The 57,671-nt window shown below is 61.5% G+C and carries 54 protein-coding genes (1 of these 54 running past the window's edge); 29 read left to right on the top strand and 25 right to left on the bottom strand.

What is annotated here, in order from left to right; all coding sequences use genetic code 11:
• Together AC0L26_RS20340 and AC0L26_RS20335 are read right to left on the bottom strand one after the other, a co-directional pair.
• Positions 1–282, bottom strand: partial view of an aspartate aminotransferase family protein gene (locus AC0L26_RS20340; RefSeq protein WP_473634179.1) — the beginning only. The gene continues 1,047 nt to the left of window position 1, outside the view; 282 of the gene's 1,329 nt are visible here — the first part of the coding sequence; the start codon lies at positions 280–282; the stop codon falls past the left edge of the window.
• Between the two features lie 96 nt (positions 283–378).
• The gene (locus AC0L26_RS20335; RefSeq protein ID WP_473634178.1) at positions 379–1,356 is read right to left on the bottom strand and encodes a LysR family transcriptional regulator; all 978 of its coding nucleotides are present in this window, start codon (positions 1,354–1,356) and stop codon (positions 379–381) included.
• Positions 1,357–1,476: 120 nt separating this feature from the next.
• On the opposite strand from AC0L26_RS20335, the gene AC0L26_RS20330 reads away from it, so the two are divergent.
• From AC0L26_RS20330 to AC0L26_RS20305, 6 genes are all read left to right on the top strand, one after another.
• The gene (locus AC0L26_RS20330) at positions 1,477–3,927 is read left to right on the top strand and encodes a GcvT family protein (protein WP_473634176.1); all 2,451 of its coding nucleotides are present in this window, start codon (positions 1,477–1,479) and stop codon (positions 3,925–3,927) included.
• A complete protein-coding gene (locus tag AC0L26_RS20325) occupies positions 3,924–6,383 on the top strand; it encodes a GcvT family protein (RefSeq protein WP_473634175.1) in 2,460 nt (819 codons plus the stop codon). Before AC0L26_RS20330 ends, AC0L26_RS20325 begins: the two co-directional genes overlap by 4 nt.
• Positions 6,384–6,397: 14 nt before the next feature.
• Entirely contained in the window at positions 6,398–7,960 is a 1,563-nt protein-coding gene (locus tag AC0L26_RS20320; RefSeq protein WP_473634174.1) for a trimethylamine methyltransferase family protein, read from the top strand.
• Between the two features lie 157 nt (positions 7,961–8,117).
• Positions 8,118–9,080 (top strand): ABC transporter substrate-binding protein, encoded by a 963-nt coding sequence (locus tag AC0L26_RS20315; RefSeq protein WP_473634173.1) that lies wholly within the window; start codon positions 8,118–8,120, stop codon positions 9,078–9,080.
• A 115-nt stretch (positions 9,081–9,195) separates the two neighbouring features.
• The gene (locus AC0L26_RS20310; protein WP_473634172.1) at positions 9,196–10,281 is read left to right on the top strand and encodes a quaternary amine ABC transporter ATP-binding protein; all 1,086 of its coding nucleotides are present in this window, start codon (positions 9,196–9,198) and stop codon (positions 10,279–10,281) included.
• Positions 10,278–11,804 (top strand): ABC transporter permease, encoded by a 1,527-nt coding sequence (locus AC0L26_RS20305; RefSeq protein WP_473634171.1) that lies wholly within the window; start codon positions 10,278–10,280, stop codon positions 11,802–11,804. The genes AC0L26_RS20310 and AC0L26_RS20305 overlap by 4 nt, the downstream gene beginning before the upstream one ends.
• Before the next feature lie 103 nt (positions 11,805–11,907).
• On the opposite strand, the gene AC0L26_RS20300 is transcribed toward AC0L26_RS20305, so the two are convergent.
• Together AC0L26_RS20300 and AC0L26_RS20295 are read right to left on the bottom strand one after the other, a co-directional pair.
• Positions 11,908–12,261 (bottom strand): Rieske (2Fe-2S) protein, encoded by a 354-nt coding sequence (locus AC0L26_RS20300; RefSeq protein ID WP_473634170.1) that lies wholly within the window; start codon positions 12,259–12,261, stop codon positions 11,908–11,910.
• Positions 12,262–12,272: 11 nt separating this feature from the next.
• Positions 12,273–13,355, bottom strand: a complete 1,083-nt coding sequence (locus AC0L26_RS20295; protein WP_352929562.1) for an amidohydrolase family protein — start codon at positions 13,353–13,355, stop codon at positions 12,273–12,275.
• A gap of 133 nt (positions 13,356–13,488) precedes the next feature.
• Between AC0L26_RS20295 and AC0L26_RS20290 the strand changes: the two genes are divergently transcribed.
• Positions 13,489–14,346 carry a LysR family transcriptional regulator gene (locus AC0L26_RS20290; protein WP_473634169.1) on the top strand — a complete coding sequence of 286 codons (858 nt, stop codon included), beginning with the start codon at positions 13,489–13,491 and terminating at the stop codon, positions 14,344–14,346.
• Positions 14,347–14,428: 82 nt separating this feature from the next.
• On the opposite strand, the gene hutC is transcribed toward AC0L26_RS20290, so the two are convergent.
• The 8 genes from hutC to AC0L26_RS20250 form a co-directional block, all read right to left on the bottom strand.
• Positions 14,429–15,163 (bottom strand): histidine utilization repressor, encoded by a 735-nt coding sequence (gene hutC / locus AC0L26_RS20285; protein ID WP_473634168.1) that lies wholly within the window; start codon positions 15,161–15,163, stop codon positions 14,429–14,431.
• Positions 15,160–16,164: a zinc-dependent alcohol dehydrogenase gene (locus AC0L26_RS20280; protein WP_473634167.1), complete on the bottom strand. Its 1,005-nt coding sequence runs from the start codon at positions 16,162–16,164 to the stop codon at positions 15,160–15,162. The genes hutC and AC0L26_RS20280 overlap by 4 nt, the downstream gene beginning before the upstream one ends.
• 6 nt (positions 16,165–16,170) lie before the next feature.
• Positions 16,171–17,493: a histidinol dehydrogenase gene (gene hisD / locus AC0L26_RS20275; protein ID WP_473634166.1), complete on the bottom strand. Its 1,323-nt coding sequence runs from the start codon at positions 17,491–17,493 to the stop codon at positions 16,171–16,173.
• Positions 17,494–17,528: 35 nt separating this feature from the next.
• Positions 17,529–18,329 carry an ABC transporter permease gene (locus AC0L26_RS20270; RefSeq protein WP_473634165.1) on the bottom strand — a complete coding sequence of 267 codons (801 nt, stop codon included), beginning with the start codon at positions 18,327–18,329 and terminating at the stop codon, positions 17,529–17,531.
• Positions 18,326–19,270, bottom strand: coding sequence for an ABC transporter permease (locus AC0L26_RS20265; RefSeq protein WP_473634164.1), 945 nt, complete (start codon positions 19,268–19,270; stop codon positions 18,326–18,328). The genes AC0L26_RS20270 and AC0L26_RS20265 overlap by 4 nt, the downstream gene beginning before the upstream one ends.
• Before the next feature lie 67 nt (positions 19,271–19,337).
• On the bottom strand, positions 19,338–20,444 hold the full coding sequence (locus tag AC0L26_RS20260) for an ABC transporter substrate-binding protein (RefSeq protein WP_473634163.1): 1,107 nt from the start codon (positions 20,442–20,444) through the stop codon (positions 19,338–19,340).
• 35 nt (positions 20,445–20,479) lie between these two features.
• Complete coding sequence (locus AC0L26_RS20255) at positions 20,480–21,625, bottom strand: ABC transporter ATP-binding protein (RefSeq protein ID WP_473634162.1); 1,146 nt, start codon at positions 21,623–21,625, stop codon at positions 20,480–20,482.
• 113 nt (positions 21,626–21,738) lie between these two features.
• A complete protein-coding gene (locus AC0L26_RS20250; protein ID WP_473634161.1) occupies positions 21,739–22,512 on the bottom strand; it encodes an SDR family NAD(P)-dependent oxidoreductase in 774 nt (257 codons plus the stop codon).
• A 338-nt stretch (positions 22,513–22,850) separates the two neighbouring features.
• Between AC0L26_RS20250 and AC0L26_RS20245 the strand changes: the two genes are divergently transcribed.
• Entirely contained in the window at positions 22,851–23,099 is a 249-nt protein-coding gene (locus AC0L26_RS20245) for a plasmid stabilization protein (protein ID WP_473634160.1), read from the top strand.
• A complete protein-coding gene (locus AC0L26_RS20240; protein WP_473634159.1) occupies positions 23,096–23,509 on the top strand; it encodes a PIN domain-containing protein in 414 nt (137 codons plus the stop codon). The genes AC0L26_RS20245 and AC0L26_RS20240 overlap by 4 nt, the downstream gene beginning before the upstream one ends.
• A gap of 230 nt (positions 23,510–23,739) precedes the next feature.
• Here the strand turns inward: AC0L26_RS20240 and AC0L26_RS20235 are convergent, their stop codons facing one another.
• Positions 23,740–23,982 (bottom strand): hypothetical protein, encoded by a 243-nt coding sequence (locus AC0L26_RS20235; protein WP_473634158.1) that lies wholly within the window; start codon positions 23,980–23,982, stop codon positions 23,740–23,742.
• 129 nt (positions 23,983–24,111) lie between these two features.
• The gene (locus AC0L26_RS20230) at positions 24,112–24,384 is read right to left on the bottom strand and encodes a hypothetical protein (protein ID WP_473634157.1); all 273 of its coding nucleotides are present in this window, start codon (positions 24,382–24,384) and stop codon (positions 24,112–24,114) included.
• A gap of 101 nt (positions 24,385–24,485) precedes the next feature.
• On the opposite strand from AC0L26_RS20230, the gene AC0L26_RS20225 reads away from it, so the two are divergent.
• The 4 genes from AC0L26_RS20225 (at position 24,486) to AC0L26_RS20210 (ending at position 28,953) form a co-directional block, all read left to right on the top strand.
• Entirely contained in the window at positions 24,486–25,112 is a 627-nt protein-coding gene (locus tag AC0L26_RS20225) for a transglutaminase-like cysteine peptidase (RefSeq protein ID WP_473634156.1), read from the top strand.
• 346 nt (positions 25,113–25,458) lie between these two features.
• Complete coding sequence (locus tag AC0L26_RS20220) at positions 25,459–26,151, top strand: DNA alkylation repair protein (protein ID WP_473634155.1); 693 nt, start codon at positions 25,459–25,461, stop codon at positions 26,149–26,151.
• Positions 26,152–26,373: 222 nt separating this feature from the next.
• Positions 26,374–27,765 (top strand): endo-1,3-1,4-beta-glycanase EglC, encoded by a 1,392-nt coding sequence (gene eglC, locus AC0L26_RS20215; RefSeq protein ID WP_473634154.1) that lies wholly within the window; start codon positions 26,374–26,376, stop codon positions 27,763–27,765.
• A gap of 105 nt (positions 27,766–27,870) precedes the next feature.
• On the top strand, positions 27,871–28,953 hold the full coding sequence (locus tag AC0L26_RS20210; RefSeq protein ID WP_473634153.1) for an HlyD family type I secretion periplasmic adaptor subunit: 1,083 nt from the start codon (positions 27,871–27,873) through the stop codon (positions 28,951–28,953).
• Position 28,954: 1 nt separating this feature from the next.
• Here AC0L26_RS20210 and AC0L26_RS20205 read toward each other — a convergent pair whose 3' ends face one another.
• Together AC0L26_RS20205 and AC0L26_RS20200 are read right to left on the bottom strand one after the other, a co-directional pair.
• The gene (locus tag AC0L26_RS20205) at positions 28,955–30,013 is read right to left on the bottom strand and encodes an NAD(P)-dependent alcohol dehydrogenase (protein WP_473634152.1); all 1,059 of its coding nucleotides are present in this window, start codon (positions 30,011–30,013) and stop codon (positions 28,955–28,957) included.
• 18 nt (positions 30,014–30,031) lie between these two features.
• Positions 30,032–30,793: an SDR family NAD(P)-dependent oxidoreductase gene (locus AC0L26_RS20200; protein WP_473634151.1), complete on the bottom strand. Its 762-nt coding sequence runs from the start codon at positions 30,791–30,793 to the stop codon at positions 30,032–30,034.
• A gap of 308 nt (positions 30,794–31,101) precedes the next feature.
• Between AC0L26_RS20200 and AC0L26_RS20195 the strand changes: the two genes are divergently transcribed.
• The 10 genes from AC0L26_RS20195 to AC0L26_RS20150 all read left to right on the top strand — a co-directional run bounded on the left by AC0L26_RS20195 (position 31,102) and on the right by AC0L26_RS20150 (position 42,687).
• Entirely contained in the window at positions 31,102–32,565 is a 1,464-nt protein-coding gene (locus tag AC0L26_RS20195; protein WP_473634150.1) for an aldehyde dehydrogenase family protein, read from the top strand.
• 5 nt (positions 32,566–32,570) lie between these two features.
• A complete protein-coding gene (xylB, locus tag AC0L26_RS20190) occupies positions 32,571–34,091 on the top strand; it encodes a xylulokinase (RefSeq protein ID WP_473634149.1) in 1,521 nt (506 codons plus the stop codon).
• A gap of 19 nt (positions 34,092–34,110) precedes the next feature.
• Complete coding sequence (locus AC0L26_RS20185; RefSeq protein ID WP_473634148.1) at positions 34,111–34,791, top strand: HAD-IA family hydrolase; 681 nt, start codon at positions 34,111–34,113, stop codon at positions 34,789–34,791.
• Positions 34,792–34,804: 13 nt separating this feature from the next.
• A complete protein-coding gene (locus tag AC0L26_RS20180) occupies positions 34,805–35,638 on the top strand; it encodes a MurR/RpiR family transcriptional regulator (protein ID WP_352929499.1) in 834 nt (277 codons plus the stop codon).
• A gap of 38 nt (positions 35,639–35,676) precedes the next feature.
• On the top strand, positions 35,677–36,387 hold the full coding sequence (gene rpiA / locus AC0L26_RS20175) for a ribose-5-phosphate isomerase RpiA (RefSeq protein ID WP_473634147.1): 711 nt from the start codon (positions 35,677–35,679) through the stop codon (positions 36,385–36,387).
• 243 nt (positions 36,388–36,630) lie between these two features.
• Positions 36,631–37,725 carry a sugar ABC transporter substrate-binding protein gene (locus AC0L26_RS20170; RefSeq protein WP_473634146.1) on the top strand — a complete coding sequence of 365 codons (1,095 nt, stop codon included), beginning with the start codon at positions 36,631–36,633 and terminating at the stop codon, positions 37,723–37,725.
• A 109-nt stretch (positions 37,726–37,834) separates the two neighbouring features.
• Entirely contained in the window at positions 37,835–39,364 is a 1,530-nt protein-coding gene (locus tag AC0L26_RS20165) for a sugar ABC transporter ATP-binding protein (RefSeq protein ID WP_473634145.1), read from the top strand.
• 25 nt (positions 39,365–39,389) lie between these two features.
• Complete coding sequence (locus AC0L26_RS20160) at positions 39,390–40,394, top strand: ABC transporter permease (RefSeq protein ID WP_473634144.1); 1,005 nt, start codon at positions 39,390–39,392, stop codon at positions 40,392–40,394.
• Positions 40,394–41,809, top strand: coding sequence for an FAD-binding oxidoreductase (locus tag AC0L26_RS20155; RefSeq protein ID WP_473634143.1), 1,416 nt, complete (start codon positions 40,394–40,396; stop codon positions 41,807–41,809). The genes AC0L26_RS20160 and AC0L26_RS20155 overlap by 1 nt, the downstream gene beginning before the upstream one ends.
• Positions 41,810–42,234: 425 nt before the next feature.
• Positions 42,235–42,687 (top strand): NUDIX hydrolase, encoded by a 453-nt coding sequence (locus AC0L26_RS20150; RefSeq protein WP_473634142.1) that lies wholly within the window; start codon positions 42,235–42,237, stop codon positions 42,685–42,687.
• Positions 42,688–42,802: 115 nt separating this feature from the next.
• Here AC0L26_RS20150 and AC0L26_RS20145 read toward each other — a convergent pair whose 3' ends face one another.
• The 5 genes from AC0L26_RS20145 to AC0L26_RS20125 all read right to left on the bottom strand — a co-directional run bounded on the left by AC0L26_RS20145 (position 42,803) and on the right by AC0L26_RS20125 (position 48,033).
• Positions 42,803–43,567, bottom strand: a complete 765-nt coding sequence (locus tag AC0L26_RS20145; protein WP_473634141.1) for a DeoR/GlpR family DNA-binding transcription regulator — start codon at positions 43,565–43,567, stop codon at positions 42,803–42,805.
• 461 nt (positions 43,568–44,028) lie between these two features.
• Positions 44,029–44,835: an ABC transporter permease gene (locus tag AC0L26_RS20140; protein ID WP_473634140.1), complete on the bottom strand. Its 807-nt coding sequence runs from the start codon at positions 44,833–44,835 to the stop codon at positions 44,029–44,031.
• Positions 44,836–44,838: 3 nt separating this feature from the next.
• On the bottom strand, positions 44,839–45,735 hold the full coding sequence (locus AC0L26_RS20135) for an ABC transporter permease (protein WP_473634139.1): 897 nt from the start codon (positions 45,733–45,735) through the stop codon (positions 44,839–44,841).
• Positions 45,736–45,737: 2 nt separating this feature from the next.
• Complete coding sequence (locus AC0L26_RS20130; protein WP_473634138.1) at positions 45,738–46,865, bottom strand: ABC transporter ATP-binding protein; 1,128 nt, start codon at positions 46,863–46,865, stop codon at positions 45,738–45,740.
• A 28-nt stretch (positions 46,866–46,893) separates the two neighbouring features.
• On the bottom strand, positions 46,894–48,033 hold the full coding sequence (locus tag AC0L26_RS20125; RefSeq protein ID WP_473634137.1) for an ABC transporter substrate-binding protein: 1,140 nt from the start codon (positions 48,031–48,033) through the stop codon (positions 46,894–46,896).
• Between the two features lie 321 nt (positions 48,034–48,354).
• Between AC0L26_RS20125 and fabG the strand changes: the two genes are divergently transcribed.
• Positions 48,355–49,128 (top strand): 3-oxoacyl-ACP reductase FabG, encoded by a 774-nt coding sequence (fabG, locus tag AC0L26_RS20120; RefSeq protein ID WP_473634136.1) that lies wholly within the window; start codon positions 48,355–48,357, stop codon positions 49,126–49,128.
• Between the two features lie 199 nt (positions 49,129–49,327).
• Here the strand turns inward: fabG and AC0L26_RS20115 are convergent, their stop codons facing one another.
• The 4 genes from AC0L26_RS20115 to AC0L26_RS20100 form a co-directional block, all read right to left on the bottom strand.
• A complete protein-coding gene (locus tag AC0L26_RS20115) occupies positions 49,328–50,656 on the bottom strand; it encodes an aspartate aminotransferase family protein (RefSeq protein WP_473634135.1) in 1,329 nt (442 codons plus the stop codon).
• A gap of 10 nt (positions 50,657–50,666) precedes the next feature.
• Complete coding sequence (locus AC0L26_RS20110; protein WP_473634134.1) at positions 50,667–51,656, bottom strand: phosphotransferase enzyme family protein; 990 nt, start codon at positions 51,654–51,656, stop codon at positions 50,667–50,669.
• A 366-nt stretch (positions 51,657–52,022) separates the two neighbouring features.
• The gene (phnF, locus tag AC0L26_RS20105) at positions 52,023–52,808 is read right to left on the bottom strand and encodes a phosphonate metabolism transcriptional regulator PhnF (RefSeq protein WP_473634132.1); all 786 of its coding nucleotides are present in this window, start codon (positions 52,806–52,808) and stop codon (positions 52,023–52,025) included.
• Complete coding sequence (locus AC0L26_RS20100; RefSeq protein WP_473634131.1) at positions 52,805–53,986, bottom strand: alpha-D-ribose 1-methylphosphonate 5-triphosphate diphosphatase; 1,182 nt, start codon at positions 53,984–53,986, stop codon at positions 52,805–52,807. Before AC0L26_RS20100 ends, phnF begins: the two co-directional genes overlap by 4 nt.
• Before the next feature lie 119 nt (positions 53,987–54,105).
• Here AC0L26_RS20100 and AC0L26_RS20095 point away from each other — a divergent pair, with 119 nt between their 5' ends.
• The 5 genes from AC0L26_RS20095 (at position 54,106) to AC0L26_RS20075 (ending at position 57,582) form a co-directional block, all read left to right on the top strand.
• Positions 54,106–54,963 (top strand): PhnD/SsuA/transferrin family substrate-binding protein, encoded by an 858-nt coding sequence (locus tag AC0L26_RS20095; protein ID WP_473634130.1) that lies wholly within the window; start codon positions 54,106–54,108, stop codon positions 54,961–54,963.
• Positions 54,964–55,044: 81 nt separating this feature from the next.
• Positions 55,045–55,794, top strand: coding sequence for a phosphonate ABC transporter ATP-binding protein (locus AC0L26_RS20090; protein WP_473634129.1), 750 nt, complete (start codon positions 55,045–55,047; stop codon positions 55,792–55,794).
• Positions 55,778–56,581, top strand: coding sequence for a phosphonate ABC transporter, permease protein PhnE (gene phnE, locus AC0L26_RS20085; protein ID WP_473634128.1), 804 nt, complete (start codon positions 55,778–55,780; stop codon positions 56,579–56,581). The genes AC0L26_RS20090 and phnE overlap by 17 nt, the downstream gene beginning before the upstream one ends.
• Before the next feature lie 121 nt (positions 56,582–56,702).
• Positions 56,703–56,999, top strand: coding sequence for a hypothetical protein (locus AC0L26_RS20080; protein ID WP_473634127.1), 297 nt, complete (start codon positions 56,703–56,705; stop codon positions 56,997–56,999).
• Entirely contained in the window at positions 56,989–57,582 is a 594-nt protein-coding gene (locus AC0L26_RS20075) for a type II toxin-antitoxin system VapC family toxin (RefSeq protein ID WP_473634126.1), read from the top strand. Before AC0L26_RS20080 ends, AC0L26_RS20075 begins: the two co-directional genes overlap by 11 nt.
• Positions 57,583–57,671 lie beyond the last annotated feature (89 nt).

The raw sequence follows: 57,671 nt of genomic DNA, 5'->3' as shown, positions 1-57,671 counted from the left end.
CGTCGTGCAATGCGTCAGTTCGGCCAACTGTTCACTGGCGGCCTTGACGACCTGGGGATGGGCATGCCCGACCGAGATGCAAAGGTTCATGCCGAGCAAATCGATGTATTTCTGGTCCTTCTCGTCCCAGACATACTGACCCTTGCCGCGCTTGATGATCAGCGGTTCCTTATAGGGGACGAACTTTCGCTGCGAGGCCGAATAAAAGCGGTTCCGTCGCTCGACGATAGCCTCGGTCGACCAGTCGACCTTCAGATCCGAATGAATGTGAGGAGCATTCATGCCCGCCCTCCTGCGTTGGAACTCGCGGAGATTGAACACCGAATGGGAGGAGCACGCACTGGCAAAAGCCCCCATCAGGATAAATGATGGAGCCGATTAGCCGTGCGCCGCTGGACGGTCGACAACATAGCAGTCGGCGGGAAGGCCGGGGAGGCGGGTGCTGATGGCGTGTGTCAGGACCTCCGCCGTGCGCGCCGCGAAGGCTTCTGGAATATTACCCAGCTCACGCTCGCGCGCGACCAGCAGGATATTGCGCGACAGCCCGGTGAACGGCAGCGCGTGCACGTCGATCTCCATGCCTTCCGCCAATCCATCGATGAGCAGGGTTGGCGTCAGTATCGCAAAGCCCATGCCGGCCGCAACCGGCGCCATCACCACGCTGGAACGGTCGCCCTCCATGGTGCGCGGGATCTCGATGCGCAGCCGGCTCAAATGCTGGTCGACCCGCAAGCCCACCGGCGTTTCGCGAGAAAATCGCACGAAGGCGAGCTTTTTCGAAAGCTTCACGATGTCGCCGACATCGCCAGCGAAACCTTTCGGCGTTACCAGCAAAAACTTCTCCGTCATGATCGGATAGCGCGTGAGGCCTTCGATCTCGAACAACTCGCCGGACGTCACGGCAAGATCGGCGCGCCTCGCCCGCAACAACGCAACATGATCGGTCGCCAGGCCGGCAAAGAGGCTGAGCTCGGGAATCCCGAAGGTTTTGCGGGCCAGCACGGAAAGGGCCGGCGCCAACGTCGTTGCAATGGAGGCCAGAAGGGCGACGCGCAGCAACGGCAGCGGTGCTGCGTTGACCCGGCGTGCGTCGGTGCGAAGACCCTCTACTTCGGCCAATATGACAATGGCGCGGCGATGCAGCGCAATGCCCGCCTTCGTCAGTTCGATCGGCCGCAGATTGCGATCGATCAGGCTGACGCCCAGCGCGGTCTCCAAATTCTTCAGATGCTGGGAAGCGGCCGATTGGGTCATGCCCAGCATCTGCGCAGCCTGCGTGACGTGCCTCGTCTCGACGACGGCGGCAAAAACCTCGATCGATCGAAACAGATTGAAATCGAAACTGCCGCTCTTCACCATCAACTCCGGTCTGCAGGGGCTCCATAAGTTTTCCTAATGTTGCAAAAAATCGGTTGAGTGCAAGGGGCTTGGCGGAAAAGATCGCGCCATTGCATCCAAACAAAGGTAGCCCGGTCGGTGAATGACAGCGCACGCATCGTGATCATTGGCGGCGGCGTGATCGGTCTCGGGATAGCGTATCACCTCGCCGAACTCGGAGTGACCGACGTCGTCCTGCTGGAGCGTCACCAGCTGACCAGCGGCACATCCTGGCACGCAGCCGGGATCGTCGGCCCACTGCGCGCCAGCCTCAATCTCACGCGGCTCGCGCAGTATGCGACCGAGCTGTTTCCACGCCTGGAGGAAGCGACCGGCCAGGCGTCAGGCTACAGGCGGACAGGCGGTCTGTGGCTGGCGCGCCGGCCGGAGCGAATGGACGAGTTGAAGCGCATCGCCCATATGGGCGACGTCTGCGGCCTCACGGTTGGGATCATCGACAAAGCATGTGTCGCGGAGCGCGTGCACGGCATCGTCCCAGACGGCATCGAGGGCGCGCTGTGGGTGGCGGAAGACGGCCAGGCCAATCCGGTCGACATCTGCGCGGCCTATGCGAAAGGCGCCCGCGCGGCCGGCATTCGCATCCTGGAGGGGACTGCGTGCTCAGGCTTCGTGACAAAGAACGGTCGCGTCGCCGGCGTCAAGCTGGCTTCTGGTCTCACCATCGACTGCCAGGCGGTCGTAAATTGCGCCGGCGCCTGGGCGCGGGATATCGGCGCGCTTGCCGGCGTGCCTGTGCCATTGCAGGCCGTCGAGCACATGTATGTGGTGACGGAGCCGATTGCGGGCCTGCAGGACCCGTTTCCGATCGTGCGCGACCTCGACGAGGGCATCTACATCAAGGGTGACTCGGGAAAATTGGTTCTCGGAGGCTTCGAGCCGAACGCCAAGATCTTCGACGTGCGCGGGCCGGCGGGCGAGAGGCCTTTCCTCGAATTGCCGGAGGACTGGGACCAGTTCGAGCCCTTCATGTCGGCAGGTCTAAGGCTGCTCCCGGCATTGTCGGAAACCGGGATCAGACACTTCATGAATGGCCCGGAGAGCTTTACGCCCGACACGCGGCCGCTAATGGGCGAGTCGCCCTATCTGCGCGGCTTCTATGTCGCCGCCGGGTTCAATTCCACCGGTATGATGTCGTCGGCCGGCGCCGGCAAGGCCATGGCAGAATGGATCGTCGACGGTGAACCCGGCCTCGATCTGTGGGCGCTCGATATCGCGCGCTTCGACCGGTCTGCCGCGGCGCGGCCCTTTGTCGGCGCCAGGATGGAAGAGGCTGTTGCCGATCTCTTTCGCATGCACTGGCCCTACAAACGGGCGACGGCCGGGCGTGATGTCAGGCGTTCGGCCTTCCACCCGATCTTCGCAGAAGCGGGCGCGGTGTTCGGCGCGCCGACAGGCTGGGAGCGGCCGCTCTGGTTCGGCGGGGCCGAGCGGGCGCTTGGCTATTCCATTGGTGCGCAAAAATGGTGGGGCGCAGCCAAGGCCGAAGCCGGCCGCATGGCTCAAGGGGTCGGCCTGTTCGAACTGTCACCCTTCACCAAGTTAGACGTTTTCGGGCGCGACGCGGCCAGGTTGATGCAGCGACTGTGCGCCAACGATGTCAGCGTCGCCGAAGGTGGCGCCGTCTACACACAGATGCTCAACCGGCGCGGCGGCATTGAAGCCGACGTGACAGTTACGCGAGACGGGGAGGATAGGTTCCGCGTCATTTCCGGCGCCGCGACACGGCAGAAGGACCTTGCCTGGATCCAGCGTCATGCTCAGGATCTGGGCCTCGACGCCTCGGTCTTCGACGCGACGTCCTCGGAAGCAGTCCTCGGCGTCATGGGGCCGCGCTCGCGGGAGTTGCTCCAGAACCTGACCGACGCCGATCTATCGGACGCGGCTTTCCCGTTCTCGACCTCCCGTCGCATCGACATCGGCATGGTCAATCTCCGAGCCACGCGCGTCTCCTTCGTCGGCGAACTTGGTTTCGAACTCTACGTTCCCGCCGAATGTGCGGAAAGCCTGCTCTCCACCATCATCGAGGCAGGCGGCAGTTATGGCCTCGCGTTTTGCGGCCATTATGCGCTCGACGGTTGCCGGCTGGAAAAAGCCTATCGCCATTGGGGGCATGATATCGGGCCAAAGGACACGCCATTGGAGGCGGGCCTGTCTTTCGCCGTTTCCTGGATGAAAGATGATTTCATCGGCCGTGAAGCGCTGTTGGAGCAAAAGGCCGAGGGCGTGAGGCGGCGGCTGATGCATTTCGCAGTCGATGGAGCCAACCCACTCCTTCTGCACGACGAGCCGATCTTTCGGGACGGTAAGCTGGCCGGATTGACGACGTCGGGCGGTCTCGGTTTTCGCACCGGCTTGAGCCTCAGCCTCGGCTATGTTGCCTGTGAGCCAGGCGAGACGAAGGCGCAGATGCTGGCGTCCGACTATGAGATCGCCGTGGCCGGCGCGCGCTATACGCTCCGGGCGCTCGGCAAGCCGCCCTATGATCCAGCCGGAACACGAATGCGCGGACACGAGGAGAAGAATTCATGAGGCAGCATGCCCGCGTTGTCGTTATTGGCGGCGGCGCCATGGGGGTTTCCCTGCTCTATCATCTCGCCAAGCGCGGCTGGAGCGACATCGTCCTCGTCGAGAAGCATGAGCTGACCGCTGGCTCCACCTGGCACGCTGCGGGGCTCTGCACGCATTTTGCCCATAATGCGACGATCATGGAAATGCGCGCGCATTCGGTGCGACTCTATCGTGAAATCTTGACCGCCGAAACAGGACTACCGACCGGTTTCCATGCGAGCGGCGCGCTGCGCATCACCCGCTCGGCGGACCGCATGGACGAATTCCGCCACGTGCAGGGCCTTGGCCGGTTCGTGGGGCATGATTTCCATATTTTGAGCCCCGGCGAACTCAAGCAAATCTACCCGCTCTGCCTGACGGAAGGCATTATCGGCGCGATCTACGAGCCCAATGACGGCCATGTCGATCCAACGCTGGCGACCAATGCCATGGCGGCTGGAGCGCGCTCGCGAGGTGCCGAGATCGTTCGCCACAATGCGGTCCTGGCCATCGAACGGAAAGCATCCGGCGAGTGGCTCGTCCGCACGGCACAGGGCGACATCGTCGCCGAGCATGTGGTGAATGCGGCCGGAACATGGTGCCGCGAGATCGGCTCCATGATGGGTCTCGACCTGCCCGTCGTGCCGATGCTGCACCAATATGTCGTCACCGACACGGTTTCAGAGATTGCGGATCGCATCGCGGCCGGCGCCAAGGAACTGCCGATCATCCGCGATCCGGAAGAAAGCTGGTACCTGCGCCAGGAGCGCGACGGCTATATCGTCGGTCCCTATGAAAAGTCGGCCCAGCCCTGGTCGGTCGACGGGGTACCGCCAGAATTCGGCATGGAATTGCTGCCGCCCGACCTGGATCGTGTCGAGCATATCATCGCGCTGGCGATGGAGCGTGTCCCGGCGTTCGCCAATGCAGGCATCAAGACGGTGGTCAACGGCCCGATCACCTTCACGCCGGACGCCAATCCCCTGGTCGGCCCAGCCTTCGGCCTGGCCAATGCCTGGCTGCTGACCGGCTCCAGCATGGGGGTCATGGAAGGCGGCGGCGCGGGCAGCTTTCTGGCTGACTGGATCGTCGACGGGGCGCCGCCGAGCGACGCGCTTGCCATCGATCCCCGCCGCTTCGGCAATTATGCCGACCGGGATTACCGCATCGACAAGGCAGTCGAAGGTTTCGGCCTGCAGTTCGGTATCCACTATCCCAATGAGGAACGCGAGGCCGGACGTCCGCGCCGCACGACGCCAGCGCTCGATATGCAGAAGAGCCAGGGGGCGGTGCTTGGCGCCGCTTATGGCTGGGAGCGGCCGAACTGGTTCGCCGTCGACGGAGTCGATGCCCCACTCACCTTTCGCCGGGCTGGCTGGTTCGATGCAGTGCGCGGCGAATGTCTTGCCGTGCGCGATGGTGTCGGCGCAATCGACCTTTCGGCTTTTTCCAAGTTCGAGGTCGGCGGTGCTGGAGCCAGCGCGTTCATGGCATCGCTTGGTGCTAACCGGCCGCCGGCGCGCCAGGGCCGCATCGGCCTCGTTCACGCGCTGACGCTAAAAGGCGGCGTGGCATCGGAATTCACGGTGACCCGTCTCAACGACGACTGGTTCTACCTGACCAGCGCAGCGTTGGCGGAGAGGCATGATGAGGACCTGCTAAGGTCGCGCGCCGCCGCCTTTGCCGACGTCACGATCGAAAACGTCACCGAAAGGCGTGGCGTGCTTGGCATCATGGGGCCTCGCGCACGCGACCTGCTCGAAACCGTGAGCGAGGCCGATCTGTCCAATTCGGCGTTTCCCTGGCTTTCCGCTCAGATTATTCGCGTGGCGGGCATCAAGACCGCTGCGCTCAGGGTATCCTATGCCGGCGAGCTGGGTTGGGAACTGCACGTCCAGCTTGCGCAGTTCGGCAAGCTCTACGATGCGATCACCAGAGCTGGCCGCCGTTTCGACCTGCGTCCGTTCGGCATCTATGCCTTGAACGCAATGCGGCTGGAGAAAGGCTATCGCGCCTGGGGCGCCGATCTGACGACAGAGCGTACGCCGATCGAGGCTGGACTGGGCGCCTTGGTCAAAGCGGACGGGCGAACGTTCGTCGGCCGCGAGGCCATGCTGGAGCGCATTGGCAAAGGCTCATGGACGATGGTGCTTCTCGACATCGACGATGATGGTGAAAGGCTGCCCTTCTACGCCCATGCGGTGATGCAGGCGGGCCAGCCGGTCGGCATCGTCACCTCCGGCGCCCACGGCTTCCGTACCGGCAAGACCTTGGCTCTGGCCTATCTGCGGCCCGGTGTCTCGCCCGAAGGGCTGACCGTCTCGATCCTCGGTAAAGAACTGGTGGCGCGGGAACTCCGGGAAGCCGCTTACGATCCGGGCAATCTGCGGCTGCGCGGGGTTCACGCCGCCGAGCCGGTTGCCTTCACGCCTGCCTGACGTCGGAGAAGAAGATGGACAAGGACGCGACGATCACTACCGAAGCTCCCGCTCCGCGAACCGGGGGCAGGGCCGGAAGGCAGGGCCAGCGTGTCGCGCAGCAGGCGCCGCGCCGTCCCTTCATCAACCGCAGGATCGGTACCTTCAACATCCTCGACGAGGAAGGGTTGAGCCTGATCGAGGCGAACGCGGACCGGCTGCTCAAGGAGATCGGCATGGAGTTCCATGACGATCCCGAGATCCTCGACATCTTCCGCAATGCCGGCGCCGACGTGCAGGGCACGAGGGTGCGCTTCGAACCTGGCATGTGCCGCAAGATCGTCCGCGCCACCGCACCGTCCCAGTTCAAGCAGCATGCCCGCAATCCCACCAACACCGTCATGATCGGCGGCGACAACACCGTGCTGTGTCCATCCTGGGGGCCGCCTTTCGTCCACGATCTCGATCGCGGCCGCCGCTATGCCACGATCGCTGACTTTCGCGACCTGGTGAAGATCCACCATATGATCCCATATCTGCACCACTCCGGCGGCGTCGTCTGCGAGCCCGTCGACCTGCCGGCCAACAAGCGCCACCTCGACATGCTTTACACGCACATCCGTCATTCGGACCGGCCCTTCATGGGTGCGTTCATCGGGTCCAGGCGAGCGCAGGACGCGGTCGACATGGCGAAGATCGTCTTTGGCGACGAATTCGTCGCCAACAATGCCGTGCTCTACAACGTCTCCAACACCAATGCGCCGCTCGTGCTCGACGCTAACATGTCCGGCTCGCTGAAGGTCTACGCCCGCAACAACCAGCCGGTCGCCTGCACGCCGTGGACCCTTGCCGGCGCCATGAGCCCGTGCACGGTCGCCGGCACGCTTGCCCAGGTGCTTGCCGAGGCGCTCGCCTGTCTTTGCCTCGTGCAGCTGATCAACCCGGGGGCGCCGTGCCTGATGGGCAGCTTTGCCAGCACGATCTCGATGCAGAGCGGCGCCCCAACCTTCGGGACCCCGGAGGCCGCAAAGATGGTGCTTGCCTGCGGGCAATTGGCGCGTCGCGTCGGCGTGCCGTTCCACACTGTCGGCTCGCTGTCGGCCTCCAAGCTTCCCGATGCTCAGGCCGAACAGGAGGCGACGTGGGGCATACTGATGTCGATGTTTGCCGGCGCCAACGTCATCAATCACGCCACCGGCTGGCTGGAAGGTGGTCTCGTCACCGGCTTCGAGAAGACGATCATCGACGCCGACCTTTGCGGCAAGGTCGCCAGCCTGTTCGAAGGCATCGATCTTTCGGTCAACGCGCAGGCAATGGAGGCGATCGAAGCGGTCGGACCCGGATCGCATTTCCTCGGCAGTGCGCATACCCAAGCCAATTTCCTTTCGGCCTTTTACCGGTCCTCGACCAGCGACAACAATTCCTTCGAACAGTGGAACGAGGAAGGCAGGCTCGACGCCGCCCAACGGGCCAACCGGCAATGGAAACGGCTGCTCGACGAATACCAGGACCCGGGCCTCGATCCGGCGATCGACGAGGCGCTCCAGGCTTTTATTGCCGGCCGCAAGGCAAGCGAGCCTGATCAGGCCTATTTCTAGGCCCATTTCCGGCCAAGGCATTTCATCACGGCGCTACGCGCTTATGCGCTTCATCGTTTTTCCTAATGCGACGAAATTTGGGATGGATTGCCTGCGCGTTCCGCTAACCTAATGGATAGACTGAAAGAAATTCAGCGCAACACGATTGGGGAACATCATGAAACATCTTCTCGAAACGGCTCTTGGCATCCTGCTTCTTGCACCCGTCTCATCGGCGCTTGCCGCTGATGTGACGATGCCCGACCCGAACTATGCCACCGCGACGGCGGTCATGAACGTCATCAAGAATGCAGCCGAGCAGGAACTGGGGCTCGAGGTTTCGACCGTGACCACCACGGCGGTTCCGGTGATCTGGGAAGCGATGGACCGCAACAAGGGCGAGGTCGACATCTGGCCGGATGTCTGGCTGCCAAACCAGCAGGGCCTCGTCGACAAATATGTCAAGGGCGCCGGGACCGTTAAGCTCGCGGAGAATGGCTACGAGGCCAAGCAGGGCTACTGCGTCACCCAGGTCACCGTCGACAAGCATGGCATCAAGGACGTCTCGGATCTCGCCAATCCGGACAATGCGAAGCTGTTCGATACCAACGGCGACGGCAAGGGCGAAATCTGGATCGGTGCATCGGGCTGGCAGTCGACCAACATCGAGAAGGTGCGGGCGCGCGACTATGGCTTTGCCGATTTTTTCGATCTTCAGTCGACGGATGAAGCAGTGGCGGCGGCTTCACTCGACCGTGCGGCGAAAGCCGACAAGCCATGGGTCGGCTATTGCTACAGTCCACATCAGAATTTCGCCCGCTACAAGCTCGCCTTCCTGACCGAGCCGAAACACGATCCAGCCAAGTTCGTGATACTGCAGCCCAGTGAGGACCCGCAATGGCTCGAAAAGTCGAAAGTGTCGTCCGCTTATGCTGACACGACGGTGCATGTCGCCTATTCTGCGTCGCTTGCGCAGCGGCAGCCGGACCTGACGGCCGCGCTGGATCGCATCAGCTTCAATCCGGACGACGTCAGCAAATGGGCCTATGCGATCATCGTCGACAAGAGGCCGGCCGACGAGGTGGCCAAGGAGTGGATCAAGGCTCACCCCGACGACGTCGCCAAGTGGTTCGGCCACTGATTGTTGCGCACCGCCGGTATAGCAGCCCCGGGCCGTCTCCGCGGTCGTTTGGCTGGCCGCGTGTGACCTGGCTGGGGCGATAGCTGTGGACGCCGCACCGACTACCGGCATTGGTATGGCTAGGCCTTCGGAAAATGGCCTGCAGGCGGCCGCTGCTGCTGCCATTGCCATGGAAGGTGTCTGGAAAGTCTTTGGCCTGCGTGCGCCGGAGGCGATGGCGGCCATCCTCCGCGAGGGGCTCGACAAGGACGAAGTTGTCAAACGCTTCGGCTGCGTGGTGGGTGTGGCCGACGTCAGCATCTCTGTCGCGCCAGGCGAAATCTTCTGTGTGATGGGGCTGTCGGGCAGCGGGAAATCGACGCTTATCCGCCATATAAACCGCCTTCTCGAACCGTCGGCTGGTGAGATCTTCGTCGACGGCGAAGATATCTTGGCCAAAACGCCGGCCGAATTGCGGGCGCTGCGGTCCCGCAAGATCGGCATGGTATTCCAAAGCTTCGGCCTGCTGCCGCATCGGACCGTTCGTGACAATGTCGCTCTGCCCCTGGAGATCCAGGCGGCAAACAAGCAACGACGCTTCGATGTTGCCGAGGCCGCGCTCGCCAAGGTCAACCTTGCAGGCTGGGGCGACCGCTATTGCCATGAACTGTCCGGTGGTATGCAGCAGCGCGTCGGCCTGGCCCGCGCCCTGGCGGCAGATTCGGCCATCCTCCTGATGGATGAGCCATTCAGCGCGTTGGACCCGTTGATCAGGCGGCAGCTTCAAGACGAGTTCCTGGCGCTGTCGCGCTCAATGGGCAAGACGGTGGTGTTCATCACCCACGACCTCGACGAGGCGATCCGGATCGGCGATCGTATCGCCATCATGAAGGACGGCGTCATCATCCAGATCGATACGCCCGAGGAGATCGTAACCAACCCCAAGCACGACTACGTCGCGAAATTCGTCGCCGACATTTCGCGCCTCAAGGTGATCACCGCCGGTCGCGTCATGGAACCGGTCGAGGATTTCAGCGCGCGGGATCCTCTGGATATCAGGCAATTGCGGAAAGTGGCTGCGCAGGAACCGCTTGCAGAACTTATCGAACTCGCAGCGCAGGATGCCGCTCCGCTCGCGGTGACCGACGGCGATGGGGTCGTTGTCGGCATCGTCGACAGACAGGCTCTTCTCCAAGGTTTAAGAAAGGGCGGCCAATCTTGAACGCTCATAATCGCGTTTCCGAACCGCCGGTCGAGCAGCATCGACCCGCAGAAGATGAGCTTGTCAGGGAATTTGTCGTTCAAAATCCGGCCTATTACGTCAACGCGTTCGCTCGCATCAGACGCGCCTCCAAATCTGTCTGGCCGTTCAACACCGCAGCGGCGCTGCTCGGGCCGGTCTGGGCCGCTGCCCGCGGCACCATGGTGCTGTTCTGGATCGCCTTTTTCCTTGAGATGCTTGCGGTGGTTCAGATCGGCGTTGGCGCGGTGGGCAATCTCGGCACGGCAGAACAGGCGCGTGCCGAACGGCTCACCAAACAGGCCGAGGCGCGCGCCGAACAGGCCAAGGCCGCGGAGGCGGCGGGAGCCGACAACGTGAGAGGTTTGAAATCGTCTGCGGCGGCTTTGCAGAAGGCTGCGAACACCGCCAGGCTGCAGGCCGATGTCGCGAAGACGAAAGCGCCACTGCTGATTGCATCGGGTCTCGTCACCCTGCTTTTCGCCAAGCTTCTTACCGGGTTTCTGGCGAATCGAATGCTCGAGCGGCGGTTCGCCCGCTGGCGATCATTCCCCGCGCTGCGGCACGGGCTCAATTTTCCGCTTGCGGCATGCGCTCTCGTCTTCTGTATCCTGGCTTACGGGGTTTCGGCTTATCGTTTCGCTGCGGCGGCTCCGGTCGCATGGCTGGCGGTTGCTCCCTCCAACCGCGACTGGCAGGCTGTCCTGTCATCCAGCCTGGACGGCCTGATGGAGGGCGTTTCGCATGTCGGCGAAGGATTCTTCGGCGCCATTACCGGGGCGATATCGCTGGTGCTCGACGGTTTTGCCTATGCGCTTACGGGAACGCCCTGGCCGGTGACAATGGCCATCATTCTTATCCTGTCCTGGCAACTGGCGGGACCGCGCGTCGCTATCTTCACCGCCGCCGCGCTCGCCTATCTCGCGGTGCTCGGCTTTTGGGAAAAGAGCCTCGAAACAGTGGCTTTGCTGGGCACCGCGGCAATTCTCTGCCTGGCAATCGGCATCCCGCTCGGCATCTGGTGCGGACGCCGTCCGCGCGTCTACACCGCTTTGCGACCGGTACTCGACTTTATGCAGACCATGCCCGCCTTCGTCTACCTGATCCCGGTGATTGCTTTGTTCGGCATCGGCAAGCCACCGGGTGTAATCGCCACGTTGATCTTCGGCACGCCGCCGGTGGTCCGCTTGACCGCGCTTGGACTGCAGGGCGTTCCACCAGCGATCCGCGAAGCTGCGCAAGCCTATGGCGCCACAAAATGGTTTCTATTGACGCGGGTGGACCTGCCGCTTGCGATGCCTTCGATCATGGCCGGTATCAACCAGACCATACTGATGTGCCTTTCGATGGTGGTCATCGCTTCGCTGATCGGCGCAAAAGGGCTAGGTGAGGATGTCCTGAATGCCCTTCAATATGCTGCGGTAGGGCAGGGACTGCTGGCGGGCTTCGCCATTCTGCTCTGCGCCATGATCATCGATCGTATCGTGCAGGGAAAATCCAGGTAGCGACGGCCTGACCCTTGCGACCATGTGGCAGAGCGCTCCGACCTGATCCCGGACCAGCGCCACCGCTGCAGACGCTCATCCTCTTGGTCTCAGGTTCTTCGCCTCAGGCGGTCACGTAGACGCTGTCGGCCTCAATGGTGACTGGAAATGTGCGGGCGCGTATGGAGGGGTTGACCAATGCCGTACCGGACTTGATGTCGAACTCCCAGCCATGCCAGGCGCAGCGTACGATCTCGTTCTCGCGGTGGTAGATGAATTCCGCCAGGTCGACGGGCGCGGTGGTCCCGCATTGTGGCCCTTCGCAGAGCGGAGCGCCGCGGTGTGGACAAACGTTCAGCAGCGCGTGGAATGAATCTCCGACGCGGAAAACTCCGACCGAAAAGCTGCGGATCTTGGCGATGTAGGGCGATCCGATCTCGATCTCGTCGACGCGGCAAACATATGTCTTCTCGGCCATCGTCTGCTCCGTCAGGCGGCGTTCGCGGCGTGCGCGCGCGGGATGCGTTTATAGACCTCGAGCGCGTTCAGCCCCATGACCTTGCTCTTCCAGGCGGGCGGGATTTGCAGCGTGTTGGCGTCGTCGTAATCCCAGTGCGGATAGTCAGATGCAAACATCAGCGTGTTCTCGCCGTCCATCGCTTCGAGAGTGGACCAGAGGTGCTGAATGTTCGCCGGCTGCTCGAGCGGCTGCGTGGAAAAGCGAATGTTGCGCCGGCAGTATTCCGACGGCAGCATCTTCAGCCATGGCGTCTCCTTGCGCAGTGCTTTGTAGTCGGCGTCCAGGCGCCACAAAACAGAGGGCACCCAAGCCACGCCGCATTCGACGATCACGAAGTAGAGATCCGGCCATTTCTCGAAGACGCCATGCGCGATCATGCTGGCGACATGCGACATTGCCGACATATGCAGGATGGCATGGGTCTCCCAGAAGAACGTGGTCGGGGCTGGAGCAATGGCGGTTGAATTCACCCCACCATGGCCGCCAAGGTGAATGGCGAAGGGCAGCCCGACTTCGGCGCAGGCCTCGTAGATGGGGTGGTAAAACGTGTCGCCATACGGCTTGACCGAACCTTGCGAGGCAAGAACCTGGACCATACGCGGATGATTGCCCAGGCGGCGTATCTCGGCAGCCGCGAGCTTTGGGTCCTGTGGTGCGATGATGATCGAGCCCATGAAGCGCTTGTCCTTCGGCAGCCACTGGTCGATCTGATAGTCGTTATAGGCGCTGACGAGGGCGCTCGCGTAATAGGGATTGGCAAGGGTTGACGCCTCTATCGGCTCATCGCCGGTCAGGATCGCCACGTCGACATTGTATTTGTCGAGATGCTTCTCCTTCATGATGAGATAATTGTCGGCCTCCGTCTTCGGACGGACGTCTTTGCGGGAGAAGTCCTGCGGATGAAACCAGGGGCGATGGCCATGCGGAAACGCGCCGACGGGACCGGTCTTCTCGCCCTCGAGGAACATGTCTTTCCACAAGCCGGAAAGGTAGGGCTCCAGTACGGTAGCGCTCGACCAGTAATTGTGACAATCGCAATCGACTAAGAACACGTTGTTGGCTCCGTGGCTTCATTATCCCGGTCGAGGGCGCCGACCGATCTTCCGATGCAGCTTCCGCCTTGAGTATCGTTTGATCAAGCTTATGATCCAGCAGATATGATCGCTTTTTTCGATTGGAGTGCGCGTGCAGCTGGATCAGATCGAGACCTTTCTCGACATCGTCGAGTCGCGAAATTTCAACCGCACCGCCGATCGCCTGGGCTTGACCCAATCGACAATCAGCGCCCGCATCAAGAACCTGGAGAGCGCGATCGGTTCCGAGCTCTTCCAGCGCGGCCGCGCTGGCGCCGAGCCGACCGCTGCAGGACGCCGGTTCGAAGCCTACGCTCGGTCAATGCTCTCGACCTGGTCGCAAGCCCGCCACGACGTCCGGGCGTTCAACCGTTTCGAGGGTACCTTGCGCATCGCCGCGCAGGTGGGCATGACGCGCTCGGTTCTGCCGGGATGGGTCGAGGCGCTATGTCAGGCCCTTCCGAAATCTTCGATCCACGTCGAGTCGGACTACTCCAATCAGATGGTCAGCGACTTAAGCATGGGAAACCTGGACATAGCGGTGCTTTACGCGCCCCGCTATCTGCCTGAGATCGCCTATGAGCATCTGATGGTCGAGGACTATGTCATGGTTTCAACGACCGCCAGAACGCTCGCCGAGGTCGACCCCGAAACCTATATTCGCCCGGGCTATACGGTGTTGCTGGAGAAAACCCACGCCGAACTGCTCACCGATCTGGCGATCTGCCGGCTTTCGATGGGATCGGAAACGCTAGCCGAGATGATGCTGCGCCGGACCGGCGGCACCTGCTACATGCGCAGCGACGATGCGCGCAGGTTCACCATCGAACGCCCGTCATTTATCGTCGAAGGAGCTCCGACGTTGCACCAACCAGTACACACGGCCATATTGGCGCGCCGCAAGCACGAACCGATCATTCGCAAGGGAATCCGAGCCCTTCAGGTCGCGGTGATGTCGCTGGACGTTTAATCGAATCAATCGATAACCGACGCCCCAGGCTGCGCCAATGCTTCGCCTGACCTGCACACGCTGCTTCGCTGCGCATCCCGGCTCATGCGGCGGACGAGGGCGCGTAGCGGCTGCCCAGCGAATAGCGGCTGCCGACATAGGTGAGCTTGTTGACGGTGGCGACCGCCGCGCCCGACCAGGTCCGCCGATGCAGAAGCAGGCAGGGGTCGCCGGGCCGGATCATCAAATGGCGGGCAGCCATCTCTTCTGCGGCGACGGCCGAGATCACGTGCTCGACTTCCGTCAGCGGCGTCGCCCGCTGCAGATAGTCGTAGGTGGTGGTCGCAACAAAATTTTGCCGGTGATAGTCCGGTGCTAAAGCCGAATTGACGAAACGCTCCTCAAGCTGGACGGGCACTTCGTCCTCGAAATGCACGATGATCGAATGGGCAACCGGCCTGCGGCGCGTGAACTCGAATGCGACGATGAGGTCCAGTGCCGGGTTGCGGATCTTCTCGAGCACGACGACCTCGGCCCTGTGGCGTGCGCCGCGCGCGGCGATCTCGCCGGCGATGTTCCTGATTTCGATAAGCGCGGATTGCGGTTTCGGCGGCGCCACGAAGGTGCCTACGCCCTGGATGCGCAGGAGGTGGCCTTCCGAGGTCAGTTCCCTCAGCGCCCGGTGTACGGTCATGCGCGAGACGCCGAGCGTGCTGACCAACTCGTTCTCGGAAGGCAGCCTCCGGTCCCTCGGCCATTTGCCGCTGCCGATGTTGCCGAGCACGTAGTCCTTGACCTTTCCGTAGAGCGGCCCGGCGGTTTCGGGAAGCTTGATCATTGCCCGGCCTCCATTCGGACGATGGTCTTCAGGCCGCCGCTCGCGCCTGCGATCAGGCGCTGGTAGGCGTCGGGAATTTCGCCGATCGCGATCTCCTCGGCCACGAAGCGCGACAATTCCGGGGCGAGATCGCCAAGCATCGCAACGGCTGGCGCAAGCTCGTCGGCGAAGGCATGGCAGCCGACGAGCGCGATCTCACGCTCGACCAGCAGGTTGGGGTCGAGGTCGAGGCGGCCATGCGAAATGCCGACCAGCGCCAGTGCGCCACCGCCGGCCAAAAGATCGAGCAGCCGCGCCATGACCGCCACGCTGCCCGTCGCATCGATGGCATGACGCAGGTTTGGATCGCGGGGCAGGGCATCCAGGTCGACGACGGTCGCCCCGCTCACCTCGGCCACAAGATCCGCACGCGCCGCATTGCGGTCGGCGACGAGGACCGGTCCCTCGCTGCGCCGCGACAAGAGCAGCGCAGCCAGCCCGCCGATCGGGCCGCAACCGGCGACAAGCACCGGCGCCCCGGCCGGCGGCGACAGCCGCCGCACGGCGTGCAGGGCGACCGCCAGCGGCTCTGTCATGGCGGCGATTGCGGGATCGAGCGCCGGGTCATGGCGCAAGAGCAGCCGCGCCGGCAGCTCCGTCTCTTCGGCGAAGCCGCCGTCGCAGACCTCGCCTACAAAGCCCAGTGTGGCACAGACATTATGCAGGCCGGCCCGGCAGGCAGGACATTCGCCGCACCAGTAACGCGAATCGGCGACGACCCGGTCTCCGAGGGCCAACTCGGACACGCCGGCGCCCACGGCGGTCACTTCGCCGGCGAACTCATGCCCGGCGATGCTCGGCGCCCGGCTGATCCACTGACCGGTGCGGAAGTTGTGGAGATCGGAGCCGCAGATGCCGGCGGCCGTCACTTTGAGCCTCACCCAGCCAGGCGCTGGTTCGCCGGGAGGCGGCACATCCTCAACCCGCAAATCGCCCGCCGCATGGAGTCTGGCCGCCTTCATCGTCCGCTACCGCACCAGATATCGATCGCGCACGTCGGAGACGGCGTGTTCATGCGAGGAGAAGCCTTCGTAGCGGGCAAGCGTACGGGCGTGGCGCGCGAATTCCGGATAGGCGGCGGCCGTGACGTAGCCGATGGAAGAACGCTTGACGAAATCCGTGACCGAGAGCGGTCCGCAGGTACGCGCCCAACGGCTGGTCGGCAGGACGGCGTTGGGGCCCAGCCCGAAATTGCCGATCGAGACCGGCGTGTGCGGCCCCATCAGGATCTCGGCGGCTTCGGTGATGTGGCCAAGGTGCGCGAAGGGGTCGGTGGAAAGGATCTCCAGATGCTCCGGTGCGTAGTCGTTGATGAAGCGGTAGCTTTCTTCGATCGATGCCGTCAGCACGATGCCGCCACAGGCGCCGGTCAGCACCGCGGTGGAGAACGCCACCCGCTGCTCGGTCATGCGCGCCCAGTGCTCGGGCAGCGCGGCCAGTGCTTCCTCGGCCACACGGCGGCTGTGGGTCACCAGATACGCCGATGAGTCCGGGCCGTGCTCTGCCTCGATGAGGAGGTCGAGCGCGGCCAGCCCGCCATGCACACTGTCGTCGGCGAGGATGATCGCCTCCGACGGACCGGCGGGAAGGCCTGGATCGATCACTCCGGCAAGCAGCCGCTTGGCCGCAACGACCCAGGGGCTGCCTGGACCGACGATCTTGAGCGCGGGCCTGACCGTCTCCGTGCCGTAGGCGACGGCGGCGACCGCCTGCGCGCCGCCGCATTTGTAGATCGTTTCGACGCCGGCGAGGCGCGCCGCAACCAGTGTCGCTGCGTCCACCGAACCATCGGGCGCCGGCGGCGTGACGATGGCAAGATCCGGGACGCCCGCCACCACGGCCGGCACTGCGGTCATCATTGTGACCGAAGGGAACGCCCCCTTGCCGCGCGGGACATAGAGCGCCACCGAGCGGATCGGCGTAAAGCGGTCCCCGGCATAGGCGCCGGGCCGCATTTCCTTAAGCCACATGGCTTCCGGCTTCTGCTCCTCGTGGAAATGCCGGATGTTGTCGATGCCGAAGCGAATGGCGGCGACCACGTCCTCGTCCACCATGCCGAAGGCCGCATCGAACTCGGCGGCGCTGACCTTGAGCCGCGTGGCATCGAGATCTGCCTTGTCCAAGTCGCGGGCGAAGCGGACGAGCGCGGCGTCGCCTTCTGTTCGGACCGCCTCGATGATCGGTGCGGCCTTCTCCATAAAGCTGGAGAGATCGGTCTCGGAGCGCCGCATCAATGCTGCGCGACCAGCGGCGTCGAATTGGCTCAGATCGTGGAACGATACGTTTGGCATCGGATTTCCCTTTGCGGCCGGTGGGCCGGCATTCCTCATTTCGATTTCAGGAAGATGTCGAGCCCGACCAGCCTGTCGAGCAGGAAAATGGCGACAGCCGAGCAGGCGATAAAGACCACGGAGATCGCGGCAAGGTCGGGCGTGATGATCGAGCGGATGGAATTGTAGATCAGCACCGGCAGCGTCACGATGCGCGCATCGACGAGCAGCAGGCTGACCAGGAACTCGTTGAGCGCAAGGATGAACATCAGCAGCGAGCCGGTGATCACCCCTGGCATCACCGCTGGCAAGGTGACGGAGAAGAACACCTGGAGCGGCGGCGCGCCGCAGTTGGCGGCGGCTAGTTCCAGGTCCGGGTCAAGCCCAGTGGCACTCGCCGTGACCGCCCAGATCATGAAGGGGAGGTTGATGACGCAGCAGGCGATGCCGACCGGCCAGAGCTGGCCGAGAATGCCGGCCTTGCCGAAGACCAGCATGAGGCCGATGCCCGATCCGATCAGCGGGATGGTGAAGGGCAGCAGCAGATAAATCTGGATCGTCTTTTCGAAACGCACCGCATATTTCGCCAGCGCGATGCCGGCGAGCGTTCCCACGGGAATGGCAACGAGCGTACAGACCGTCGCGACTTGAAGCGTGCGCAGGAAAGCGTTGCGCAGGTCGGAAGCCTGCGAGATGCGCGCGTACCACCGTAGCGACAGCCCGTCCGGCGGAAACGTGATGATGTTGCCGCCGGTAAACGATGCGCCGAGCACCACGACCGTCGGCGCCGAAAGCGTGATCAGGGCGATCGTCACCAGCGTCCACAGGACAACGGATTTGCTGCGCGAGCCGCTCACGCCCGGGACCTCCCCATGGCGAGTGTTCCGGCCCCGAACAGCGCGAACACGAGGCCGACAAGGATTGACCCGAGCGCGACCAGCATAAGCGCCAGCGTCGCGCCGAGGCCCTGGTCGGAGGTTCGGAAGAACTGGTCGTAGATGGCGTTGGCGATGAAGTCCTGCGAGCCGCCGCCAAGGATCGCGGGGACTGCAAAATCGGTGAGCGAAAGCGTCAGCACCACCACGCCGGCGCCGATGAAGCCCGGACGAGCGAGTGGCAAAACGACGTGGACGAATGTGCGAACCCAGTTGGCGCCGAGCGATCCGGCGGCCGCCTCCAGCTCTTCGGGAATGGCTGTGAGTGCCGGCGCGAGCATCAGTACGGCAAACGGCAGCATGTATTGGACGAGGCCGAACAGCACGGCGGGATAGTTGTAGATGAGTCGCATCGGGGCGACCCCGACAAGGCCGAGCGCCTCGTTCACCATGCCCTGGTTGCCGAGGATTATCAGCCAGCCATAGGCACGCACCACCTGGCCGATGAAGAAGGGCAGGAACAGCGCAATCAGCAGGAACTTGCGCAATCCTGGCGAACGCGTGCGCACCATCAGATAAGCATAGGGGAAGGCGAAGACGAGCGTCACCGCCGTGACGATCAGGGCAGCCAAGAGGCTGCGCTGCGCGACAACAAGGAACAGCGGCTCCGTCAGCGCCCGCCGGAAATTGGCGATGGAATAGTCGTCCGAGAACTGGAAGGTCGTGGTGTCGAGCGTGCGCAAGCTCGCATCTGCGATCTGGATCAGACCGAGCACGAGCAGCCCGACGAGCAGCACCGCCGGAAGCAGCATCAGATAGGGCGTAGCGCGCCTGAACCGCGCCGGCCAGATGGCGGCGGCAACGCCTTCCAGCGCATCCATGATGCGCCATTTCAGGGGATAGGCTGTCCTGGCTGCCCGCATGAAAAAATCCGTATCCGACGTCGTGAGGGGAGCCGGTGCCGCCAGGGCAGCACCGGCCGGCCCGGCGTCAACCCTGCATGATCGCCTTGAACTTGGAAAACCACTCGCTCTCATTCTCGACCTGGACCTTCGACGAGATGCGGATGAGGCGCTGGAAATCCGCTTCGGTGGTCGGATAGGACGGATCGCCAACCAGATCCTTCGGCGGTGTGAGGCCCGGCACCACGCCCGGCAAGCCGAGGCCATCCAGCCAGACCTGCTGGGCTTCCTTGGTCAGCGCATGGTTGATGTACTGCTTGGCCCAGTAGAGTTCGTTTTCCGGCAGGCCTTTGGGGATCCACAAACCGTCCGTGTCGAACTTCGCGCCTTCTTCCGGCACGATCCATTCGATCTTCACGCCGTTCTTGCGGGCCTCCCGGGCGTTGGTCGAGATGGTGCAGGCGGCGTCGATTTCGCCGTTCTGAAACCAGGTGGTAAAGTCGGGATCCTCACCGAGCAGCGGCTGCTGCGCCTTCATCTTGGTGATGAAATCCCAAGCCGGCTGCATATTGCCGGGGATGTCCTCCAGCTTGCCGCCACCGGCGACTTGGGCAGGAAAATGGAAGCCGATGCCGTCATTGTAGAAGGCAAGCCGGCCCTTGAACTTCGGGTCGAGCAGATCCTTCCAGGATTTCGGCGGTCCGTCCGGAAATGCCTCGGGCCGATAGGCAAGCACATAGACATAGCCATAGGTATTGACGATCGGGAAGCCGTCCAGGCCGGCCGGTTTGGCAAGGTCCGTCACATTGGCAAGGTTCGGCAGGTCGGAGAGGTCTTCCGTCACGCCGCGCAGCGCCGACTTCGTGGCATTGGTGGTGGTGTCCCAGTTGATGTGGATCGGCGGGACTCGTTTCTGAGCCACGGCGGCCCAGACTTTGGGCTGGATCTCATTGTCTTCGGTCAGGTCGTGACGAACGGCAATCCCGGTCATTTTGGTGAAGCTGTCGGACACGCCGGCCTTCAGGCTGTCCACCCAGCTGCCGCCCCAGGCGCGCACGATGATCTCCGCCGGCTTTTCCGGCTCCTGCGCATAAGCGCCGCGCAGGCCGAGCGCTGAGGCGCCGCCAAGCGCGGCGGTGGCCTGAAGGAAGGTTCTGCGGGAAAGATGGGATAATGTCGGCTTGAAGCGCTTCATCTGCATTCTCCTCTGGGTTTGACCGGTTTCCGGTTCTATCGAAAAACAAGCATGTCCCTGGCATTCCACCCCAGGAACACGCTTTCGCCTATTTCGAACTGCGTGTGCGCGGCGGGATCATGGTCGAAAACGCGCACGACCTCGTCGCCAATCGCGGCGCAGGCTACCTCGTAGACCATGCGTTCGCCTTCGAAGATCGTGTCGGTGACAGTCCCGGCCAGCATGCAATCGAGCTTCGACAGCTGAGCAGCATCGCCGGCGAGACGGATCTGCTCGGCGCGGATCGCTCCCGAGGCCTTGTCGCCCTCCGCGGGTGGATTGACCGGATCGCCGACCTTTCCGGCAAGCATCAGGTCACCCCGGAGGATGGAGACCTCGCCGCCTATCGAAACGGTACGTACCGTTCCGGCAATGAAGTTGGTGACGCCGATGAAATTGGCGACGAAGGCGTTGCTGGGCTGGCGGTAGGTGTGGATCGGCTGCGCCTTCTGCTGGATCTCGCCCTGATCCATGACGACAATGTCGTCGGAAACCACCAGCGCCTCGCGCTGATCGTGGGTGACGTTGATCGTGGTGACGCCGAGCTGGCGCTGGATGCGGCGGAATTCGAGCTGCATTTCCTCGCGCAGCTTTCGGTCGAGCGCTGCCAGCGGCTCGTCGAGAAGCAGCAGGTCGGGCTCGAACACCAGCGCGCGCGCGATCGCGACCCGCTGCTGCTGGCCGCCGGAAAGTTCGTGAATGCGCCTGCCGCCATAGCCCCCGAGCCTGACCAGCGCGAGATATCGCTCGACGCGTTCGGGAATGGTGCGTGCGTCGCGCCGACGCATCTTCAGCGGGAAGGCGACATTCTCGGCCGCCGTCATATGCGGAAACAACGCAAGCCTTTGAAAGACCATGCCGATCGACCGCTTGTGCGGTGGCACGGCGCTCACCGCTTCGCCATTGATGAAGATCTCACCGCTGCTCGGGGTCTGGAACCCGGCGATCATTCGAAGGAGAGTTGTCTTGCCGGATCCCGAAGGCCCCAGAATGGTGAGGAACCGGCCCTTCGGCAGATCGAACGACGCATTCTTGACGGCATGAACCCCATCGAAGTCCATCCCGACGTTCCGCACCGCGACTGCGATTTCCCTACCGCCTTCTGCTTCGCGCGAAGCTACGGCCCGGAAAGGCTCCTGCATTGTCGTTCCCCTTTTTGTCGCCGGCCGCATGCAAGAACGCCCAGCGTGTCAGGTGGTATATACAACCATATACAAGATGGGTCTATACCACCTGTTGCACTGCACCCTATCGCTCAGATAGATGCGAGATAGCCTCCGTCGACGGGAATGCAATGCCCGGTGACATAGGCAGATGCCCCGCTCGCCAGGAACACGACGGCCCCGGCCAAATCCTGCATCGTGCCGAAGCGCCGCTGCGGGATCTTGGCCAGCATCGCCGTCTGCCAGTCTGGATCCTCGTAGAAGACATCCGTCATTGCCGTATGGAAATACCCCGGGGCGATGGCGTTGACGCGGATACCGAGCGATGCCCATTCCGCGGCGAGCGCCCGCGTCATGCCTAGAAGTCCAGACTTGGACGAGCCGTAGGGCACCGCGGTCGGAATGCCGACATAGGAGGTCAGCGAGCAGAGATTGATGATCGCGCCGCCGCTCTCGCCGGCAGCCATCCGTCGCGCCGCAGCCTGTGCGCAGAAGAAGGCGCCTTTCAGATTGGTCGCCACGATGCGGTCCCACACCGCCTCTTCAACGTCGAGCGAGGGCTGGACCTGCTCATAGCCGGCGTTGTTGACCAGAATGTCGAGCCCGCCAAAGGCTCCCGCGACCTCGTCGACGACCACGCGGATGCGATTGGTGTCGAGCACGTCGAGAGACCGGCAAAACGATCTTCGCCCGAGTGCGCTAATTCGGTCCGCCGTCTCACGAAGCGATGTCTCGTCGCGGGCGGTCACAGCGACGTCGGCACCAGCCGCGCAGAGCGCCTCCGCGATAGCCTGGCCGATACCACGGCTGGCGCCCGTCACCAGCGCTTTTTTTCCTGTCAGGTCGAACAAGGGAGCGGTGTCCATAGCGTCACGGTTCCTGCATACCCGAAAATTACATGCGGGAAGCGAACACCAGTTGCGGCCGGTTGTCTATACATCTTGCGATCTTCGCGGGCGGCCGATCATTAGCCAGCGCCGATAGGGCGGGATTTGATGTAGAGGTTTCCGCGGCCAGCCCTCATCTCCTAGCAATCCCTGCTCGGTCAGGGCCTTCAGTTTAAACCGAGGCCGCTTAGCGACCAGCTCACGCTTCCGGCGATCAGCAAACGATCGGTTGACGGTGAAAGGGTGATGGCTAGCCATCATCTGCCACCTTGCCAGCAGAGTGAGGAAGGTTTATATGTACGGCAAAGGAGTTCCATATGGCCGAACCGCAGCTTTCCGTACGCAGCGCCAAGGCGCGTGATCTTGCGCACCGGCTTGCTCGACGCGAGAACCGCTCGATCGCCGACGTGGTTGAGCGTGCTCTGGAATCCTATGAGGTCCGGGAGGCAGGTCGCGAGCCGGCATCGGCGTTCTACGCTCGTATTGCTAGTGCGTATGGCACCGAAATCGACCTTGAAGCAGTGATCCGGACTGATCGGCAGGTTCATGCGGGACCTGAGCTTTGATCTTCCTTGATACCAACGTCATTTCCGAAACGCTGAAGAAGTCGCCCGATCCTGCCGTAATCGCATGGTTGGTCCGCCATGACGCTGAACTTGCGCTTCCGACCGTGACGATCGCCGAGATCGCCTTCGGCATCCAGAAAATCCGACCAGATCAGCGAGCCGAGCGTCTGGAGCAGGGGCTCTCGGATTGGCGTCGTCGGTTTGCCGATCGGATCTTCGGCCTGACCGAGGAAGCCGCTATGGTCTACGGCGAAATCATGGGTACCGCCGCGCGGCAGGGCCGGGGGATGTCGGCGCCCGACGGCATGATTGCTGCAATCTCAAGGGTGAATGGCGGCCGCTTGGCGACGCGGAATTTGGGTGACTTCGGCACGACTGGTCTTAAGTTGTTCTCTCCATGGGAGTTCTGACCCGTCGGACATGAACTCATTCAGTCCGTACGACCGACCCGGCCTTCGAAGCTTCGCCACGACCGTTCCTGAGTTCGGGGCATGACGCGGTCAAGCTGTCGCCTGAGAGTTCAATTCATCCATGGCGGCACGATCTTTTTAGCGCCGCCTGTCCAACCACCCTTGTTGCATGGAGGGTGATTGGACATTTGTTGGCATCGCCATGCAGAAAATGGCGGGAACAAGTTCAGTTATCGGCGGCCCGCCCATGGTGCACGACGCTTAACAACCTTGCCGGACTGTGGTTGTTCTTCTTTCTGGGTTGCCACAGACAGAGGCAAGGAAGCCGTATGACTGGTATCCAAGGTCTTTTCGTTGGTGTCGGCATCAGTGGCGAACCCGCGGGTGGGGTCGCGGTCTGGGTTTTGATTGGCAGCGAGGGAGACACCTGTCGACAAGGCGAGGAGGGCGAAAGCTGTTACAAGCTTTTTCATCGTAATTTCCTTTCTTGGAATGAGCAGACCTGCCAATGGGAGCTCGCGCAGTATTGGTTCCTGCTTGCGAAATCGCTGTCGGCTTTCTGTCGCGTCACCATGACGAGACTTCCTGCTCACCATTGAAACTTACGCCACGCCTGTCGCAGAGGTTTGCCCGAGCTCCATCGAAATGTAATCGAATGTATGCGTGAGCCCCCGTAGTTCTCGGATTTCGGTCGCTTCGACAAATTTGGCTACAATTTTTATTCGGCCGGCTGGCTCCTTTATGCCGTCGATGACCGAAGGTGCGCCGATACGGTCATGCGACAACAGGCAAAAGTCACGATCTTCCAGTGGCCATGGAAGTTCTCCAGCGACGACCGCGGCGCTGAGCTTCAGGCCGTTGGTGATGGCTCGCAACCGCGGCTTTAAATCGCATGTCGGCTGGCGTTGATGTGCCGATGAAAAGATGGTAACGCAACATTAAAGAATGTATCGGGTCGTTACCTTTGGCGGGGCGAATGGGATTGGTGACACCGCGGGCATGGCTGTGTGCCGGCCTATTGATGGGCTTGTTGATGTCCGCGACGCCGCTGGAGAAAGCCTCGGCCGATGCGGTGCCGGGTGCCATGGCCATCGGACAGCGGACCTCCATCCCGGTCGGCTATATCGAATTCTGCCGAAGGCAGGCCGCAGAATGCAAAATACGATCAGGCAAGGTTCCGGCAGTCCTTATGAGCAGAGGAATGGAAGACAGGCTCGCCTCCGTCACCAAGCTCGTGAACAGATCGATCAAGCCGGCGAGCGATCTTGCCGTTCACGGAACGATGGAATTCTGGTCCTATCCAGACCGGGCGATCGGCGACTGCGAGGACTACGTCCTGCTTAAGCGCCAGATGCTCAATTCGGCGGGCGTATCGCTCTCAAACCTTCTGATCACCGTCGTCAAAAAGAAGGACGGCGAGGGGCACGCAGTGCTGACGGTCAAAACCGACAGAGGCGATTACGTGCTCGACAACCTCAACGACGAGGTGAAGCTTTGGTCGGAAACTGGATATAGATTTCTAAAAAGGCAATCGTCCTCAGATACCGGGCGCTGGGTCGCTATACTTGAGGACCGTGACGTTCTGGTCGGGTCGGTCGACTGAACCTCTTGAGTTTGCGACCGGACAACACTCGGCGCCCCCGCCATTTCCGAGAAGGATAGGGTTCGTGTGAAAACGCGATTAGCGTGGCTGGCCTAGCCGGTCGCCATTATTGGACCCGAGACCACAATCGTACAGGCGACGACTGTGCGGGTTTGGTCCCGTTTCCGGGCGGCGAAAAGACACCCGCCTCCACGCCTTTCAGGATTGTGTTTGTTCTTGCCGTCGCAGAAGCTAGATTTACACTCCGGAATATCGGCGGCTTCGATTGCCATCTTCAGCCAATCCCGGCCGGGCGGGGCGCCGTTGTCGTCGAGCGTGATCGTCACTCCATTGCGAAGGGAGCGTCATGTCAACGAGCACAACAGTCAAGGAAGTCACGCGCGAGCTCTCCGCACTCGACGACCCGAAGATGCGCGAGGTCAATGTACGCCGTGGTGACGACCACGGTGTGAACCTTACTCATCTCCGCTCTCTCGCCAAGCGGCTCAAGACGCAGCATGAACTCGCACTTCAGCTCTGGGCTACGGGCGACACCGCCGGGCGCCTTCTCGCGACCCTGGTGTGCAGGCCGAAGGCCTTCTCCGCGGCCGAGCTCGACACGATGATCCACGACATTCGCTCTCCCAAGCTCCTCGATTGGTTCATCGTGAATGTGGTGAAGCCAGGTCGGCATGCCGAGGAACTCCGCCTTGGCTGGAAAGACGGCGACGACCTGGTCGGCCGCGCAGGCTGGAGCCTGACAACTGGAAGAGTGGTCAAGGGCGCCGAGGGCCTCGACCTGGATGCGTTGCTTGACCAGATCGAGAAGGAGATGAGAGAGGCGCCTGCCCACAAACAATGGGCCATGAACCATTGCCTGGCCGAAATTGGCATTCATCATCCTGAACTTCGCGCGCGAGCGATCGGGATCGGCGAACGGCTCGCCGTCCTCATCGACTATCCTGCATCGCCTGGCTGCACGCCACCCTATGCACCGATGTGGATCGCCGAGATGGTTCGCCGACGCGAGGGTGTAGCTGGCAGCGTCCGGGCAGAGTAGAACAGCCACGCATCCCGAGGAGTTGAAGGTGCGCGGCTCATCCGTGGGGCATGTGTGAGTGATAGCAAGGCCCTTCGTCAGTGAGGCTCCCGGCAGGGGCTTTGGCTGCGTGTTAAGCTTTTGGTAACTCTCCTAAGTCGAAGACCAAAAGGTACTGGCTCCTTTTGCCCTCGATAGATGCTAGAGCTGCCATCGGGGCAAGACAAAGGAGAAAAGACCGGGATGGCCACGGTACTGAACGCCAAGGGCGTTCCACTCCCCTACAGCGGGTCCTCCTCGAAGTGGTATTCGGCGACGAATTCCGGCCCGACACTTTATGGCAGCACATACAACGACTCGATGTACGGGGACGGCAGCGTCACCGTCACGATGTATGGCGGCAAGGGCGATGACATCTATTATCTGTATTCCTCGAAAAACAAGGCGGTTGAGCTGTCCGGCGGAGGGGTCGACACCATCTCGACCTGGATGAGCTATAAGCTCCCAACGAATTTCGAGAACCTGACTGTCACGGGCGACAAGAACTACGCTTTCGGAAACGCACTAAACAACATCATTACTGGCGGCTCCGGCCAACAGACGCTCGACGGCTTACAGGGTGATGACGTTTTGAAGGGCGGATCGGGGGCGGACATTTTCGTCGTGACCCCCGGCAACGGCAGTGATCTGATCCTGGACTTTGGCGCGACGGATACCGTTCGCGTCGGGAGCTACGGCTTCACCTCCTTCGAGGAGGTTCGCGTCAACATGGTCCAGTCGGGAGCGAACGTCCGACTTAATCTGTCCGACAGCGAGTTTCTCGTCTTTGCCAACAAGACCATCGGCGATTTCACCGCAAGCCAGTTCAAGCTGGCCGTGGACCGGTCGGCTCTGGAGCTCACCTTTTCGGACGAGTTCGACACGCTGGACCTGTGGAACGGCTCGAGCGGTACCTGGGATTCGAACTACTGGTGGGGGGCCGAGAACGGCAGCACGCTCACGAGCAACAACGATCTTCAATGGTACATCGATACCGACTACGCCCCGACACGATCCGTCAATCCGTTCAGCGTTGAGGACGGTGTTCTCACGATTACCGCCGCCCCGGCTCCTGAGGCGATTCGGCCCTACATAAATAATTACCAATACACGTCAGGTTTGCTGACCACCTACGAGTCCTTCGCGCAGACCTACGGCTATTTTGAAATTCGGGCCGACATGCCCGAAAAACAAGGTGCATGGCCGGCCTTCTGGCTTCTCCCGGAGGACGGCTCCTGGCCACCGGAATTGGACGTCGTGGAGATGTTCGGTCAGAATCCAAACAAGCTCATTTTGACAGGCCACTCAAACGCGACGGGAACTCATACAAAGGTGGGCACTACGGCCTATGCCTCGAATACCGAAGGGTTCCACACCTACGGCGTGCTTTGGACAGAAGACGAACTCGTCTGGTATTTCGACGACGTCGAAGTCGCTCGTGCCGCAACGCCTGCCGACATGCATGACCCGATGTATATGCTGGTGAATATGGGGATTGGTGGCCAGGCGGGAGCGCCCGCCGACGGGCTTGCGACGCCTGCAGAAATGCAGATCGACTACATCCACGCCTATGCGTTGAACGATTGGGTTATCTAAGCGTAACACCTGACCGAGGGCTCGGCACGCACGCGTTCGTCATCAGGCCTGATTTCGGGCGCGGTCATCGCCGCCCGAGAGTGAACTGGGACTGATGTGAAGGCGATGTCGCATCCCCATCCATCCGAGCCGCCGCGAACGATCCTCGCGGCGGTTTTGGCTTCCTTCCGGCGAGCGTTGGCGGGAATTGCGGTGATGAGCGGCGTCGTCAATGTTCTGGCGCTGACCGGCTCGTTCTTCATGCTGCAGGTCTACGATCGCGTCGTACCCGGCCGTAGCGTGCCAACGCTCGTCGGGCTTGCGGTGTTTGCCGGCACACTTTTCGTCTTTCAGGGCGTTCTCGAACTCATCCGGTCGCGTGTGCTGGTGCGCATCGGAATGGCGCTCGACGCGCGATTGAGCGGACAGGTCTATACCGCTCTTATGCGTTTGCCGTTGCGCACCAAGCTGGCAGGAGACGGCCTTCAGTCATTGCGCGATCTGGACCAGGTGCGGTCGTTTCTGTCGAGCGCTGGTCCGATCGCGCTTTTCGACCTGCCGTGGGTGCCGCTTTACGGGCAACTGACTGCGGCGATAGCGCAATCGAAGGGTCGTACCTCCGAAATCCGTTTGCAGATCATTCAGATCGACCAGGATTTGCGCAGCGAGGTCGCAACCGAGCTCCGTGAGGTCCAGGCAAAGATCTCCGAGTTCGTTGAACGAAAGGTCTCGGCCGAAGATCAACTCAAGCGTATCGACGTTCGCAGTCCGCAGACTGGTGTCGTTCATCAGCTCGGCGTGCACACGGTTGGCGGTGTTATTTCTCCAGGAGAACTTATCATGCTCGTCGTACCGGTTACGGACGAGCTGACCGTCGAAGCCCGCGTTGCCCCGCAAGACATCGATCAGCTGACACCAGGGCAGGGCGCTACCCTCAGGCTTTCAGCCTTCAACCAGCAGACAACACCGGAGCTGAATGGTGTGGTCCGTGAGATTTCCCCAGATCTCACCGTCGATGAGCGAAGCGGCGTCAGCCTCTACACTGTGCGTTTCAGCTTACCGAATACCGAGCCTACGAAACTGAAAGGCCTTGCCCTGGCGCCAGGCATGCCTGTCGAAGTGTTCTTTTCAACCGGCAGCCGAACCATGCTGTCTTATCTCGTAAAACCTCTGGCCGACCAAATCCAACGTGCTTTCAGGGAGGAGTAAGCTACGTCTCGATTTCGTGCTCGGGTTTGACACGGATCTGCAGTTTGACGTCCGTCGGGCGGCCTTCAGCTGCGCGGACGAAGGCGGCCACGCCGTCCTCGAACTTGAACGTCTCGGTAATCAGCGGCTTCACATCGATCTTCCCGCCGGCGATCATGGCAATCGCGCGATCATAGACGTTGGCGTAGCGAAACACCGTCTCGACGCGGATTTCCTTGACCTGCAACGCGACGATGTCCAGCTCAACTGGCTTGGCCGGCATGCCGACCAGCACAAGCGCGCCGCCAGGGCGTAGGGAGTCAGCGATGCCGCGATAGGCCGCGCCCGCTCCGGAGCATTCGAAGACGACATCGACACCCCAACCGCCCGTTGCCCTCTTCACCTCCTCTGCCAGCGTGCCGTTCAAAGCGCGCAGTGCCTTGATGCCACTATACGTCTCGGCGATGTGGAGCTTGGCCTCCTGCGGGTCTACGATCAGGACGCTCGCGCAGCCGCCGGCGAGCGCCGCCAGCGCAACCAGGATGCCGATCGGGCCGGCACCCAGCACCAGCGCCTGGTCGCCCGGTTGAATGCGAGCCTTTACCGCGGCCTGAACGCCGACCGCCAGCGGCTCGACCATGGCACCTTCGGCCAGGCTGACATTGTCGGGCAGCTTGAAGGTGAGCGCCGCAGGATGCACGACCTCCGGCGTCAGGCAGCCGTGGACCGGTGGTGTCGCCCAAAAGGTCAGCGTGGGGTCGAGATTGTACAGGCCGAGCTTACTGGCCCGCGAGGAGAAGTCGGGGATGCCGGGCTCCACACAGACCCGGTCGCCGACCGCGAGTCCCGTCACCCTGGCCCCTTTGGCGACCACTGTTCCGGCGCCCTCATGGCCGAGCACCATGGGTTCGTTCACCACGAATGGCCCGATTCGCCCATGCATGTAGTAGTGGATGTCAGAGCCGCAGATGCCAACGACTTCCATGCGGATGCGGACGTCGTCCTCTCCCATCTTCTGATTGAGTTCGATGTCGCGAAGGGCGAGTTCCCGCTTCCTTTCAAGAACCAATGCTATCGGCATAATTTTCTCTCCCTATGCTTAGATCGAGGTGTAGCCCGCGTCTGCGCTAACAATGCTGCCGGTCATCAGGCTGGACGCGTCAGACGCCAGGAAGAGAACCACCGACGCGATCTCGTCCGGTCGACCCATCCGCTTCATGGGCGTGAGGTCGATCCAGCGATCGACCATGTCTCTGCTCTGTTCCAGGTTCGCGAGCAACGGCGTCTCGATATAGGTGGGTGCCACGGCGTTCACGCGCACGCCACGCTGCGCCCACTCGACCGCCAGCGATCGCGTCAGGTGATGCACGCCGGCCTTGGAAGCGTTGTAGTGGCATTGCGGCTGTGGCGTGTTGACGATGTCCGCTGACATCGAGCCAATGTTAATGATCGAGCCGCGGCCAGCCTGGAGCATCTTGCACCCGAAGGTGCGGCAGCATTTGAAGACCCCAGTCAGGTTGACGCCGATGATCCGGTCCCACTCTTCGTCCGTCAAGTCCTCGGCCGCTATGTTGGAGACGATACCCGCGTTGGAAACCAGGACATCCAGGGGCGGCAGGGCGTCGGCGAGCGTGCTGAGGGCTTCGCTGTTTGTGACGTCCAGGACGTGTGCGTCGGCCTTCAGGCCGCGGCCCGTGAGCTTGCCGGCGACCGTCTTTGCGCGAGCGCCGTCGAGGTCGGTGACGTGGACATGGGCTCCCGCTTCCGCCAGCGCCGTCGCGCATGCCTCGCCAATCCCTTGGCGCGCTCCCGTTACCAGCGCGATCCGGCCTGTCAGATCGAATTTGGACATGTATGACATGGGTTCCTCCATTCCGCCGTGCTCATTCCCCGTTATAGTAGTAGAACTACCAATTTCGCTAGTACCGTTGTGCCCCTCGCCGTTCGCCAAAGCAATTGCAGCGCCGACAAGGCGGTGAAATTCCGACAGCCCATTTGAAGTGGTAGTCAATTAACGAAGGCAAAGCAAATGGTTAGTAAGCATGGGAAAATATCTGGTGGCTGGCCGAAGCTCCGCGCGGGAAGAGGTTGCGTTAACTAGTAAATCTAGTTTATGAGGGATCAGCGGATCAGGCCCCGGGCGCGTGGGCAGGTAGAGGAAAGCCGTCCTTGATAACCGAACTTGCCGAGAAGCTTTTTATAGATGGTATCTGGAGAACGGGCGAGGGTGCTCGGATTCCGGTTGAGAATCCCGCGACGGGCGAGGTGCTCGCCCATATCGCCGCCGCGACGCCGGCCGAGGTCGATCTGGCTGTTGCGGCCGCCCGCAAGGCCTTCAAGAGCTGGTCGCGTCTCGCTCCGGTCGAGCGCTCGAAGTCGCTCCACCGCCTAGGCGATGCCGTTTCCGCGGAGGCGGATACGATGGCTCGTACCATGACGCTTGAGCAGGGCAAACCGCTCAACGAGGCCAGGGGTGAAATCCTGAAGCTTGCCGAAGCCTGCCATTTCTATGCGGAAGAGGCGGTGCGCATCCATGGCGAGATCGTCCCCAATACCACGACTGATATCGACAGCCTCGTCGTGCGCGAACCGATCGGCGTGGTCGGCGCCATCACGCCCTGGAACTACCCGGCCGAGCTGGTCGGCTGGAAGTTGTGCGCAGCACTCGCCGCAGGCTGCACCATCGTTATCAAGCCGGCCGAACTGACGCCCTTCACGGCGCTCGCCATCGCCAGCATGGTCGAGAAGGCGAAGATGCCAGCCGGCGTCGTCAATGTCGTCACTGGCTCCGGGTCCACGGTCGGACAAGCGCTTGTGGAACACCCTGGTGTGGATAAGATCGCATTCACCGGCTCCAGCGCAGTGGGTCTCCACATCCAGCGATCGTGCCCGACCATCAAGCGGCTGTCGCTGGAACTCGGCTGCAACTGTCCCCTGATCGTCACGGCTTCGGCCGATCTCGATGCAGCGGTGAAAGGCGCGGTTCGTCGCTCGTTCCGCAACATGGGCCAGATCTGCATCGCCATCAATCGCATCTATGTCGCGCGGCCGATCGCGGATGCGTTCGTGCGTCGTCTCGCAGAGGCGGCGGACAGGCTGGTCATCGCCAACGGCATCGAGCGGCCGGATGCCGATGTCGGGGCGATGGCTTCCGCCGAGCCGCTCAACAAGACGAAGGCACATCTGGCCGACGCGCTGGCAAAGGGCGCCAAGCTCGTCGCCGGCGGCAGTGCGCCCGAAGGTGACGCCTTCGCCGGTGGCTACTTCTTCCGCCCGACAGTGGTTGCCGGCTGCACGCACGACATGAAGGTGATGACGGAGGAAACCTTCGGGCCACTGGTCGGCGTGATGCCCTTTGACGGGCTGGACGAGGCGGTGGAACTCGCCAACGACACGCCCTACGGTCTCGCCTCCTACGTCTATGCCAAGGACATGGACGAGATCCGCTACCTGTCGAGCCGACTCGACTATGGCAATGTTGCCGTCAACAATGTCGATGCCGGCATCATGAACGCGCCCTATGGCGGCCGCAAGCAGAGCGGCGTCGGTTACGAGCACGGCCGCGAGGGCATGCTTGAATACCTCAACTTCAAACATGTCCGCATCCGCTACGACGAGCCGAAAGGGAGGTAAGTGCCGTGACGCAGGCCCTCCTCGGCATCGACATCGGCACGTCCGGCTGCAAGGCGCTGCTCATCGATACAGCCGGCAAGGTGCTGGCAAGCTGCACCGAGACCTATGGGTTTTCGCAGCCGCGTTCGGGCTGGACGGAGCAGGATCCGCAGCTCTGGGTCGAGGGTGCCCGAGCAGCCGTCGCCGGTGTGCTCGCGCAAAAACCTGATATCGGAATCGCAGCCATCGGTCTCTCGGGCCAGATGCACGGCCTGACCGCCCTCGACGAGGCGCACAAGGTGCTGCGTCCGGCGATCCTGTGGAACGACCAGCGCAACGGGGCGGAGTGCGACGAGATCAACGAGCGGGCAGGCGGCCTCGAAGGACTGCTCGCACGCACCAACAACCGCATGCTGGTGGGCTACACCGGTGGCAAGATCCTTTGGATGCGCAATCACGAGCCGGAGCTGTTCGGTCGGCTACGTCATGTTCTCAACCCCAAAGACTATCTCCGTCTGCTTCTCACGGGAGAGCTCGCGACGGAGGTTTCGGATGCCTCGGGGACCGGCCTGTTCGACACCCGTAAGCGTGTTTGGGCGACCGGCCTGCTCGATCTGATCGGCGTCGACCCGACGCTCCTGCCGCCATGCCATGAGTCGCATGTCGTCAGCGGGCGTGTCAGCAAGTCGGGCGCGGCGCTGTTTGGGCTCCCCGCCGGCACACCGGTGGCCGGCGGTGGCGGAGACAGCGTCATCCAGACGATCGGTTCAGGGGTCATCGCGCCGGGTGAGCTGCAGACCACCATCGGCACGGCAGGCATCCTCGCGGCAGCGCTCGACGAGCCAGTGGCAAATCCGGACGGCCGGTTGCAGGTCTTCTGCAACGTGGCGCCGGATAAGTGGCATTGTATGGGCGTCTCGCTCAACGCCGGCGGCGCGATGGAGTGGTTCCGGGCGTTGCTCGGCAGCTTCTCGGGCAGCGATGCACTGTCCGCCGAGCGGATCGCGACAATCGCGGCTGGCGCGCCGGCCGGGTCGCGTGGCCTGCTGTTCCTGCCTTACCTCAACGGTGAGCGCTGTCCGCATCCCGACCCGACAGCGCGCGGTGGTTTCGTCGGGCTGACCGCACGTCACGGTGCAGCCGACATGGCCCGCAGCGTCATGGAGGGCGTGGTCCACTCGCTTTTCGATATCTACACGCTGATGGAGCGGGTCGATATCGACCGGGCGGTGATCAAGGCCTCCGGCGGCGGCGCGCGTTCGGCGCTGTGGCGACAGATGCAGGCGGATCTCTTCGGTTGCGACGTGGTGACGACCGAAGGAGCTGCAGAAGGCGGCGCCTTCGGAGCGGCTCTGGTTGCCGGCGTCGGGGTGGGGGTTTGGCCGAGTGCAATTGAGGCAGCACGCGTGTGCCGCCCCATCACCCGCGAGACAGCGGATGCGGCCGCGGGTGAGCTGCTCCGCAAGGCCTTCGATATCTATGGCGGGCTCTATGGCGCGCTGACCCCAAGCTTTGCCGCGATCGGCAAGGCTGGACTCGACCGTTGATGGCAGAGGGATGCGTCGCATGAGCTCGCGTAATCACAGCTACAAGGCACTCGTCTTCGACCTTGACGGCACGCTGATCGACAGCGCGCCGGATATCGCTGCCGCTGTGAACAAGGTGCTGGAACGTCGCGGCTGGGCCACTCAGAGTGTCGCCTTTGTCGAGAAGTTCATTGGCTTTGGACCGCGCAGACTGTTGCTCGATATGTTCGTGGCCCTCGGCCTGCCGAGCGACGATGCGACGGTGGACGAGGCAGTGAAGGAATACCTCGACAACTACAACCGTGAGCCTGCCGAACGCACGCTGTTCTATCCGCATGTCCGCGAGGACCTGGAAGCACTCCATGGCGCGGGCGTGCGCCTCGGCATCTGCACCAACAAGCCTCACGAACTTTCGCTGAAAGTGCTGGAAATCCTCGGCGTTGCACGGCTCTTCGAGGTGGTCGTAGGCGCGGATGCGGCGCCCGCCTGCAAGCCGCACCCGAGCCATCTGCTCGCCGTCGCCGAGCGCATGGGCATCAATGGCGACGCCTGGGCCTATGTCGGCGACACCGCCGTCGACCAGGCGACCGCCACGGCGGCCCGCGTGCCGTTCTTTGCCGTTTCCTGGGGATGCGGCGGCAAGGTCGCCGTAGAATCCGAGTGGCGCCTTGACCGCTTGATCGATCTTGCAGCCAATCCCAGATCTGTTCAGGCCAGGTAAGGGGGCAATGGCGATGAGCCTGCTGCAACGCATCGTGCAGGAGAGCGACGAAATGGGCTCGGCCGAGCGCAGGGTGGCCCGCTTCGTCAGCGCCAATCCGAGCGACGTTATCCACATGAGCATGGCGCGCCTTTCGGAGGAGTGCGCGGTCAGCGATCCGACCATCATGCGCTTCTGCCGTCGTTTCGGCTTCCAGGGCTACCAGGACTTCAAGCTCAACCTCGCCCAGAGCCTGGTGCCCTCCGCGCCTTTCGCCTACGAGCAAATCGTTCCAGGCGATTCGATCCAAAACGTCGTCCGCAAGACCGCGCGCAACTCGCTGAACGCGATCCAGCGGCTGCTGGAGGATCTCAATCCCGGCGAGGTCGAAGCAGGCGCGAAGCTGCTGTCGGCTGTTTCGTGGGTCGGCATTTATGCCAGCGGCATTTCCGAGATCACGGCGCTCGATGCCGAGCACAAGTTCCAGCGCCTCGGCATGCGCTGTGCAGCCCTCATCGGGCGCAAGAAGCAGTGGCTGCATGCAGAAACTTCGCGACCGAACGAGGTGGCGCTGATCTTTTCCCAGTCGGGACACACCAAGCAGATGATCGACATTGCAACGGCATCGCGTGCCAGGGGAGCGCGCGTGCTGTCGATCACCGCGGCGGGGAGCCCGCTCGCGCACGTCTCGGACCTGCTGATCGCGGTGCTGCCTTACGACCGAACCGAGATCATGACGCCGCTGGCGTCGCGTCTCAATCACCACCTCGTCGTCAACATGCTTGTGACGGCGATCGCAATGACGAGCGGCAGCGAGTTCCCCGACCAGCTGCCGGCTCTCGATTCCTGGCAGACAGAGAAGATCTGAACTGCCCGCATGCGAGCCGACGAAAGGAAGACATGACAATGAGCGCACAGGACGAAGCCAAGAAGGCGGCCGGCCGCCGCGTGGTCGAGGAATTCGTCAGTGACGGCATGAAGCTCGGCCTCGGCTCCGGCACGACCTCGCATCTGTTCGTTCGCGAGCTGGGCAAGCACGTCGCGAACGGTCTGAAGCTCACCTGCACGACCACCTCCCGTTCCACCAATGACGTGGCCCGCGAGGTCGGCATCGCGCTTACCGATCCCAACGAGATCGGCGAGATCGACCTCACCATCGACGGCCCCGACGAGATCGATCGCGAATTCAACATGATCAAGGGCGGCGGCGCCTGTCTCTTGTGGGAGAAGATCATCGCCCATGCGTCCAAGCGCATGATCACCATCTGCGACGAGTCTAAGATCGTCGAGCGGCTCGGCGCCTTTCCATTGCCGGTGGAGGTCGTTCAATTCGCCTGGAAGCAGACCGAGCGCATGGTCGCTGAGGTGCTCGCCGACCATCGCATCAAGAATGCGATCATCGAACGCCGGATGCGCGATGGCCAGCCGGTCGTGACCGACAGCGGCAACTTCATCATCGACTGCCGCTGCGGGGTCATTCCGTCGCCGGCCAAGCTGGAGGCCGAACTGAACCGCATTCCCGGCGTGGTGGAGAACGGCCTGTTCACGCGCGAGTCGCAAGGGATGGTCGTCGGCCGCTTCGACGGCACGACTTACGTGTCAATGCGCCAGACGTAGTGAAGCCTACATTTCGGATCAATGCTATGGATACCGGGCAGGTCGCGACGCGCAATCGGTCGGCATGAATCGAATTGTCCGGACTTTTGCTTAAACAGCTAGAAACATTGGGGTTTAGGCGGAAGTTTCGACGCTGTTGCATCAGCTAAGGCGTTCGAAAACTCCAACCGGCAACCGCGCTTGACTCTTGCCTTGACCCTGAATAACTAGTATTGCTAGATAATCAAATCCTGGGAGGAACAGATGGATAGACTGAACGGATTGACGCGTCGCGGTCTGCTGAAGGCGGGCGGCGCACTTGGCGCGGCGATGGGCGCCAGTGCGCTCGTGGGCAGGTCGGCCTGGGCGCAGGAAGCCGGCTTCATCCCATTTAGCAACAAGAGCCTCGACTACTATTTCTTCGTCATCCAGGAGGAGGCGGTGAAGCGCGCCGTCGAGGCGAACAAGTTACAATTCCAGGCCACCAACGCCAGCTTCGATAACACGCGTCAGCTCGAGCAGTGGCAGAGCCTGATGCTGAAGCAGCCTGTGGCGATCGTCTCGGATCCGATCGACAGTCAGGCGATCGTGTCGGCCATCCGCCGGTACAACCAGAAGCAGATTCCGGTCGCCATCATCGACACTCCGTCCGATGGCGGCGAGGTGGCGATCACCGTCAGCTTCGACAACAAGCTCGGCGGCGTCATGGCCGCGCAGGAGATCATCAAGCGTCTGACCGAGAAGCACGGCAGCCCGAAGGGCACCGTGCTCAACTGCTTCGGCGCGCTCCAGAGCGTGGCCTGGCGTCTGCGCAAGGAAGGTATGGACGAGGAATTCGCCAAATACCCCGACATCAAGTATCTGGCGCGGCCGACCGAAGGGCAGCTCGATCAGATGCTGGCCGTGACCCTTTCGACGCTGTCCGAATTCCCCAATCTCGACGCTGTCCATGCACCGTCGGACTCGCCCTCGCGTGGCATCGTCACCGCACTGCAGCAGAAGGGTCGCTGGAAGAAGGTTGGCGAGGACGGTCATGTCATCTTCGTCAACATCGACGGCGAACCGGTGGCGCTGAAATGGATCCAGGACGGCTTCATGGATGCCTGCGTCTCGCAGGACCCGATCGCCTACGGTGAAATTGCAGTCGAGATGCTTCTCAAGCACTCCGTCAAGGGCGAGGCGGTTCCGATCGGCTCCTACGAGAACAAAAAGTACTTTTGGGAGAAGGGCGAGATCGTCGCCGGTGCGACCGGCCCCACGCTCATCATCCCGCCCTTCGTCATCGACGGATCCAATTCCGGCGACAAGCGTCACTGGGGCGCGATCTCGGAGAAGGAATGGGGTATTCCCTACACTTGATCGACCGCGCAACGCGTCGTCCTCCTGTGCCACGCCGGTTTCTGCCGGCGTGGCACTTGCCGCGTGGGCAATCGCGTCGCGTGACTGCAATCCAACCGATCGGGAGTTCATGTTGACAGCCGCCCCCGCCAGACAGCCCGGCGAAGACCCGTTTATTTTCAGGGTCGAGAACCTCAGCAAGCGCTACGGCCCGACTTTGGCGCTGCGCGACGTCTCGCTCGGTATCCGGCGGGGCACGATCCATGGACTTCTGGGCGAGAACGGCGCCGGCAAATCCACGCTGGTCGGACTGATCTCCGGCCAGCGCGTTCCGTCCGGCGGTACCATCTATCTCGACGGCCGGCCGATCGAGAACGTCGACGTGAAAGAGATGGAGAAGGCCGGCGTGTTCCTGGTTACCCAGGAGCCGATGATCATCGATCACGTCACGGCGGCGGAAAACCTGATGCTCGGCATCTGGCCGAGCAGGGGCGGTTTCGTGAACTGGCGCAAGCTCAGGGCCGATGCCTCACGCATGCTGGAGGGAACAGGCATCGACCCACAGGCGATGGCCGGCAAGCTGGGCGCCGTTGCCCGCCGCAAGCTCAACATCCTGCGCGCCATGTTCAGTGGCGGCAAGGTGATCATCCTCGACGAGCCCACCGCCGCACTGACCGTCCAGGACCGCGCCCATCTCTTCAGCTTCATGCGCGAACTGAAAGAACAGGGCGTCACCTTCATCTTCATCTCGCACTATAATGACGAGATTCTTGAGATCTGCGACGCCTGTTCGGTGCTGCGCGACGGGATGCTGGCCGGCGGCACGGAAGATGCCGGCAGCTTGACGTCCGAGCAGCTTTCGGAACTGGTGCTTGGCCGTGGCCTCGTGCTGTTCCAGCGCGAACGCCGCACGTTCGCGGGCGAGGAGCCGGCGGTTCGGCTGCGTGAGGTGGCCAGCGACACGGTCGGTATCAAGGCGTTCGACCTGCGTCCCGGCGAAATCGTCGGCTTCACCGGCCTGCCGGGGGCAGGGGCCAAGGAACTGGCGCGCGCGATCTTCGGGCTCGCGCCCACCCGGGCCGGAACCATTGCCTTCGGCACGCAGACGCCACGTCCGTTGCCTGCGAGCCCGCGTGACGCCTTCGACATGGGTATCGCCTTTCTCTCCGACGATCGGCATCGCGACGGTCTCGTGGCACAAATGAGCATCGGCGAGAACATTTCGCTGTCGTCGCTCTCGGTCGTCGCGCGTGCCGGTTTCCTGCGGCCCGAGGCTGAGCAGCTGCTCTCGGACCGCTACTTCCGTGCCATGGGCATCAAGGCCGCGGGTCCCGCGACACTGGTCGACACGCTGAGCGGCGGCAATCAGCAGAAAGTCTGCCTTGGCCGCGTGCTGGCCACCAAGCCGCGCCTGCTTATCCTCGACGAGCCGACGCGCGGCATCGACATAGGCGTCAAGCAGGACGTGCTGCGCATCATCGACGAGCTGAGCCGCACCGGCGTCTCCGTCATCATCGTCTCGACTGACGCGGACGAGATCGTGCGCATCGTCGACCGGGTCTGCGTGTTCGAGGATGGCACGATCCGCGAGGAATTTTCAGGCGAGGCGATCTCCAGCGAACGCCTGCGCCAGGAGACCAAAGAGAAGGCGGATGGATGACAGCCGCCGGACAAGGAAGGACATTATGAGCCAAGCGACCACAGCCGCCGCCAAGCCGACCACGACCTCCGTCCCGCAGCAAGGCGGGAAATCGGCGATGGGCTGGGTGCTGCACAACGTCGTGTGGATCTGGCTGATTGCGCTGGTGGTGATCTTCGGCCTGTTCAACGAGTACTTCTTCACCACTTTCAATCTGCAGAACATCATGGTGCAGGCCACCGTGCTCGGGATGATCGGTCTTGCGGTCGCACTCCCGCTGCTCGTCGCCGAGATCGACCTTTCGCTGCCGGCGAATCTCGGCTTCTCCTCGGCAATCGGCGCGATGGCCTATTCCGATCTCGGCCTGCCGTGGCTGCTCGCCATGCTGGTGGGCATCGCGGTCGCCACCTTGATCGGTTTCTTCAACGGCCTCTGCATCACCAAGCTGAAGATGGTCTCGCTCATCCAAACCCTGTCGATGATGATCATCCTGCAAGGTGGGCTGCTGGCGCTGACCCAGGGCCGCACCATCACCAACCTGCCGGACGGCTATGTGTGGATCGGCCAGGCCGCCATCGGCGGCGGCTGGCCGGTCATGCCGATCGTCTTTGTCATAGCGCTGTTCGCCATGGCCGTGCTGCTGCGAAACACCGTGCTTGGCCGGGCCATCTATGCGGTGGGCGGCAATCCGGTCGCCTCGAATTCGGCCGGCATCCGCGTCGACCGGATCAAGATCATCACCTTCACCATTGCCGGTTTCCTCGCCGGCATCGCGGGCTTCCTGCTTGCCTCGTGGCAGATGGCCATCACCTCCAACCAGGGTTCCAGCTACCTCCTCTACGCCATCGCCGCGCCGATAATCGGCGGCGTGAGTGTGTTCGGCGGGCGCGGCAACATTGTCGGTGTGCTCGGCGGCGTGCTGCTGCTCACCGTCATCCAGGTTGGCTTGGCCATCATCTCCGTGCCGTCCTTTTATGTCGGCATGATCGGTGGTTTCATGATCTTCATCGCCGTCGCCATCGACGCGATCCGCGTGCGCTACTTCGGCTGATGCCGACCGCCGCGCTAGAAGCCCTTCACGCCGCCCTCGATGCCACAGGCTTCATCGACGGATCGGCGCCTGAAGCGAAACGTTACCTGCACGACTGGACGGATGACTATCTGGGCGCAGCGGTTGCTGTGCTGCGGCCGCGGTCAGTCGAGCAGGTGCAGGCGTTGATGCGCATCTGCGCCGAGCATCGGATCCCGATCGTCCCGCAAGGCGGCAACACCGGACTTGTCGCCGGCGCCGTCGCGGGTGGCCCGCCGAGCGTCGTCATTGTCTCGCTCGAGCGGCTCAACCGCATCCGCGAGGTCGACGCGGCGAACTTCACGCTCCGGGCCGATGCCGGGGCCGTCCTCCAGACGCTGAAGGATGCGGCCGAATCCGAAGACATGCTGTTTCCGCTGGCGCTGGGTGCACAGGGTTCCTGCCAGATCGGCGGCAACGTGGCCACGAATGCCGGCGGCATCAATGTGCTGCGCTACGGCATGATGCGCGATCTCGTGCTGGGGCTCGAAGCAGTCCTGCCTGATGGCAGCCTGTGGCAAGGCATGACGGGGCTGCGCAAGGACAATCGCGGCTACGACCTGAAGCAGCTTCTGATCGGGTCGGAAGGATCGCTTGGCATCGTCACGGGCGTCGAGGTGAAGCTCTTCCCGCGGCCGGCCAGTGTGGAGACAGCCTATCTCGGCGTCGGTTCATTCGCCGACGCCATGGCGCTGTTCGGCATGGCGCGCCGCGTGTGCTCCGACCTGCTGACGGCCTTCGAGGTGATCGGCTCCGAATGCATCGCGCTCGCCACGCTGAGCAATCCCGAAACGCGGGTACCGTTGGGAGGCGAGTGGCCGGTGCATGTCCTCATGGAGCTTGGCTGCAGTTCCGCCATCGACAGCCGCGCGCTGCTCGAGGCGCTGCTTGGCGAGGCGTTCGAGGCCGGCCTGCTCGGCGACGGCACGATCGCGCAGAGCCGCGCCCAGGCGCGCGCCTTCTGGGCAATCCGCGAAGACCTCGTGGAAGGGCAGGCCAAGCGCGGCCGGCATGTTCGCACCGACCTGTCCGTGCGCCTGAGCGACGTGGCGCGGACGATCGAGGAGTCCCGCAGCTATGTGCTGTCGAACTGGCTTGGCTGGGAGCCTATCGCCTACGGCCACGCCGGCGATGGCAACATCCATTTCAACGTCATGCCGCCGCTGGCCCTATCGGCTGAGGAGACCCGCGACCGGGGCGGGGATTTGTTGGACGGCCTCTACGGCATTGTTCGCGGCTTGGGTGGTTCGTTTAGCGCCGAGCATGGCGTCGGCCGGAGCCGCCGTGCGGTCTATTGGGAATGGCTGACGCCGGAGCAGCGGAAGGCCGTTGCCGCGATCAAAGCCGCCTTCGATCCGATGGGCATCATGAACCCTGGCTGCCTGGTGTCGGGCTGATACCTGCCCATCCGCTCGACGTTACGATCCCCGGTCAGCGTTGCAGCGGGACCGTTCCCGCGTCTGGTGGGCCGCGCTCACCCGTAGCGGGAGCAAATCGCGTATACAGCTGCCAGATATGTGAGTGCAATCGTGACGTAGGAGGCCGCGAGTTCGACTGCGATGGAGGTGATTTGAAGCAGCGTCACCGGAAAAGCCTTTGTTAACCCTAACTCAATAATACGCGCAAATTCTTACTCTTAACAGCCCTCCAGAACAAGATTGTGAGCAGGGATCATCGGCTCGGCATTCTGCTGGCCGCTGCCGACCTGTGGTCAGCGATTGCCTGCGCGCTGCCTGCGACCGTCTCTTGCGCGCCCGGAAACGAAAACATGTCCCGCTCGGCCTACCTACGATGATAAGCTGGATGGCGGAGGCTCGAGGCGATGGCGAGAAGTGCGGGCATCCTGCCTTACCGTAGAACGAGCAACGAACTGCAGGTGTTGCTTGTCCATCCGGGCGGGCCGTTCTGGCAAAACCGAGATCTTGGCGCATGGTCGATTGCAAAGGGCGAGTATGGTGATGACGAACAGCCGGAAGCTGCGGCACGTCGTGAATTTGTCGAGGAAACCGGCTGGGAGCTCAAGGGAGCGCTGCTTCCGCTGGGAGAGCTGCGCCAGCGCGGCGGCAAACTTATTACGGCTTTTGGCGTCGAAGGGGATTTCGACGCTGGCAGCCTGCGCAGCAACATGTTCGAGATGGAATGGCCACCGCGCAGCGGCCGCATGCAATTCTTTCCAGAGATCGATCGGGCAGGGTGGTTCGGCCTCGATATGGCCCGGGAAAAGTTGCTTGGCGGCCAGCAACCGTTTCTCGATCGGCTTGTGCTGTCTGTCTAAAAGGCCGGCCCGACGCTCGCGTCAGCTGGTCGTGTTGATTGCCACGCAGCAATCGCTGATCGCCTCGCCATAGTTCGCCTCAAGGCGACGATATCATTCGGCGCAGAAGCGCGCATTATAAGCATATTGTCAAATTCACTCCATTTTTTTCCATGATACCCTTAAGCGACATGCTTGGGGCCTGGTCGGTGACGACATGCCCGATGTTCTGCCACGGGGCGTATCGCGCCGCAAAAAGCCGATCATGCTTGGAATGATCGGCGACCACCATGGTCTTTGCCGCGCGCGAAATCATCGCGGCGTAAACCGCGCCGCATTCGAGAAGCGCATCGGACGGTCCATCCGGACCAAGGCCGCTCGCACCGAGAATGGCGAAATCAGCATAGAAACTGTTGAGAAAGGAAACTGTGTGGGCGCCGATCGTGGCGCCTTCTGTGGCGTGGTAGTCTCCCGGCAAAATCACAATCTTTATCGTCGGGTTGATCGCGAGTACGGTCGCCACACCAAAAGAGTGAGTGAGCACCGTGATGTTCTTCATTTCCACTGCAATCCGACGCGCGGTATGTACAGTTGTGGCACCGGAGCCGATCATTAGCATCTGCGCGCCCTTCAGCACTTGCACCGCGGCTTTTGCGATCCGCTCGCGCTCGGCCACGAACAGCGTGTGACGCTCCGTCACCGACGGTTCGGGACCAAGGGAACGTACTGCGCCACCATAGGTGCGGTTGAGCAGCCCCTGTTCCATCATCTCGTCGAGATCGCGACGGATGGTTTCTGTGGAAACGCCGAGCCTGCGGGCAAGTTCGGCCACGCGCAGGCTAGGAGCCAGATTGAGCTCCCTTAGCATCTGCTCCTGCCGCGCGGTCTTCGGTTTCGTCATTGGCACTCTCCTTCTCTTGCCACCCGCCTTTGGCCAGCGTGGTTCCATCGCCGCGACCAAATCAAGACCCCACGTTTCAGCGGAGACGTGGACGTCGGGTATACTGTCGATACAATGTGTCCGAGCATTCATCGCTCCTGTTTTGTCGGGAACGACCGAGCCGAACAAGCCTCAGGCCAAGATCATTCCCGGGCGATGCCGGTAAACAGGGCATCCAGCCTTTGTGCGGGAAGGCAAACCAAACCGCTAATCATTGTGAATGACGGCCTTGTGCATCCGCTCGTAAAACAGTGTCCAGGCGTCGTAGCGGACAAGGTCCTCGCTCGAAAGAGTGACCGGTCACCCACGATGGGGCATATCGATACCGGCTGCTCTTACGAGCACGGGCGCGCCTCGGTTTCGGGGACACACTGAAAATGGAAGGACGACCGGTCGGTCTTCCAGTTCATGGACAGACGCCTTTATGCTTCCGGCCGGCGCCGACGCATCAGCGTGATCGCCAGTCCACCGGCCAGCAACAGGACTGCCGCCGACAGCGTGCTCATCGTGCCGAGCGCCGGTACCATCGGCGAATAACCCGCCACCATTTTCGAATACAGCCATTTCGGGATCGTGGAATCCACACCCGCCGTATAGAGCGAGAGAGGAAAATTGCCCCAGGACAGCAGGAAGGCAAACAACGCGCCCGACCAGACGCCCGGCCAGAGGATCGGCAGGGTGATTTCGCGCAGGATAAACCAGCGGCCAGCGCCGAGATCGCGTGCCGCCTCTTCCAATGTAGGGTCAAAACCATACACCTGGATGGCGATGACGAGCGTCACTACCGGCACGATCCAGACGAGATGCGCAACGACGGCCGTCTGCCAACTCGGATTGAAGCCGAGCGCATTGAACCACAGCAAAAGCGCAAGCCCTAGCACCGGCTGCGGAAAGAAGACGGGAAGAAGGATCGCCTTCTGGTAGAGCTTGCGCCCCTTCCATTCATAGCGTGCAAAGGCCAGCGCTCCGAAAAAGGCCAGCACCACCGAGATCAGGGTGACGATGAAGGCGATCAGCAGGGAGTTCTGCACGAGAACCTGGATTTCGAAGGAGGCAAAGGTCTTGCCCCACCACTCCGTTGAAAAGACGCGGATCGGAAAGCCAAAATAGCGGCCCTTAGACAGGCCCGCAAGCGCGCCGCATAAGATGGGCAGATAAATGACGAAAAGCACGCATCCCGTCCACGTCCGGACGAAAGCGCGGGCACGGATTTGGGAGCGAGTTTCCATGGCTCATTTCCTTCCGAGAATGCGGTCGAGATCGAGCTTCGACAGCACATAAAGCGCAAGCCCGCTGACGACGACGACGAGCAGCAGCGCGAGCGCCGAACCCATCGGCCAGTTCTGCGCATACGTGAAAGACAGCTCGATATCCTGCGCGATGGTGATAACCGATTGCCCGCCGAGGATCTTGGATTCGGCGATGGCCCCTGCTCCGAGTACGAAGGTCAGAAGCATGCCGATCAGAATGCCAGGCATGGCGAGCGGCAACTCGATCTCCCGCCAGATCATCAGACGGCCGGCCCCGAGATCGCGTGCGGCATCCACCAGATCCTTTGGGATCATCGCGATGCCCAGCGTCATCGGAAACAGCATGAAGGGCAGATAAACATAAATCATGCCGAACAGAATCGCGCCTGGCGTATAGAGGACCTCCGGCCCACCGGAAAACCCCAGCCATTTCAGCGAGCCGTCGAGCACGCCGTTCTTGATGAAGAACAGCACCCAGCCATAGAGACGGACGTTTTCCGAGACGAACAGCGGAAACACGAAGAGCACACTGATCAGGCCCGACCATTTGCCGAACATGCGGTTCAGCCCATAGGCGATGGGATAGGCGATGACGGCTAGGAGGGCGACCGTCACGATGGCATAGGCAATCGACCACGCAAAGGACATCCAGACCGTATTGGTCGGATCGAAGATGGTTTCGAAGTTAGCAATCGTGAAGGAGCGGAACGCGTCGAAGCTCCTCGGCGTGGCAAAGGCATAGGCTGCCACCGTCACCAGCGGCGCAAGAAAGCCAAGCACCAGCAGAGCAACGACGGGACTGGCCGCCTTTAAACCTGCCGAAACGGCAGCTACGGGTGGAGCTGAATGGGGCATTTCATCGGCGGTGGCAATCGCCATGGTCAATCTCCCACCACGATCGCGTCACCCACATCCCAACCGATCGCCACCGTATCGCCGGCTGAAAGACCGGTTGCAGCCGCGCGCGGCGCCTCTACGAGGAAAATCCGCTCGCCGGAATGGACCTGATATTGCATGCGCGATCCCAGCGAGTATTCGTTATAGATCTTGCCGATGATGACATTGTCGGCGGTGGCCGGAGCCATTACGAAGCGCATGGTTTCTGGGCGGACGATGACGGTGGCGGTATCACCGATCGTTTCATCGACAGATCCGACGGCGAGGGGGCCGCCATCGCTCTGCCGCCAGATTCCGGTTTCACTGCGGGTGACGGCGAAGCTGTTGACCTCGCCGAAGAACTCGGCGACGAACCGATTGGCGGGCCGGGTGTAGATTTCTTCGGGCGTGCCGATCTGCACCATCTTGCCATGGCTCATGACGCCGACGCGGTCGGACATCACCATCGCCTCTTCGAGCGAATGGGTGATGTAGACGAAGGTCTTGCCGCTTTCGCGATGTAGATCCTTCAGCTCCTTTTCAAGCGCCTTCTTCAGCTTGTAGTCGAGCGCGGACAATGGTTCGTCGAAGAACAGCACGTCGGGATCGTAAGCAAAGGCGCGGGCGAGGGCGACGCGCTGCTTTTCACCACCTGAGCAGCGCATGACATTCTTGCCGTAATAATGCTCCGGCAGGCGCAACATTCGCATGAGCTCCAGCGCGCGGGCCTTACGCTCTGCTGCGGGCATCTTGCGCACCTTGAGCGGAAACTCAATGTTCTCACCGACCGTCTTGTGGGGGAAAAGTGCCAGAGACTGGAAGACCAGACACGTCGGCCGTTTGTCGGCCGGCATGTCGTTGATCAGCTCTCCGCGTAGCGTGATATAGCCATGCGTCGGCCCTTCCATACCGGCCAGCATGCGCAAAAGCGTCGTCTTGCCGGATCCGGACGGGCCAACAATCGTGACGAACTCGCCCTCTCTAATATCGACATCGATACCGTCGACGGCGGCGAAATCTCCGAAGATCTTCTTGATGCCAACAAGCTGCAGCACCGGTGCTGCAGTCTTCTCAGCCTCTTTCACTTGCGCGGAAAAGGCAGTCGACACGGGCACGATCATCGCAAGACTCATATCTTTCACTCCGTCAGTACGGGGCCGATCAGCCGCGAAGACGTTTGGCGGCGGTCATCAATTCGAGCGCCTTGTCGTAATCAGGGACGATGTCGTATTGGGCGGAACGCTCCATTTCTTCTTCAAGGCTGTCCCACTGAATCGCTTCCAGCTCGTCCTTGGTGAAGAGCTCGAAGCACTTCGGATTGCCCATCTGGCTGACGGGGTTGAACGTGCCCTCTGCGAAGGCAACCGTATGAGCGACGTCCGGTGCCTGAACATATTTCAGAAACTCTGTCGCTAAGGGCGAAATGTCCGGATTGTTGACGACAGAAGTGATCTCGATCCAGGAAATGCCGCCCTTGCCATCGATAGGGCCTTTCAGCGGAGTAATGGCACGCATGTTCGCATAGCCATCCGCACGGGCGGGCGAGATGGAGTAGGTGCCACCCGTCATGTAGAGGTCGATTTCACCGGAAACCAGCGCCTGATTGAGCGAAGCCATGTCGCCAACCATCTTGGCGCCTTTGAACACCTTTTCAGCAGCAGCGGAAAACGCCTTGAATTCGTCCTCGCTGTGAATTTTGAACGGATTGATGCCGGCGACCATGAAGATGTCAAAGACGTTCCAGTCGTCGGATTCCTGGATACCGTATTTGCCGGCAAGCGATGCATCATTGAACAGATCCCAGCCCTGCTCTTCCGCCGTGCTGCGGCTGATCTTGTCGGTATTGACGACGAAGCTGTAGGGACCGAAACGCTGCGTCATGCCGAGCAGATCCTTGCCGTCCTCACTCATCGCCCACTGGTACGGCGCTTTGAACTGCGGAAGCATGGCGTCAAAAAAGGGCTCGAATTCAGTTCGCGGAAGGGGCTTGATCAGCCCGGCCGGTGCCATGACCTTGCGCGCCCAAGGGTTGTTGACGTTGATCAGATCCCAGATCTTGGTCTCTCCAGCCCGCAGGCGGTTGATCATAGTAGGATCGTTGGTGAGACTCTCAGCTTTCACCGTCGCGCCCTGGCTGGAGCGGAAGGGATCGAGCACCTGCGAGGAATTGTAACCCTCCCAGCAGAGGATATTCAGCTCCTTTTCGCGCGCGGCGAAAGCGCTTCCGGCACCCGCCAGCGGACCGGCTAAGGTTGCCGCGCTCATCATCTGCATCACGTGCCGTCTGGAAAATTTCATCATGATCGTTCCCCTATTTTCTTGACGAGCCTTGGTTTTGAAACGTGCAAGGCTCATTGCGTAATCATACAATGTTGCAAGTGTGTCTCAAGGATGTGTGCTTTACAACAAAAATTTTGTGCGCCATTCTAGTTTCCGAAATAAGGGTACAATGTCTGCGTTCAGTGATTTGAAGCCATGCCTATGTGAGCTAAATAACTGAAATATTTCGCATTTATTTTGAGCAATCAAAGTTCAAAAATGTCTATGTTTTGATCTCTGAGCGCATATTTGAGGCAATTCGTACACGAAGCTGATAAGTCCACCCGCAAAAAGTGAGAGAAAATGTTGAAGTCACTACAGGGGAAGACAGTCATCGTCACCGGCGGCAGCCGCGGCATCGGCAAGGGTATCGCGCTGCGCTTCGGAGAAGCTGGGCTCAACGTCCTGGTCGTTTCTCGCAACCAGAGTGACGCCGATCAGGTCGCGGCTCAGATTGGCGCGAACGCGGCAGGCATCGCCGCCGATGTCAGTACCGAGGAGGGATGCGCCGCTGCGGTGGAAGCCGCGATCTCACGGTTCGGGGGCATTCACGTGCTCTGCGCCAATGCCGGCATCTTTCCGGCCGCCAAGCTCGGGGACATGACGGCCAGCGATTTCGACCATGTCATGACGGCTAACCTCAAAAGCACCTTCCTCAGCGTTTCCGCCGCTCTGCCCGCCATGACCGAGGCAGGTAGCGGACGCATCATCATCACCTCATCGATCACCGGGCCAATCACCGGTTTTCCCGGCTGGTCGCATTACGGTGCCAGCAAGGCGGGCCAACTCGGATTCATGCGCACGGCAGCAATTGAGCTTGCGCCGAAGAAAATCACCGTGAACGCCGTCATGCCCGGCAACATCTTCACCGAGGGTCTCGATGGCATGGGCAGCGACTACATCGCGAAAATGGAAGCCTCCATCCCGATGCGTCGGCTTGGCACGGTGTCGGATATCGCAAACGCCGCGCTGTTCTTCGCTTCCGAGGAAGCAGCCTATATCACGGGCCAGACCCTGGTGGTCGATGGCGGACAGGTGCTGCCTGAATCACTCGGCGCGCTGGAAGCTATGGCCTGATGAGAACCGGGCCCGAAAGCCGCGTCCGGTTTTCGGTGATGACAAACCCTTCTGCCACCCGCGGACCGTCCTCGACTTGGAGCCAAGGATCCTCCTTTTCAGAGCCCTATGGATGGTCAACTCAAGTTGGCCGTGACGAAGGGGAGGTTTGAGGATTTTATCGGCGGTCTGAACCAGACGCGGAAACGGTGCCGGGTTTTTACCTTGCTTTGAGAATCGTGTCGAGCGTTGCGACAAACACAGCCGCATCGTCGCTGGAAAAGCAGAGTGGCGGGCGGATTTTGAGCGTCGCGCCGAATTTGCCGGCGGCACCTATCAGAATACCGTTTTGCTTCATCTCGTTGATGACATGTGTGGTAAGCGCGGCGTCCGGCGCGACCTGTTCTGGGTCAATAAAATCAAGGCCGATAAACAGCCCAGCGCCACGCACATCGCCGATTTGCGGATGAGCCATACGCAACGCCTCCAGCGCTTGCCGGAAACCGGTGCCGACACTGCGCGCCGCCTCTATCAGCCCCTCTTCCTCGATCACCTCCAGAACGGCGCGGCCGGCGGCGGCGGCGACGGGATTGCCGCCGAACGTGTTGAAGTACCCAGTCTCCTCGCAGAACATCTTCAAAAGGTCAGGCCGCGTGACCACGCCGCCCATCGGGAAACCATTGCCCATCGGCTTGCCCATGGTGACGATGTCGGGCGTAATACCATGGCGCCGGAACCCCCATAGCCCGCCGCCAGTGCGACCGAAACCGGGCTGAACCTCGTCGGCGATGAAAAGCCCGCCTGCGCGATGCACGATATCGACGGCCGTCTTGAGGAAGCCCGGCGGATCTGCATAGATGCCGTCGCTCGAGAAGATCGTGTCGACAATCATGCCTGCAAGCGCCAGGCCGCGCACGCGCAATTTGGCGATTGCCTGCTCGACGGATGCGGCAAAACTGTCTTCAACGCTCATGTCGTCATGGGCTGTAGGCGCCGGGATCACCTCGACGAACAACGCGGGTTCGCGCCTGCGCAGTGAAGAGGGTGATATCTCCGTCACCAGTGCCGTGTTGCCGTGGTAGGCCGTCTCGGTGACGATGAAGCCTTCGCCACCCGTCCCGATCCTGGCGATCCGCATCGCAAGATCGTTGCTTTCGCTACCAGTGCACGTCATCACTAAATTCCCGAGCGGCGACGGGAAGGTTGCGAGCAACTTTTCGGCGTAATCCTCGACAACGCGGTTCAGATATCGCGTGTGGATGTTCAATTGCCCGACCTGCCTGGCAATCGCCTCCACCACCCGTGGGTGGCAGTGGCCGACCGATGGCACATTATTGTAGACGTCGAGATACCGGCGTCCATTTACGTCGTACATATAGGCGCCGTTAGCGCGCACCATTTCGATCGGCTGCTCGTAAAAGAGAACCGACGAGGCTCCGAAGCTCGATTGGCGCCTGGCCACCCGTTCGGCAAGTTCCGGTGGAAATCCGTCGGTTCGCGTCGCATCGAAACGATTGAGATCGAGAATTTCCTTAGGCGCTACGTTCATCTGCATCTCCTCATGCAATGGCGCCGAGATAGCGCTCTGCCAGCATCACCGTGCCATCGGTATAGGACGGTCCCAGGGATTGGGCGGTGGGCGTTTCCGAATGTGAGGCAATCCAGGCGGTCAACTGCATGCGACGCAGCATAATCAGCATAGGTAAGGCCTTCTCATGCTCCGCTTCGAACCGCGCTACGCGTCTGTAACCGTCAAGCCAAGCAGCCATTAGATCGGGAACATTGGGCTCATGCTCGATGAAGCTGATTGCGGCGGCGAAGTCATAGGCAAACCAGCAGATGCCGCAATCGTCGAAATCGATCACACCCAGACGCTCACCATCGACAAGCAGGTTGGCGGCGCGCATATCACAGTGAACGAGGCCGAAACGGTCGGCACCATAACCATAAGCATCCGTCTGCGCTTCGAGCAGGGCGTAGGTGCGTTCAAGAATGGTCATTCCCTCGGGTGTCAGACCAAGGGCCGCGCGCCAATCGCCCCAATAGGCGTTCTCGCCGACAATCCGGTCGAAATTCCAGGTCTTTCGGACGAAATGCTTAGGCCGGGTCCATTCGCGGCTATGAGCATGCAAGCGAGCGTTGATCTCGCCAAGCATCCGATACCACTTCACCAGATCCGATCCAGCATCCGGCTCTTTGCCCGACATGAACTCAAAGGCTACGGCATGTCGGGTCGTTTCCCCGTCGGAAAAGGCGTGCAGGAGACGACCGTCGCGAGCGGCGACGGGTTTCGGTGTCGCAACAATCCCATCCAGGCTTAGCGCATTGATCCAGTCTAGTTCCGAGAGAATCTCGGATTCCGTATGATAATCGGGCCGATGGACCCGGACGACGAGGTCGCGCTCAGCACCAGAATTGACGATGCGGAATGTCGCGTTCTCGGAGATCGTCAACAAAACGAGATCGGCGTTTGGCGATACATCCCAGACAGGAAGAAGCTTTTGCAGCCCCTGCTGCAACCTCAAAAGAAAATCTGCATCGTACAACATATTTAAGGCCCTTTCGGCGCACGTTTGGTCGAAAAACAACAAAAATGTTGGGATTGCAACATAAATATTAGAGCCTGTTCGCCTTTTGCAGCCAACCGCCGTTCGCCTTGGCCAAATCGGCGGATCGCGAGTGGGATCGTGCGCTAGCCCTTTAAATCGGCTCGGCAGCACCAGTGCCCTTTAAAAGACGGCATAGGGTTGGAAGTACGCTGAACAACGGGGTCTTTATCAATCAAAGACAGCTACGGCCGATTTGACGAGCATGCCGCCATTCGAGGGCGAAGAGAATCTGCCAGCCGGCCGGCTCTGGCAATGGATCCGGCTGGATGTTCCGACACTCGCTTGAGGAAGGGCAATGCGCCAGAATCAGAACACGAATTCGACTGACGTCAGCGGCCAGGAGCCGCGGGTCCACTCGATTGGTACGCCGTTGCGGTCCTCGTTGACGGCATTGATGCGGAATACCGGTGTCCCCGGCGTCAGCCGCAGGATCTCCGCTTCATCGGGGGATGCAAAGCCGCCACTGATACGTGTCTCGGCTCGCCGGTAATTCTCGATGCCATGCGCGCGGAAAACATCGGTCACCGACTGACGCACATCGTATCTCTGCTCGAAGTCGGGAAAGAGATGGGCCGGGAAGACCTTGGTATTGACGTAAACCGGCTGCTTATCGGACATTCTTATCCGGCACAGCCGGATGATGGTGGTATCAGGTGCGAGACGCAACCGCTCCGCCACGGCCGCTCCGGCCGGTTCGCGGAAAACCAGCAGCGTCTGGGTGCCGATTTCCTGGCCGTGAGCTTCGAAATTGTCGAGAAAGCGCTGTCCGTCGCGAACCGTGAATGTCGAGGGCAGGTTTCGCACGAAGATACCGACGCCCTTGCGGGCGGTGAGGTGGCCCTCATGCTGTAATTGCTGCAGCGCCCGGCGAAGCGTAATGCGGGTGACCGCGAGTTTCTCCGCCAGATGCGTTTCTCCGGGAAGTTGGCTGCCCGGCGCAAGACTGCCGCTCTCGATCAGATTGAAGATGTGATCGTAGATCTGCTGCCAGATTGGCGTATCGCTGCGTGGCCGAAAGACCAACCCGTCAAAGACCAGAAGGCGATTGCCGCTGCGCTCGTGTAGTGTTGGAACTTTCGTATTCTGGTTCATGAAGCCCTGTTCACCGGCGATCGTTGTGCCGACCGTCGGTCTACGCGGGAGAGTCCAGAGGAATAGACAATTTGTCCATGAACCATGGTGGCCACCACATGCGGATGCGCTGGATCGCCGGCATCGACCAAGATCAGATCCGCCCTGCGGCCGGCAACAAGCGAGCCGCGATCGTCTAGGCCGGCTACCCGAGCCGGGTTTGCCGAGATCAGATTCCAGATCAAGGGGAAGTCGCTGGCGTTTGGCGAAGACAACCTGAAGGCCGCATGCAGAGGCGAAGGATAGTGGTAGTCGCTGGTCAGCACGGTGCAGAGCCCGGCTCTGATGGCTTCTGTGGCATTTAGTGCACCATTGTGGCTGCCGCCGCGCACGACGTTGGGCGCACCGAGGATCACATCCTCGCCCATTTGCCGCGCGGCCTTCGCTGTTTCGAGCGTCAGTGGAAATTCCGAGGCCTTTGCGCCGAGCGCGCGGAAATATATGCGTTCCTCGGGCGATGCTTCGTCATGGGCAAGAAGCACATTGCCATTGGCCCGTGCGGTCGCGGCCAGTTGCTCGATCGCGATCGCCACCTCGGTCCGGCGGGACCAAATCTGGTCGAGCAACGTCATATAATCCTCTCGGCTCAAGCCGGACCGTTCCGCCATCTGGCCGATCTTGCGGGCGATCGTGCCGTTCATTACCGACCCGGTTGTATGATCGTTGAAAGCGATGATCGGTCGTGGCGAAAGGGACAGCCATTGTACGACCTGCGCCATCTGATCAAGCGCGAAGGTTTCCCAGCGCAGATGCAGACGCGTATCGCAGCTAAGAGTATCGCGGAGGTCGCAAAGGGCGTCGACCAGTTGTTTGGCAGCGTCGAGCGAGCGAAGTCCGGGTTCCCATGACACCGTGACGCCGTGGAAGGCCGTGGTTACGCCATTGGCGACAAGCTGGCGGTCCGTATCTTTCAGCGCCAATGCGGTGTCGAAGCGGACGCCCGGCCGCGGCATGATTTGCCGCTCGAAGCCGTCGCCGTGGATATCGACGATTCCCGGAAGCACGAGCAGACCATCGGCATCGATTGTGGATGCATTGGCCGCTTGTGCCTCTGACAGTATCCCGCCCGTGATGCCCAGGTCCGCCGTTTCAAGCCCCCGGTCGGTAAGGATGCGACCACCCTGGATGTGCCAGTTCACTGTATCCCTCAAAAAGCAAAGGCTGCCGGAGGCGCCGACGAAATGTCACGAGCACGTCATCTGCTGCGTATACGGGTAAGCGGGTAACAGTTTCCTGTCTATACAGCAAAGGAAAAATGATGATCCGCACCATCGCAACCGCACTCGCCATAACACTCGCCACCGCCCTTCCGGCTTTTGCGGAATCGGTGAAATTCGCGGTAACCGACATGGAGGGGCTGGAAGCTCTTCAGCAGGAATTCGGCGCTTTCCAGACCGCTCTCGAAGAGGCGACCGGTCTCGATATCGAGCTGTTTCCGGTCAGCTCGCGGACCACTGCCGTCGAGGCCATGAATTCCGGGCAGGTCGATCTTGTCCTGACAGGTCCTGCTGAATACGTGGTCATGAAGGAATTGAGCCAACCGAAGATTGTTGTTGCCTGGCAGCGCCCCGATTATTTCGCTCAGATCGCCGTGCTGGCGAATGGACCTATCCGCTCGATTGAAGACCTGAAGGGCAAGAAGATCGCATTCGGTTCGGTCGGCTCCACCTCCCAGCACCTCGGCCCCGCGCAGGCGCTGGCCGATTTCAACCTGAAATACGCCACCGATTACGAACCAGTGATCATATCGCGCAACATCGCGGCTGAGGCTCTCATCCGCGGCGACATCGCTGCTATCGGTCTGAATTTTGGCTACCTGAACTCGGTCCGGGAAGCGTTCCCCGACACCGCCTTCTCGGTAATCGCACGGGGCCGCGATCTGCCGAACGACATTCTTGTCGCTCGCAAGGACATTTCAGAAGACGTATTCGCCAAGGTCCGCGATGCCTTTGCGAAGAAGGGCAACGAGCTGATGAAAGCGATCCTGACAGGGGAGGACAACCAGAAATTCAAGGGCGGTTTCTTCCTGACGGACGTCAGGGACTCGGACTACGATTACGTCCGCTCGATGTACCGCACGATCGGAATCGAGACCCTCACCGACTTCGTAAACTGAGGTCTGCTCTTTGCTTCATCGTAAAGGCCGGCGGTTACCGCCGGCCTACGTCGTAATCCCGGTCTGGGCCAAGAGGTCAACATGACAGCAATCATTCGCGCGCACGATCTTGCGAAGAGCTATGCGAACGGAAAGATCATTTTCTCCAATATCGGCCTCAACATAGCATCGCGCGAACGGGTTGCCCTGATTGGCTCGAACGGCGCTGGAAAATCCACTCTGCTCAAATGCCTCATCGGTCTTTTACCGTCGAGCGATGGCGAGGTCGTCACCCTCGGCGAAAGCTTCCGCTCGGCGCCGTCCGTCGCCCAACTGCGGCGCATACGCAGGCAGATCGGATTTGTCTTCCAGCACCACGGATTGGTCAGCCGCCAATCCGTTCTTACAAACGTCCTGCAGGGCAAGCTCGGGCTGCCCGGCGGCTGGCGCGGCTGGCACCATTCCATCGCAAAGCAACACTGGCGCGAGGAAGCAATGCAGGCACTCGCCGACGTGCGGCTTCTCGGCAAGGCAGGCGCCCGCGCCGACGCGCTTTCTGGAGGGCAGGCGCAGCGGGTGGCGATCGCCCGGGCGTTGATCCGGCGTCCGAAGCTTTTGATAGCAGACGAACCGGCGGCAAGTCTCGATCCGGCAGCTGGACATGATGTGATGCGCGTTTTCTCCCAACTCACTCAAGAACAAGCGATAACCTTGGTCTACACCACGCACGACATGGAGCATGCTCTCGACTATTCCGATCGTTTGATAGCGCTCAAGGCGGGCAAGGTCTTCTTCGACCGGCCGACGGCGCAGGTGACCCGCGCTGATCTGAAAGATGTCTTCGATGCATGACCGCCTTTCGCCGAGCCGGATTCCATCGGTCTCGCCCCTTACTTTCAGCTTTGCCGTCGCTTTGGCCGCTCTCGTGATCGTTTCCGCCGGGCAGGTCGCACCTTCGCCTGAACAACTGGCAGGTGGAGTGCCCCGCATGGCTCATCTCGTCGGCCGCATGATACCCCCAAATATCGAGCCAGGTTTCCTCCTGCGGGTTTTCTGGCGCATGGTCGAAACCTTCCAAATAGCGCTCGTTGGGACAGCAATAGGTGTCGTTCTCAGCTTGCCGTTTGCCTGGCTCTCGGCCAAGGACATAACTCCGCTCGGCCCGTTCCGGCATATCTCCAGGATGCTGGTCTCGTTATTTAGGACCGTGCCAGATTTGGTCTGGGCGCTTCTTTTCGTGTCAGCCGTTGGTCTCGGGGCAGTTGCCGGAACCATGACCATCGTCATCGATACGATCGGTTTTTGCGGGCGGTTTTTCGCCGAGGCGATGGAGGATGCCGACGAAAGACCTCAGGAAGCGCTGTTTGCAATCGGCGCTGGGCGGTTCTCTGTTCTGTGCGGGGCAGTTCTGCCTGACGCCATGCCGTCCCTGATAAACACCACGCTCTTTGCGCTTGAAAAGGCAGTGCGCTCGTCCGTTGTTCTCGGTCTCGTTGGAGCCGGTGGTATCGGCCAGGAGCTCAAGGTTGCGTTCGATCTTTTCCAATACAAGAATGCCTCGACCATCATTCTCGTGATCTTCGTCATCGTGGTGTTGATGGAGTTTGTGACGGACCGTCTGCGCTCGAAGATCCAATAGCTGCAGGCATGTCCCTGCAAATCGACACGAGCGTGGCCCGCATCAGTCCCATCATGCAACGTCCATCATTGTCTTTTCGTTCAACATTCCCTATGTCTCGTTGAACACATGGAGAGCTGTGATGACCGCCCGCACCTCAACGGCAGCCGAAAACGAGAAGCGGATCGCCCACACCCGTAACCGCTTGGTGCTCGAACAGGCCAGAGCCGTTGGTCTTCTTGGGACGGCGAAGGACACACGCCTGTCGGGCAGGGTGCCGTCGGAATTGATCGAGGCCGCAAAAAGGCGCGCCCATGTGACTTCCGATACCGAACTCCTGGAGCTCGCTTTGTCGCGTCTGGCCCTGGAGGATGATTTCGGCACCCGGCTTGTGCGTCGCAAGGGCAGCATCCCTGCGGATATCGATCTTGGCATTTGATCTCAGGAGCGCGCTGCGCTCCCTGAAACCGCAAAAGATGGTGGCGCGGCTGGAACGGCGCCCCGATTCAGACCTGTCGTGGGCTGGGGACGAGCCGCCGGTCGGCGGCGTCCTGCTTCTCGACACGAGCGTCTATCTCGATGTGCTGCAGGGGCGCACGCCCGAAGCGGTTGACGATCTCCTGACCTATCGGCTCTGCCACCACTCCGCCGTTTGCCTTGCCGAACTCACACATGTGTTCGGCCGTCTTAACCCAGCCCACAAGACGACCAAGACGGTTCTGAAAGCGGTCAATGAGACGATCGAAGATATTCCCGCACATCGACTTCATGCTCCTGACGCAACCGCTTGGGGACGCGCCGGCGTGGTCGCCGGACTGTTGTTCCGGCTCGGTCATCTGCCAAAAGGGGAGGGGCACGAGCGTCGCTTTCTCAACGATGCGCTGATCCATCATCAAGCCGGCCTGCTTGGCGCGACTGTACTGACAGGCAATATCAGCGATTTCGATTATCTCAATCAGCTTGTCCCGTCAGTCCGAGTGATCTTCTACCGAACAGTCGCAGGACCACTGTCGCAGATCTGATTTCGCGGCGGCCACTAGAGCGGTTCACGGCCTAACTGAATCGGAATGGATTCCCGTTTGGTCGGATTTGTGATTCAAGATGCTGGCTG

This window comes from Mesorhizobium sp. WSM4823, assembly GCF_055811195.1.
The sequence above is the reverse complement of the archived record's forward strand: the minus strand, read 5'-3'. Positions and strand labels throughout refer to the sequence as shown.

Coding starts and splice junctions, on each gene's coding strand:
- rpiA (WP_473634147.1), top strand. CDS start 35,677: ATGAGCGCACAGGACGAAGCCAAGAAGGCGGCCGGCCGCCGCGTGGTC.
- AC0L26_RS20185 (WP_473634148.1), top strand. CDS start 34,111: ATGAGCTCGCGTAATCACAGCTACAAGGCACTCGTCTTCGACCTTGAC.
- AC0L26_RS20135 (WP_473634139.1), bottom strand. CDS start 45,735: ATGGCGATTGCCACCGCCGATGAAATGCCCCATTCAGCTCCACCCGTA.
- AC0L26_RS20090 (WP_473634129.1), top strand. CDS start 55,045: ATGACAGCAATCATTCGCGCGCACGATCTTGCGAAGAGCTATGCGAAC.
- AC0L26_RS20165 (WP_473634145.1), top strand. CDS start 37,835: ATGTTGACAGCCGCCCCCGCCAGACAGCCCGGCGAAGACCCGTTTATT.
- AC0L26_RS20245 (WP_473634160.1), top strand. CDS start 22,851: ATGGCCGAACCGCAGCTTTCCGTACGCAGCGCCAAGGCGCGTGATCTT.
- AC0L26_RS20130 (WP_473634138.1), bottom strand. CDS start 46,865: ATGAGTCTTGCGATGATCGTGCCCGTGTCGACTGCCTTTTCCGCGCAA.
- AC0L26_RS20155 (WP_473634143.1), top strand. CDS start 40,394: ATGCCGACCGCCGCGCTAGAAGCCCTTCACGCCGCCCTCGATGCCACA.
- AC0L26_RS20210 (WP_473634153.1), top strand. CDS start 27,871: ATGTCGCATCCCCATCCATCCGAGCCGCCGCGAACGATCCTCGCGGCG.
- AC0L26_RS20255 (WP_473634162.1), bottom strand. CDS start 21,625: ATGCAGGAGCCTTTCCGGGCCGTAGCTTCGCGCGAAGCAGAAGGCGGT.
- AC0L26_RS20140 (WP_473634140.1), bottom strand. CDS start 44,835: ATGGAAACTCGCTCCCAAATCCGTGCCCGCGCTTTCGTCCGGACGTGG.
- AC0L26_RS20235 (WP_473634158.1), bottom strand. CDS start 23,982: ATGAAAAAGCTTGTAACAGCTTTCGCCCTCCTCGCCTTGTCGACAGGT.
- AC0L26_RS20325 (WP_473634175.1), top strand. CDS start 3,924: ATGAGGCAGCATGCCCGCGTTGTCGTTATTGGCGGCGGCGCCATGGGG.
- hutC (WP_473634168.1), bottom strand. CDS start 15,163: ATGATCAAGCTTCCCGAAACCGCCGGGCCGCTCTACGGAAAGGTCAAG.
- AC0L26_RS20110 (WP_473634134.1), bottom strand. CDS start 51,656: ATGTTGTACGATGCAGATTTTCTTTTGAGGTTGCAGCAGGGGCTGCAA.
- AC0L26_RS20320 (WP_473634174.1), top strand. CDS start 6,398: ATGGACAAGGACGCGACGATCACTACCGAAGCTCCCGCTCCGCGAACC.
- phnF (WP_473634132.1), bottom strand. CDS start 52,808: ATGAACCAGAATACGAAAGTTCCAACACTACACGAGCGCAGCGGCAAT.
- AC0L26_RS20160 (WP_473634144.1), top strand. CDS start 39,390: ATGAGCCAAGCGACCACAGCCGCCGCCAAGCCGACCACGACCTCCGTC.
- AC0L26_RS20125 (WP_473634137.1), bottom strand. CDS start 48,033: ATGATGAAATTTTCCAGACGGCACGTGATGCAGATGATGAGCGCGGCA.
- AC0L26_RS20095 (WP_473634130.1), top strand. CDS start 54,106: ATGATCCGCACCATCGCAACCGCACTCGCCATAACACTCGCCACCGCC.
- AC0L26_RS20180 (WP_352929499.1), top strand. CDS start 34,805: ATGAGCCTGCTGCAACGCATCGTGCAGGAGAGCGACGAAATGGGCTCG.
- AC0L26_RS20220 (WP_473634155.1), top strand. CDS start 25,459: ATGTCAACGAGCACAACAGTCAAGGAAGTCACGCGCGAGCTCTCCGCA.
- AC0L26_RS20115 (WP_473634135.1), bottom strand. CDS start 50,656: ATGAACGTAGCGCCTAAGGAAATTCTCGATCTCAATCGTTTCGATGCG.
- AC0L26_RS20250 (WP_473634161.1), bottom strand. CDS start 22,512: ATGGACACCGCTCCCTTGTTCGACCTGACAGGAAAAAAAGCGCTGGTG.
- AC0L26_RS20300 (WP_473634170.1), bottom strand. CDS start 12,261: ATGGCCGAGAAGACATATGTTTGCCGCGTCGACGAGATCGAGATCGGA.
- hisD (WP_473634166.1), bottom strand. CDS start 17,493: ATGCCAAACGTATCGTTCCACGATCTGAGCCAATTCGACGCCGCTGGT.
- AC0L26_RS20280 (WP_473634167.1), bottom strand. CDS start 16,164: ATGAAGGCGGCCAGACTCCATGCGGCGGGCGATTTGCGGGTTGAGGAT.
- AC0L26_RS20225 (WP_473634156.1), top strand. CDS start 24,486: ATGGGATTGGTGACACCGCGGGCATGGCTGTGTGCCGGCCTATTGATG.
- eglC (WP_473634154.1), top strand. CDS start 26,374: ATGGCCACGGTACTGAACGCCAAGGGCGTTCCACTCCCCTACAGCGGG.
- AC0L26_RS20205 (WP_473634152.1), bottom strand. CDS start 30,013: ATGCCGATAGCATTGGTTCTTGAAAGGAAGCGGGAACTCGCCCTTCGC.
- AC0L26_RS20310 (WP_473634172.1), top strand. CDS start 9,196: ATGGCTAGGCCTTCGGAAAATGGCCTGCAGGCGGCCGCTGCTGCTGCC.
- AC0L26_RS20200 (WP_473634151.1), bottom strand. CDS start 30,793: ATGTCATACATGTCCAAATTCGATCTGACAGGCCGGATCGCGCTGGTA.
- fabG (WP_473634136.1), top strand. CDS start 48,355: ATGTTGAAGTCACTACAGGGGAAGACAGTCATCGTCACCGGCGGCAGC.
- AC0L26_RS20265 (WP_473634164.1), bottom strand. CDS start 19,270: ATGCGGGCAGCCAGGACAGCCTATCCCCTGAAATGGCGCATCATGGAT.
- AC0L26_RS20315 (WP_473634173.1), top strand. CDS start 8,118: ATGAAACATCTTCTCGAAACGGCTCTTGGCATCCTGCTTCTTGCACCC.
- AC0L26_RS20260 (WP_473634163.1), bottom strand. CDS start 20,444: ATGAAGCGCTTCAAGCCGACATTATCCCATCTTTCCCGCAGAACCTTC.
- phnE (WP_473634128.1), top strand. CDS start 55,778: ATGTCTTCGATGCATGACCGCCTTTCGCCGAGCCGGATTCCATCGGTC.
- AC0L26_RS20170 (WP_473634146.1), top strand. CDS start 36,631: ATGGATAGACTGAACGGATTGACGCGTCGCGGTCTGCTGAAGGCGGGC.
- AC0L26_RS20150 (WP_473634142.1), top strand. CDS start 42,235: ATGGCGAGAAGTGCGGGCATCCTGCCTTACCGTAGAACGAGCAACGAA.
- AC0L26_RS20080 (WP_473634127.1), top strand. CDS start 56,703: ATGACCGCCCGCACCTCAACGGCAGCCGAAAACGAGAAGCGGATCGCC.
- AC0L26_RS20145 (WP_473634141.1), bottom strand. CDS start 43,567: ATGACGAAACCGAAGACCGCGCGGCAGGAGCAGATGCTAAGGGAGCTC.